This window comes from Desulfoluna sp. HI9BLuna (assembly GCF_056829775.1).
Window position 1 is genome coordinate 4802091 of record NZ_CP186555.1, and the last position, 57671, is coordinate 4859761.

A 57671-nucleotide genomic window follows, 5' to 3' on the forward strand; every position below is an offset into this window, starting at 1 on the left:
GCGGCTTTTATTCTGAACGTTTTTTATTAAATGTCCGGGATAGAGAGCAGAAACGCAAGCGCCTGTGTCGTCGATAAATCAGGATACCGGCGTGCCGGGACGGGCAGAGACTGAAGACGATGTGCTGGCCCATACGATCCCGCAGATGGAGGTTAGTTCTGCCACTTTGTTTTCCGGTATGATGACAAAACTGAACGATTCTGTAGGCTGTGTCCTTCTGGTTCGCGTTTCATAGACTTCATTTGGAGGTAACGATGAGTGGGGGCCATTCTCCCTCAGTTTTCGAAAAGGAGGTGGGCTTCCACGCAAAGTGGCGCAGGGAACAGATGCACTGGGGAACAGCTCAGTACTGTTGGAAAAGATCAAGCTCGCACAGGAGCTGGACTGTCAGAGTCTTCAATTGAGGTGGGACGTGACTATCTCTGGCCTTACAAAAAAAGGCCCCGAAATTCGGGGCCTTTTTTTGTGGCTACATGGATGATTTATTTTATCGTGAAGGGGTGGGTAGGGGTGTGCCCGTTATCCTTCGCACTGTTTTTCAAGCTCATCGAACTTGTCGGGATCTGAAAAGGAGAGGTCCACAATGGCCTTGGGGATGGCGCTCTGCTCGCACATGGTGCGGATCTCTTTTTCCACGTCACTGAAGTACTGGATCTCACGGATGGCATAGATGTGTTCAGCCATCTGGTCCATGGGAATGTCTTCGAGGGCCGGGCCTTCTGCCTCGGCTTTTTTCTTGGCCGCGGCTTCTTCTGCCAGTCGCTGCTGCTCTTTCAGCTCTTCTTCCATGGCTTTTTTGGCTTTGTCGATGTCTGCCTGAGCGATCTGAGCGACCTCAATGATGAGTTCTTCCGGGATATCATTGCTGAAAAGGAATTTTACCTTTTCATGGTCGGGCTTGCCTTCGACGGTTTCAAGCAGAGACAGTACATTGTTTCTTGCCGCAATTTCTGCGGCGATATCCGCATGTACCTGATCCAGTTTTTCCTGGGGGATACCCATGCGCTCCAAGATCACCGGGCTTTCCACGGCCTCTTCAATCAAGAGTCGAATGCCCAGGTCGCCGTCCAGGCCCTTGGCTTTCTGGACAAGCAGATCCAGCTTGGCCTCTTCAAACATTTGGAGCAGGGCGTCTCGCCTGTCCGTTTTCTGGATCCTTTCCCAGGTTTTTCCCAGGTTATCCGTGACCCTGTAGGATGCATGGCAGGGGTTGGCAAGGTCTTCAAGGGTCAGTTCGGAAAGTGCCTTGGTCAGGTCCTTGAGCATGGGCCTTCCAACCTTCAGCATGTCCTCCAACGCCCATCGCAGTGCCATCATTTTAATTCCGGATTTTGAAACCGCATACCCTTTACCGTCCAACTCCCCAACTATCTTCTGGACAGTTTTTTCCTTGTTCTCTTCGGTGATGTTCTGTCCCTCAAGGGCAAGCAGATTCTCTTCAATGGCCAACCAAAGGGGCGTCATTACAATCGTCTCTTCATTTGTTGTCATGTTTCTTTTCCTTTTTATCTGGGATGAATCCCCATGGTCCTGAAGTCATTAAAAGACACAACATGCTGCCGAATAAAACGCCGGAGGCGTGTCATGCGGGCTCTTGTTTGTGCCAAGCTAACATTATAGGTCCTTTCAAACAAGAGGATTGTATGATGTCATCATTGAAATGAATGATGACATTCAAAGGAACGTCCCTGCACGTTTGACAAAATGCTTCCTCCGTCTGAGGTTAAGGCGGATGATGAGCGGGTGCCGCGCTGTCGTGAACTCACAAGCTCACATGAACAATTTTCATGGCCTTTCTGAAAAACGGCAGCAGGGAGAGGCATCGGAACATTGGGGAGTGCCTGTTCCTGTGGCGGTCAAAGTAGTACCACTCTTTCACAAAACGCAGGCCCAGGCCCCAGGTCTCCAGCTCTTTTCCGGAGACAATGCCCCATTTGAAGGTTGCGTCGTAGTTTTTCACGTCCGGGTGCGTGTTTGATCTTCTGGCGATAAAGGGGGACATGGCCTCGAAAAGCATGGCGGCATTCGGCACATTTTTTTGGATGGCTTCAAAGAGGGGTTTGATTTCGTCTTCCGTGAAATACATGAGGAGGCCTTCGGCAATGAACAGGGTGGGCCGGTATTTGGGAATATCGTCCAGCCAGGAGATGTCCAGGACGGATGTGCCGATAAAGCGAAACCGGTCTGTCTCCTGGAAGAAACTGCGCCGGATGTCGATGACATCTTTCATATCCAGGTCAAACCAGGTTACGCGGCCGTTATCCAGGCGTAGGAAGCGGGTATCCAGCCCACACCCTAAGTTGACAACCACCGCCTCGGGGTTGGTATCGAGAAATCGGCGTGTCTGCTCGTCAAGGATTTCGGTGCGGATGGCCACCCCGGTCTGGGACATGTCCGACACCTCTTTTTCTCCCGAAAAGTCATGGCCGATTTGCTTCAGGATGTCACACGATAGGGGATCGTGAATGATTCCGTCCGGTCGCTGGGTTTCAAGATACCTTGCCCTTAAGGGGATCAGTAAGGTCTCCGAGACATTTTTCAGCTGCGGTTTTGAGAAAGGGGCGTTCATTGTGTCTCCCTGAACTGGCGTGGGGGTGTTTTGTGATGTGTGTTTTAATGAAATGCAATTTTTCTTGGAGTGGCATAATACTTTCAATAAGTCGTAAGTAGGGCTGATGTCAAGGGGGAATAGATAGAGCTGGAGGGTGAGTTTGTGCTTTTCGGAGCGATGCCCCTGCCATATGCCTGATGACAGGGCATAACGTTGTGGGGGATGAACATTTTGTTCGATTTACGCCATGAAGCAGAGGGCTTTAGATGGTAGTTTTTAACGTCTATACAAAAAGAGTGGAGAAAGATCTGTACGAGGGTGCTGCTTGGCAATCGAACATCGGTGTTCATTGGCCCCCTCCCTTATTGACCCGAGATGTGAGTGTTAAGGCGAGGGGGCGGGGTAAGACAAATGCCGCTCTAAATATCAAAAGCAGTAGGCTTTTTATTATCCTGGTACGATAGCTTCCATAGGGCAAATGAATACACATTCACCACAACCAGTACATGATTCTGAATCAATCTCGTAAATTGAATCACCTGGGAATATTGAACCAGTTGGGCAAACTGTTGTACATGCGTCGCAGCTAATGCAACGGTCTGTAATTACATATGAACGATGAGAATATTCTTTGACGCAATGACAGCCACTTGGGCCTGTAGTGCAGCAAGCATAGTATCCAGGGCCACATGACACTGAACATGCTAAGCCTGAACCAACAATGGAAACAGATAGGGAGCATGACTTAGCACCTTCTCCGCCGTCGTTGCATATCTTTTTACCATAAGATTTGTTGAAGTGTTTTGTATTAAGGTTGCTATTTGAGATGCTAAATAACAACTCGTGACCCTTTAGCTGATACTTATTAAAGCCGTTTACTATCTTGCCGTAGTCTCGTAATTTTGAAGTGTCATCAAGGAATAGGCCGATTACTATTTGTTCGTATTGTGAGATGATACTTCCTCCTCTGTCTGTGAAGGATAGGTAGGCATCTTCTATTGTTAAGTTTAGTTCTTGTGGTAGCCTTTTGTCTGAACGTAGTACTATCATTATGTCTTGTCTCTCGGAATCAGAAATGTTGATGTTTTCTGAATCAAGAAAGATATAAATGTCGTTCTCAATAGTTTCTATATCTATTTTGCCAAAATAATTTTTAATTTTGTCTATGGCTGCTGTGTCTTTCGTTTTATGCTTGCTTTTTGCTATTTCAGAAAAAGCTTTTGAAGGCAGTATGCTGCTTGCCAACAGTAGTGACGATTGCTTAAGCATGCTTCTTCTACTAATTAGAGTGCCTTTATTACCTTTTTTCATGAATAATTCTCCATTTTTCTATAAGTTCTTGGATTGACATATTAATATTGTGATATTTTCATGTGCTGAAATTTCCATTTTTATTGCTTAGAAGTATTCGTGTGTAGGGATGCTTAGGGGAGGCGAACATGGATCCTGCCGGACCGCATTCCACGAGTTTTCCCGCTTTCATCACCGCGATGTCGTGGCTGATGGCACGGATCACGTCCAGGTCGTGACTGATGAAGAGGTAAGAGAGGCCCAGTTTGGCCTGGAGCTCTTTTAATAAGGAGACGATCTGGAACTGGATGTTGCGGTCCAGGGACGAGGTGGGCTCGTCCAGAATCACCAGCTTGGGGGAGAGGGCAAGGGCCCTGGCAATGGCGATGCGCTGCTTCTGCCCTCCTGAGAATTGATGGGGGTACTTCTCCTTGTCTTGGGGGGCAAGGCCCACGTCGGTGAGGCATCGGTCTACCACTTTTTCGGTGTAGGGCCCCGGGTGGTTGAAGGCGCGCAGGCCTTCGCCCACAATATCGCCCACGGTCATCTTGGGGTTGAAGCTGCTGTGGGGATCCTGGAACACCACCTGGATGCTCCGGCGGAGCTGCCTTAAGGGTTCCCCGGTTAGTTCGGATAGGGGCTCTCCGTCAAAGCGCATGGCGCCGGTGGAGGGGATGAGACGCAGGAGGGCCCGGGCCAGGGTGCTTTTGCCGGATCCGCTTTCACCGACGATCCCTAAGGTGGTGCCCTCGGTGAGGGTAAGGGAGACACCGTCCACCGCTTTTAAAGGGGGCTCTTTTTTGAACCGGGACTGGCGGGCATAGGTGACGCCGATGCCTTCGAGTTCAAGGATTTTTTTCTTCTCCCGGGGCGCTTTGACGGGGCCCCCGTGGCTTTTGTTCAGGAGCATCCGGGTGTAGGCGGTTTTGGGGGCGTCAAAGAGTTCGCTTGTGGGGGCGCTCTCCACAATGCGCCCCTCTTTGGCCACCATCACCCGATCGGCATTGGACCGCACCACGGCCAGGTCGTGGGTAATAAGGAGGATGGCGGTGCCGTAACGGTCCCGAACCCCGGTGATGAGGGTGAGGATCTGTTCCTGAAGTGTTGCATCCAGGGCCGTGGTGGGTTCGTCGGCCACGATGAGCTTCGGGTTTCCCATGAGGGCCATGGCGATCATGATGCGTTGCTTTTCTCCGCCGGAGAAGGTGTGGGGCAGATGGCCGATGCGCTTCTCCGGGTGCCTGATCCCGGCATCGCCGAGAAGCTGCACCGCTTTTTTCATGGCTGTTTTTGTGTCCGTGCCTTCCACGATGCGGGCCCGCTCCGTCATCTGTCGGCCCACGGGGTGCAAGGGGTTCAGGGAGGTGCCCGGCTCCTGGAAGATGTAAGCGATCTCCCGGCCCCGGTAGCTGCGAAGCACCCGGTCTGATAGGCCGGTGAGCTCGGTGCCGTCAAAGGATACGGAGCCCCGGACCTGTGCCCCCAGGTGCTTCTGGAGCTGGACAACGGCATGGGAACACACCGATTTGCCGGAGCCGCTTTCCCCCACAAGGGCCACCACCTCGCCCTGGCCCACATCAAAGCTCATGTCGTGAACCGCGGGGCTCAAGCCCTGGCTGGTTCGAAAATCCACGGCCAGGTTCTGGATGGAGAGAAGTGTCATGGTGCCTCCTTTTGGATGTGCTTGGGGTCCATGGCGTTTCGGACGCCTTCTCCGATGAGGACCAGCAGGGTGAGCATGGACGCTACGATGGCAAAGGCCGAAAGGCCCAGCCAGGGGGCGTGGAGGTTTGATTTTCCTGCGGCGAGCAGCTCGCCCAGGGAGGGAGAGCCCGGCGGCATGCCGAACCCGAGGAAGTCCAGGGAGGTGAGGATGCCGATGGAGCCCGAGAGGATAAAGGGAAGAAAGGTCATGGCCGCCACCATGGCGTTGGGCAGGATGTGGCGGGTGATGATCTCCCGGTCCTTCACGCCCAGGGCCCGGGCCGCCTGCACATAGTCGAGCTGCCTCCCCTTGAGGAACTCGGCGCGGACCACGCCCACGAGGCGCATCCACCCGAAGAGGACCATCAGGGCCAGGAGCCACCAGAAGCCCGGGGTCATGAAGCTGTTCATGATGATGAGAAGGTAAAGCATGGGAATGCCCGACCAGATCTCCATGAGCCGCTGGCCCCACAGGTCCACCCGGCCCCCGTAATACCCCTGGATGGCCCCTGCGGCGATGCCCAGGGCCGAAGTGACAAAGGTGAAGGCAAACCCGAAGAGAACCGAGAGGCGAAACCCGTAGAGGATGCGTGCAAAAACGTCCCGGCCCAGATCATCGGTGCCCAGGGGGTTGGAAAGGGAAGGGGCCGTGGGTGGTGGCACGGGCAGGTCGTACCGAATGGTGTCGTAGCTGAAACGCACCGGCGGCCAGAGGATCCAGCCGTCCTCTTCGATGGCATGGATCAGGTAAGGGTCGGAATAACAGGCCTCGGACGGGAGAAACCCTCCGAAATCCCGGTCGCTGTAGGAGACCACCAGGGGGAAACAGTGCCTTCCTTTGTAATGAACGTAAAGGGGCGTGTCGTTGGCGATGAGCTCTGCTGCCAGGCTCATGGCAAAAAGAACGCCGAAGACCAGCAAGGAGATAAAGGCGCGCCGGTCTCTCCTGAAGACAGACAGGCGCTTGCGCGTAAGGGGCGATAATTTCATGATGCAGCGTGTATCCATGTGCATGGTTTGGGTGCATGGTTTGGGTGCACGGTTTGGGTCAACGGGTGGGCAAAAAGCTGCCTCCGGCGGCAAGGTGAGCCACCTTGAAAGCTGGTTACCTCAGCGATTTACCCTTCGTTCCTCAGGGAAAATCACTGAGGTGTTCGTGGATTGTCTCTTTGTTTCTAACGAGTAACTATTCAGCTTATGTTTGCCTCCGGCGGCCCTGCCGGAGGCAGGCTTTGAACATGGCAAGCTTTGATCAGTTCCCCGACGACCCGAAGGAGATCCTGGGGTCCACCAGGGTGTAGGTGAGGTCACTGACGATGCTCAAGGCCAGGCCCATGAGGGTGAAAATATAGAGGGTGGCGAACATCACGGGGTAGTCGCGCCCCATGGCCGCCTCAAAGCCCATGAGTCCCATGCCGTCCAGGGAGAAGATCACCTCGGTCATGAGGGAGCCTGTAAAGAACATGGAGATAAAGGCTGCGGGAAACCCTGAAATGACGATGAGCATGGCGTTTCGGAAGATGTGTCCGTAGAGGATGCGTTTTTCCGTGATGCCCTTGGCCCGTGCGGTGGTGACGTACTGGGCGCTGATCTCGTCCAAAAAGGCGTTTTTGGTGAGCATGGTCAGGGATGCAAAACCGCCGATGACCATGGTGGTGATGGGCAGCACCATGTGCCAGAGGTAGTCCAGGATCTTTCCCCAGGTGCTGAGCTGGCCAATGTTGTCCGAGACCAGGCCGCGCAGGGGAAACAGGGTCAGGTAGTTGCCCCCGGCCAGAAAGATGATGAGCACGATGGCAAAGAGGAACATGGGCACGGCATCCCCCACGATGACGGCAAGGGAACTCCAGAGATCGAACCGGCTGCCGTGGCGCACGGCCTTGGCGATTCCCAGGGGGATGGATATGAGGTAGATGAGCACCGTGCTCCAGACCCCTAAGGAGATGGAGACGGGCAGCTTCTCCTTGATGAGGTCCACCACGCGCTTGTCCCTGAAGAAACTCTCGCCGAAGTCAAAGCACGAAAAATCCCTCAACATAAGGAGGTAACGGGTGAAGACAGGTTTGTCGAAGTTGTAGAGGCGCTCAATCTCCCGGATCACCTCGGGCGGAATGCCGTCGGCCCCTTTATAGGGCGACGACGACTCCCCCAGGGCTTCGTCCGTGTCCGAAGGGCCGCTCGTCTCCTGGGTGCCCGTGGCCCGGTCCACGGCCGAGACCTCGGTGCCGCTGAGCCGGGCGATCATGGTCTCCACCGGCCCCCCCGGGGCCGCCTGGACCAGAAAAAAATTGATGGTGATGATGCCCAAAAGGGTGGGGAAGATCAGAAACACCCGTTTGGCGATGTACTCTTTCATAAGGACTCCGAAAAAAACATGCCTCCGGCGGCGAGGTGAGCCACCTCGAAAGCTGATTGCCATTGCGCTTTTCCCTTCGTTCCTCAGGGCAAAGCGCAATGGCCTTCGGCTCGGGCTGCGCCCGACATGAACGCTGATGGTTTATGCGGACTGGATCGCAAGCTTCGACGTTACAGGATACGTTGTCACCACTTGCCCAGTGTTGATTTAACCGCACGGCCCCCGGAGGCATTTTTAACTTGGCTGCAGGGGGCTTTTATTAGCTACGTGTTTTAGAGATCAGGCAGTCGGGCATGGCTGCGTCTTTTGCCGGGTCAATCCACCAGGCATTGATGCTCAGGCCGTGGGTGGGCAGTTTGTTGGGCCTGCCGAATCGGTCCCAGTAGGCGATGCGAAAGCGGTCGCTGTAGCCGTCGGGGATGATGTAGTACCCGTTGAGCAGGAGCCGGTCCAGGGCCCGGGTGCGTGCCACCAGGGATACGCGATCCGGGGCGGCGATGACTTTTTCCACCAGGGTATCCACGGCCGGGTCGGCGATGCCGCAGAGGTTGCGGCTCCCTTTGACACCTGCGGTTTCGCTGTGCCACATGCCCCGCTGTTCGTTGCCCGGGGAGAGGGACTGGCGGAACCGGGAAAAGATCATCATGTATTCTCTGTTTCGAACCTTTTGGGTGTAGTGGGTGGAGTCCACCAGGTGCAGGGTGAGCTCGATGCCAAGGCGCTCAAGGTTTTGCCTGAAGGGAAGGAATCTTTTCTGGGTGGCCTTGGAGCCCATGAGGATCTCCAGCTTCAATGGTTTGCCGTGTGGGTCCCGCATGGCCCCGTCCTTGAAGGCATACCCTGATTCGGCCAGGATAGCTGCTGCCTGGCGCAGCCGGTTGCGGTCCATGCCCGAGCCGTCTCCTTTGTAGAGGGAAAAGGGGGTGGTGAAGACCTCCGGGGGCACCAGGCCCCTGATGGATTCCAGGGGGTTCAGCTCTTGCCCGGTGGGCAGGCCGCTGCAGGCAAACTCCGAGTTGGAGAAGTAGCTGGTGTGGCGCTTGAGCTGGCCAAAGTAGATTTTGTTGTTGATCCAGTCAAAGTCAAAGGCCCGGGTGAGGGCCCGCCGGACGTTTCGGTCGTTCAAGGGGGGCACCTGGGTGTTCATGATGACCCCGCGCATGCCGGTGGGCATGCTGTGGGGGATCTCCTCTTTTTTGATCCAACCCGTCTCCACGTTTTTGCCGGTGTACCCGCGGTACCAGTTTTTTCCGGCGCTCTCCCCTTGAAGGTCGTAGTGGCCTGCCTTAAAGGCTTCGAAGGCCACGGTGCGGTCCTTAAAGTACTCAAACACCATGCGGTCGAAGTTGTAGCGCCCTTTGTTGACGGGCAGGTCTTTGCCCCAGTAGCCCGGAACGCGTTCGTAGCTGATGCGCTTGCCCGGTTCCACGGCCGAGATGCGATAGGGGCCGCTTCCCAACGGGGGGGCCAGGGTGCTTTTGGACAGGTCCCTGTGCTGCCAGTAGTGGGCGGGCAGTACCTTGAGCTGGCCTGCGATATAGGGGAGCTCTCGGTTGCGGTCCTCTTTTTTGAAGAAGAATTTGACGGCGTAAGGGCCCAGGGCCTCCACGCGGTCGATGCCTTTGAAGTAGTTTTTGTAAAAGGGGCTTTGCTCGGTGACAGCCGCAAAGCTGAAGCAGACATCCTCGGACGTCACCGGGTGCCCGTCGTGGAATGTCGCCTCATGTCTCAGGTGGAAGATGGCCCACGCGTTGTCGTCAGCCACGGTGAGTGTTTCGGCCAGCAGGCCGTAGGAGGTGGATGGTTCGTCCCTGGATGACTCCATGAGGGTGTCGTACAGGAAGGTGATGCCAGCGGCGCATCGTCCTTTGACGGCCACGTCGTTGATGTTGTCGAAGGTGCCCACCATGCCCCGACGGTAGGTGCCTCCCTTGGGGGCATCGGGGTTGGTGTAGTCAAAGTGGGTGAAGTGTTCCCCGTATTTCGGGGTGCCGATGAGGGCAATGGCGTGGCTTGTCTGCTCCCCGGCCGTGGCCGGCAGGGTGCTGGCCAGGAAGAGGAGAGCTGCCGCGCTAACATGTATCAGGCGGCGCTTCATAAAGCCTCCTCGGTGTCGGGGGCGTAGACGGTGATGAACCCTTTGATGCCGGTTAAGGTCTCTTTGGCCAGGGCGTTGAGGTCGTCAACGGTTGTGTTTTGAAGCATCTGTTTTCGGCTGAGCACCTCGCTCAAGTCCCAGTTGTGGTCCAGGGAGGTGGCGACGGTGTTGAGCCAGTAGCGGTCTTTTTTCTCCACCTGGACCAGGGTAGTGAGGCTCTGCTTGACGGCCAGCATCATTTCCTGCTGCGTGACCCCTTTTGTTCCCATGTCCCGGATCATGCTTTCGGTGAGGGGGATGAGTTCATCCACGCGGTGGGGATCGCAGGTAAAGGAGACGGATGCCTTGAAGAGGGGGGCGGGCTCGGCCTGGAGGCGAAGCCGCGCGGAGATGGAATAGACCCCTCCTTTTTCTTCCCGCACCGAGAGTCTGAGCCTTCGTGAGAGGATGCGCCGGAGGACGGAGAGCTGAACGCTTCGTTTGTGGGAAAAGGGCGCTTCGGATTCGTAAAAGGCGGAGACCGAGGCCCGGTCCGTAAGGTCTCCCTTGCCGGTGATGCGGATGCTTTCGGGACTGCCTACGGCTTTGAGCCGGAGGCCCCGGTCCACTTTGGTTTTTCGGTTTGCTGCGGCGGGCAGGTCGCCCAGGTAGCGCGCTGCCAGGGCGGCGATCTCCTCGGGGTTCACATCTCCCACTACGGTGAAGGTAAAGGCAGAAGGGGAGACGAAGAAACCTGTGTAATCGGCAAGGAGGGCTTTGGGGGTGAGCCCCTCCAGGTCCTCAATGGCAAGGGGCTGGTCCCGGAATTTGTCGTTGTGACGGGCCTTGGCAGCGTCTGCCGTAAAGCAGAATTTTTTGTCGTGGGTCCTGGCGTTGATGGCCTGGGTCGTCCGAGCTTTATGGATGGCCAGCGCCTTGGCTGAAACATTTGGGGCGGTGAAGTAGAGGCGAAGCATCTGAAAGAGGGTCTCGGCTTCTTTGGTGGCGCCTCCCCCTGTGAGAGAGGTGGTGTTGGCCTCGATGGAGGGGGAGATGTTGATGTTCCGGCCTGCGAGGAACCGGTTCAGCTCGGTTTGGGGGATGCCCGCAAACCCGCTTTGATTCACCAGGCCGGCGGCCATGCCCACGCGCTTGTAGTCGGCATCCGCCACGCCGGAGAGCCCCCCTGTGGCCGTGCCTCTGATCAGAAATTCACCGGGTGCGTTGGTCGTTGGCTTAATAACGAAACGGATCCCGTTGGAGAGGGTGACGGCCTGGCCGCCGATGACGGGCATTTTTTCGCTGACCACGACGTCTCCGCCTTTGGGGGGCGCAGCGACAAGGGCGGTGATGGCCGGTGCCAGGGTGTAGGGCGACAGGGCGTCCCCTTGGACCGTGGTGATCAGGTTCATGATCTCCTGTTTGGTAAGCGTTTCGGTCTTTCGTTTCTCAGGAAAGGTGAAGATAACCGAGCGGCTGTCGGAGGCAAGGAGCTTGTTGAAGGCCCGGTTGAGGTCGGCTGTGGTGATGGTGTCGGCCGCCTTCAGGTAGAGGGCCAGGTCCTGATCTGGGTCGGTGAGGGCCCCGCCGTGGATGTCGAATTCACAGATGGCTGTGGCATGGTCCGACGACTCCACGCGGCGATCGGGCCGGGCTGCCTCGGTGAGGGCTTTTTGAAAGGCAGTTTTCTGCTCTGCCAGCTCCTCGTCCAGGAAGCCAAAGCGTCGGACACGTTCCATTTCGGCGTAGAGACCGGAAAGGCCCTTGGAGACGCTTCCTTTGACGGGGCGAGCCATAAACCGTGCCGTGTGCAGCTCGCTCTGAATATCTGTTACGCGGGCGTAGGCGCGCAGCAGGGGCAGCTCTTGATCGGTGATTTTTTTCCGAACACGCCGGTTAAATGCGGCAAAGGCCAGCTGCTCGGTGAGGTCCCGCTTGAACCCTTCGACAGTGGTGGTGGGCTTGCGCAGGAAGAAGTGGTCAATAGCCACGGTTCCTGCGGTGAGTTCGGGGTCGGTGATGGTGGTGACGCGCAGGCCAGGGGTAAGGGGGACCTCCTTTGATGCGGCGGCACGGGCCTTGCGGGGTGCAATGCCGCCCATGGCCTTTTCAATGCGCTTCTGCATGTCGACTGCGTCGATATTGCCCACAACCACTACGGCCATGCGGTCCGGGGTGTAGTTGGCGTCGTAGTATCCTTTGAGCAAGGCGCGGTTGGCACCTTTAACCACAGGCATCAGGCCGATGGGATCACGCAAGGGGTAGCGGGACCCGGACAGGAGCACGGCCCGGCTTTTGTCGCCCACGCGCTTTCTTACCCCGTCTCTCATGCGCCACTCTTCGACAATCACACCCTTTTCTTTTTCGATTTCGCCCTCATCAAAGAGCAGGCCGTCTGCCCAGTCACCCAGGACCAGGAAGGCTTTGTCCAGGAGCTCGGGGCGGTCCAGTGGGATGCTGAGCTGGTAATTGGTGACGTCGGTGGCGGTGTAGGCGTTGGTGTGGGCTCCGAAGGTGAGGCCTGCCTCTTCCAGGAAAGCGATAAGCTCGTTGTGTTCAAAGTGACGGATCCCGTTGAAGGCCATGTGCTCCACGAAGTGGGCGAGGCCTCGCTCTTCTTCGGTTTCGTTAAGGGAGCCGGAGCGGACGTTGAGCCGCAGTTCCACTCGGTCCTTGGGGTAGGGGTTTTGCCGAATGTAATACCGGAGGCCGTTGGCAACCGTGCCGGTGATTACCTTCTCGCTCATGGGCAGGGGCACGGTTTCTTGATGGGCGGGTTTGAAGGGCCCGCAGCCTCCGCCCAAAACCAACAGGGCGATGAGAAAGAATAGAAAAGGGGCTTTGCGTCTCCCGCCGGGGGGCAGGGGGGCGCAGGGGCGTTCCGTTTTGGGGGTGCACTTCATGGGCCGTTTACTCCGTAAAAAGTGAATCGTAAGGGCTCGGAAAAAAACAGATCCCTGCCTGTTGTACCGATGTTTCCCGGTGTTGTTTGCAGGATCTTGTTTTGACTTCCGTTTTTTTTTAGGTAGTCCAAAATAAAGATTCTGACTACTGGGGTTTGCGCGGATTGTCAATAGATTTTAGTTTTATTGAATTTAGCTTGTTGGAATAATTTATAAATAAATATAGGTATATAGATTTTATTGGGTGTACCTAAAAAATGATTTATTTCCAAAAAATACTTGACATACATCCTGTTGGTTGTAGTAGTTCTTGTGCTTCTCTGAAAAGTTAGTCTTGCCGAACTTTGTCTCTCGGAAGCCCATGGCTTTACCGGGTGGATCGGGGCGTACGAACGTCTGTTATGAACCATGGCGTTTCCAGATAGTGAACCGTTTGCAACACAAAGGATGTATCGATGAAGTATGTGATGTGGATCAGGCTGCTCCTGGCAGCCGTGACGGCCTTGAGCCTGGCTGCCTGCGGCGGGTCAGGGGGGGGAGGCTCAGCCCCCGCACAAGGGATTACCCTTTCCGGCGTGGTGGAAGACGGCCCCGTTTCAAAAGCCACGGTCTATGCGTTGCACAGGGACGGAAGCGATGGACTTTACGGGCCCTGCGTCACCGATGAGCAGGGCCGCTTTACCGTGACCGTAGGCGCCGGTGTGGACCTTAAGTCGCTCATGCTTTTTGCCCGTGGCGGCAAGGATGGCACCACCGGGCCCGATGGCCTGAATTTCAGGGGGATGGTCATGATGGCTCCCCTTGAGATGTATGAAGGCAAGACACGGTCCGTTGTGGTGAGTCCGGTGACCACCCTGGTGGGCCTTGATGTGGCAAACGGGGCGTCCCTGAGCACCGCCCGCACTGCCGTTGCCAACATGCTCAAGGTCTCGGAAGACAAGCTGACCGCCCGGCCTTCGGTGGAAGGGGGCAATTTCCACGCCAAAACCATGATGCTCTCTTTGCTGGCAACGACAAGAAGGACCAAGGGGTGTAAGGGGAGCGCCTTTGAAGGGCTTACCTTTTCAGCGGACGGGCTCCCCGATACTTCAGAGCATCCCGAACTTGATGAGGCCGTCACTGCCATTAAGGAGGCCGTGGAAAAGGGCGAGGCCCCCGGTGAGGTGTTTGTAAGGCGGCGCCTTTTGGCTTGCCTGACAGAGGTTCTGGACGCCAACAGCCCCTCTTCATCCAAGGATGATCCTGTATTCAAAACCCGCGCGACCCGTCTCATCGGCGATATCCTGGCCGCGGCAGGCGGTCGCCCCATCCACCTTGAGAGCATGGCGCCGGAGCGTGTTGTCCGCTGGGTGCTCAGGACCTCCGGTATCGAGACCTACGATACCTTTCTGGGGGACACCTTTCCCGTCCTTATCGGGTGGGTCAGGGACAACACGGAGATCGCATCCATCATCACCCCGGTGGCGGCAAAGTACGATATCAAAGAGCGGTTGTTTGCCAGTGAAGTGCTGGGCGACGACAATGCCAAGCGCCTGGAGTACTACTTTAATTCCGATGCCTCTCATCTGTACAAGGCTGAAAAGCTCATTGAGACGGTGCGGGATGATACGGTCAATGATGCCATTTTACTGCGTAGTGCGACCGGGTTGGCACAGGCTGGGTATATTAATGAAGCGGTGATCGTTCTCGATACAAAGGTGTTCAGTACGTCTGATCGAATCAGTGGATTGGTTGAAGTCGGTAAAAAGGCGGAAGAGTACAGCAAACGCTCTGGCGCCGTGCCCCTTGAAGATGTGGTGAAGATTGCTGATAAGGCTGCGGTTTTGGCGAAAAAGAAAATCGAGGCAGTCGGAAAGGCTTTTTTTGATGCAAAGGATGCGGACAACCTTCAGGATATCGTATTTCTTTACAGTTCTATTGGCGAAACCAAAAAAGCCGAAGATCTTAATACTTATGCAAGGGAGTGCCTTGATGCCATGGCGACGAGTAATCCTGGGGCATTGACTCGGACGATCATTGCCTTGAGGAAAATGGCGTCGGAGTCCGTTGCCGCAGGAAATGAAGCCGCCGCCGCTGGTATTCCCGGAGTCATGTTTGAGTTGTCAAAAAGGATACCCGCCCGGGATGCCGATGATCCAGATGCTCCGAGAGTCAAGGATGACCCCAACATTGTAGACCATTATCAGAATCGTGTGTACTGCATGGTCCAAGCCGTGGATATCTACGGCAAGCTCTACGATGCGTTTGGAGGGGATACATACCATGAACAAGCCATGACAGCTTATTCCTCCATTCGAACCTTGAGGGATACCTATCCCTTTACCGAAGAGCGTTCCCGTGGCGTCATGGCAAGGCAATTGGTGCCTGTCCTTTTCCTGATGGGGGAAAACAAAGAGGCTCAACGCATTACGGACGGATTTAGTGATTTTGAAAAGAAATATATTTATGGGGCCCTTGCCACAAGTCAGGCAGTGAAGGATCGAGATATGGATGCCGCATACGCCACGGTAAATCTTATTGCGAACAAGTCCGTATCACTCCAGGTTGAGTCGCGCGTCAGTGCGTTGACCTATGATCAAGCCAATAGAAGTATGGGACGGATTGCCTCTCGTCTAATCGATTCGGGTCCAAGCCGTTACGTCGATGCCGTGGCGGCCCTTGAACGGGCAGAGGGGATTCTAAACGGCTTCACCACGGAAGACAGCGAAACAACATATAACGTGGTCGTGGAGCGGGGGTACTTGAAGCTGGCCTATCTTTACGGCCTGATGAACAAGTCCGAGCCGCGCAAGGCGCAAATTCAAAAAGCAGAAGACAGGGCCAAGGCCATGGCCGGTGGGGTGCACAAGCTGAAGTCTCTGTGGAAAACGGCCGCAGAATGGCAAGCCGCCGGCGACACCGCCAAGGTTTCCGCCTGCATGGATGCTGCCCGGCTGTATGTTGACGGGGCTTCCCGCTTATCGGCGGTGGACCGATTGGATATCGTAAAGCTCTACAAAGAATTGCTATCTGGGTATATGGCGCTGGACCTTCGGGACGCAATGGTGGAGACGGCAACACGGCTTGCGACCGAGAGTGTTCCTCTGTTCGATGAATCCTTGACCAAAGAGCAGTGGGAAGCACGGGGTGAGACGGCGCATGATGATGCGCTACGGGACCGGGGGACCTATCTTTACTATGCCGCCGAAGGTTTTATTCGGGCCGGACGAAATGCCGAGGCTGTGGCTGTATTGGACAAGGCCATTGCAAGCAAAGAGGCCTTTTACGATGACGATGAAGCCGTTGCTTTGTGCATCGGGAAATCGGGGCGTACCGTGAAAGGACTTGTGAAAATGTACACCTTGGCCGATGCCGAGGACAAGGCCCTCGCCATGACCCATGCATTGAAATTCACGGCGGAAATAAACAGGGGGCTGAAGTTGATGGCAAGTACCCTGGCCTTTCGAGATCGTTTTTCTGTGGAAAAGAAACCTGATTACTGGGTCGCCCAGGTCGATACCGACGGCGACGGCCAGCCCAACTTTTTCAGTCCGTTGGCGAGCCCTGACGATATTGCCAAATCGGGTCTGACCCTGGACCCGGACAGCGACGGGGACGGCATACCGGATACGACGGACACCCGCCCTCTGTTTGCCGACTGAACAACCGTTTCGAACATGTGGTTGAATTCGGCCGCGCTGCCTTTTGTGAGGCGGGCGGCTGACCGGATATACCTCAAGGGGCCCTTCCCATGGAAGGCCCCTTTCAGATGGGATCGTGATTTATGATGCGAGAATATGCAAGGCGATGCGGTGGCCTTGGGCAAGGGCGTCGTCAGGGCAGCGGGCGCCCTGCGTGGCTGGCTATTGTGATGGCTCTGGTGGTGACAGGGGCAACGGTAACCGGGTGGGCCGGGGAGGCCTCCCCGGAGGCTTCCGGTGAGGCGTCGGTCTCTAAGCCGCTGGAACGAACGACTCAAAAAAAGACGTCTGAGGTGGCGGTTGAAGGTGAAACCCTCACCGTGACGGGCACCATGGAGAGCAAGGCCTCCGGGGTGTCCATACTCGACTATCAGATGCTTCGGCATCTTTCCGGGGGCAACGGGGATTTAAACGAGCTTCTGCTGGTGCTTCCGGATATCCAGCCGGATGACTCCTGGCGCTCTGCCAAGACAGCCGGGGAGATTCTGCCTGTGAACATCTCCATTTCAGGCGGAAAGGCCTACCAGAACAATTTTTCCGTGGACGGGATCTCCAACAACAGTCTTTTGGACCCCGGCTCCGAGCGCCACCAGGTGGTCAACGACGTGCCCGGCCATCCCCAGGAGATTTTCCTGGATTCGGACCTGGTGGAAGAGGTGGCGGTTTACGACAGCAACGTGCCTGCCCGGTTCGGCGACTTCTCCGGTGGGGTAGTGGATGCCAGGACCGTCAAGGCAGGAATCAAGCCCAAGGGCAAGGTCTATTACCGGACCACCCGGAGCCAGTGGACCCATTTTTTCCAGTGGGAGGAAGAAGAGGACGATGAAGGGTCCGTTGCTCCTCCCTCATCCGACGACGACGCCGATGAGGACCCCCGGTTTGAAAAGCATATCTATGGCGGGAGTCTGAGTATGCCCCTGGGCGACACCCTGGGGGCGTTGGGATCCGTCAACGAGGTGCGATCCACCATATCCAAGCGGCATTTCAAGGGGTGGAAGGATGAAAAACGACACCTGAGAAATATCATGACCAAGCTCTCCTGGGATCCTGATTATCTGAATTCCTTTGAACTGAGCCTGTTTCATTCCCCGTATGAGGAGGAGCGTTTCCTCTCGGATATCAAAAACAGCGACTACACGGTCAAGGGGGGCGGGGACCGCATCCAGGGTCGGTGGAACCGGGGGCTGGGTTTCGGGGCCCTGGAGGTGACCGGTGGGTTCCGAAAGAGCGTCAACGAGCGGGAGGCCCCGAAGGATCTTCGTCAGTGGGCCGCCACAGCCTCCAAGCCCTGGGGTGCGGATGCAGACTCGGCCTACTCCAAGGAAGGCGGTCACGGGGACATCACCAAGACTCAGGAGAGTTTTACCACCCGTGCGGATCTGTCCGAGGTCTCCTTTGAGGGGTGGGGTGGGCGCCATACCCTGAGCACGGGCATTTCCTACGATTTGACCAAGGGAACCTTCGACCGCAAGGAGTCCACCATGATCTACACGGACCCGGTAACGTCCGATACGGTGATTTCCCCTGGCAACAGCTACGACTGCGAGGACAACGAGCAGTACTTCAGCATGCGCAAGGTCTACGATGCCGATGACTCTTCGGCGGTGGTCAACGCCTTGAGCCTCTATGGCCAGGATGAGATGGTGTGCGGCAGAGTCACCCTGCGGCCGGGGCTCCGCGTTGCAGCCAACGATTTCATGGACAACCTGGACGTGGCCCCGAGGATGTCGGCGTCCTGGGACAGCTTCGGGGACGGGCGCACGGTGTTCACCTCGGGTTTTAACCGGTACCACAGTGCGACCTTCATTACGTACAAACTGCGGGAGGCCAAGAAGCCTTACCGCACCGAAGTGAGAAAACCCTATCAGGACATGGTTTTTTTCGGAAGCGATCCTTCGGGGACCCTGGGCGGTTTCTGGTGGCCGGTGTCGGATGCCGGAAACAACGTGGAGACCTTTTCCACCCTTAAAACCCCCTATGCCGATGAATTTCAGATCGGTGTCGACCAGAGGTTCGGGGGCGGGACCCTGGGGTACAAGTATGTGCGCCGAAAAGGACGGGATCAGTTTGCCCGGACCTACGGGGCCATCCAGCCCGACGGGTTGCGCTATTACACCTTGACCAACGACGGTTATTACGATCACAAGAGCCATCGCGTGGCCTGGGGGCGCTCCTTCGGTGCTCATCGCCTCAACCTCAACGTGACATATCAGGATACCGACTCCTCCAATGGGTCCTATGACGGGGAGATAGGCGACGATCGCGTCTGGTACGGCGACGAAGTGATCTATCGGGCCGAACTTCCTAAGAGTACCTTCAACAAGCCCTGGATGGCCAATGTCACGGCCGTTGCCTCTCTGCCCGCGCGCATGACCCTGACCACCATCGCCCGGTATCGGGGTTCCTACACCAAGGTGGAGAGTACGGGCAAGACCAAAGAGGTCCCCGACGACCAGGGTCAGACAAACCCCCTGACCGGGGAGAAGGTCTCCGAAGAGCTCCCGGTCTACGCCGAGCGGGATCGCTCCTCCAGTGTGGTGGTGGATTGCAAGCTCCGCTGGAAGCTTCCCTTGTGGGGGCAGAGTGTGTTTACAACCACCCTGGAGGTGAACAACCTCTTTAACAAAAAAGTCCTGGCCGATGGCAAGAACTACGAACTGGGCCGCCAGTTCTGGCTTGGCGGCGAGGTGAGTTTCTAATGAAAAGGAGCAATGAGATCATGTCGGACACGGTGATCCAGGTGGACAACCTGTGCCACAGCTACGGGGGCAAGGATGTGCTCAGGGGCCTCAGTTTTGAGGTGAAAAAGGGCCGTATTTTTGGGCTCCTCGGGAAAAACGGAGCGGGAAAGAGCACCACCATCAACATCATGATGGGGTTTCTCTCCCCCAAAGGCGGGGTGTGCCGGATTTTCGGGGAGCCCTCCCACAGTCTGCGACCGGAGACCAGGGCCCGCATCGGCCTGCTGCACGAAACCTTTCTCCAGTACGAGTTTTTGACCATTGGACAGGCCGAAACATTTTACGCCTCTTTTTATCCGATGTGGAACCACGGGGTGTTCAGAGACCTCATGGACCGTCTGGGGCTCCCGGACAATCGCAAGATCCACCGGATGTCCTGCGGCCAGCGGTCCCAGGTGACCCTGGCCCTGATCCTGGCCCAGATGCCCGAGCTGATGATCCTGGACGATTATTCACTGGGGCTGGACGCCGGCTACCGTCGCCTGTTTCTCGACTACCTCCTGGACTATGCGGAACGTTACGGCACAACCATTCTCATTACCTCCCACATTGTCCAGGACCTGGAGCGGTTTGTGGACGATATCGTGATTCTGGATCAGGGCCGCACCCTTGTGAGCTCCAGCCTCCAGGGCTTCACCGAAGGGTTCCGCTGCTACGGCCTTCCCCGCAACGGGGGAAAAGAACCGGTACAGGACGGGATCATCGCCCGGACGGAGTGCCTCGGCGATCGGCAGTATCTCTACAGCTTTGAATCCCAAGACGTCGTGCGTGAGCACCTGGGTGCCTCAGGCATGGATGCCGCAGGGCTTGCGCCGGTCTCCATGACCCTGGAAGACGCCTTTATCGGGTTGACCGGGAAATATTGATGGCAGGTAACGTTTAAACGTATGGGACCGGCGGCTCTGTTGGCGGTTAAGTTATCTTAACGTCAAATACATAGTCCTTAACGGATCGTTTTGAATGACGCTTGGGTTTTGGTCATCGTTTGGGCCGCGACCTTCGAAAAAATCGATAAAGAATGACCGAAACGGAGCGCCGCACTCCGGTGCGGCTTTTTAGTCCGTCGTTACCCGTGCCGCACAGGAGTGCGGCGCTCAAGGGGGTAAGGGGGCTCAGGCGGTTATGTAAATATGCCGATGGTCGAAACGATGATGAAGGCCGACGTTTGATTTAAAGGCGGATGTGATTTGACCCGAGGAACGAGGGGGAAGCGCATTCACAACCTGGGGCCCAGAAGATCAGCCCCTGGCTGCCGGAGGCAGGCTTATCCATGCGCCTTAAGCATAGAAGGCATCAACAAAACAAGGATATGAAAACACATGTACAAGGCGATTGTATATAAGGAGTGGATCAAGCTTCGCTGGTTCCTCCTTGTGTTGCTGGGGATCACCCTGGCGGTTTATGGGAAGATTTTTATCATGCTCAGGTCGGCCGTGCTTGCCAAGGGCGCGTATCATCTCTGGTACATGGCGGCGATCAAGCAATCCGTTTTTTACGGGGACATCATGTGGCTGGCACCCTTTGTGGGGTTGGTGACGGCCCTGGTGCAGTTCGTACCGGAGACGGGCAAGAGGCGCCTGCGCATCCTTTTTCACCTGCCCCTGCCCCACACCCTGTCCCTGGTGTGCATGCTGGGGGTGGGATGCCTTTGTGTGGCAGGCCTGTGCGGGATCAGCGCCGTGAGCCTGGCCCTGATCATGGGGCGCTATTTCCCCGCGGAGATCGTGTCGGGTGCCCTGTTAACGGCGGCACCCTGGTGCCTTGCGGCGGTGCCTGCCTATTTCGGGGCTGTACTGGCCCTGGTGGAGACGGCCTGGTGGCGCAAGGCTGTTTACGGTGTCATCGCCTTTGGCACGGTGTTGCTGCTGGTGAAAAAAAGCTTTGGGGTTTTTGACGTCTCTTTGGACTGGTATGCCCTGGCGTGTGCCCTTTATCTGCCCACGGTTCTGTTGCCCGCCCATCGATTTAAAAGGGGGATTGTCTGATGCTCAAGGTTTCGCGATGTGCCATTGTTCTCCTGATAACCCTGGTGTGTGCCATCTACGTTCCGGAGCAGGCAAGGAGGCTGCTTGTGGAGAGGTCGTTTTCCCCATTTATCCTCTACAGCTCATCTTTGAAGACATTCATGGTCAATGACAGGGATAAAGAGACGGGGCAGCGCCGGATGACGGATCTCTCCGGTAAGGAGTACACCAGACGAGAGTTTGAGACGGCCCTGCCCATGTTTTTTTATAAAGATCTGGCCGCCTGGGGCTGCCTGCCCGAATCCCTGGGCGGTGAAGAGGTGACCTATAAAAAGGTGGCCATGAACCGTCAGGTGTTGAGCCTTCGGCCGCGCACCCTCAACAGCCCGGTGGTGCACCTGTATCCCCTGTACGAGTCCGCTTCGGGGTTTACCCAGCTGGAGGAGCCTGACTCCATGTTTCGGGTGACAGACGCTTTTGAGTTTTTGGACGCCGAAACCAACGCCGTGGATGCGGACCGGTCCGATCGGTTCACAAAGGCGTTGACCCGCAAGGGGTTTGTCTTTCCGGCCCAGGGTATCTTCGGTAACCCCACAGCCCGGAAGCCCTTTGACGAGGGCTATTTCATCACCGATGCCGGGGGGACTCTTTTTCACCTGAAGATGGTGCGGGGAAACCCCTGGGTGAAGAATACGGGGCTGGCCCCGGCCAGCGGCATCCGTTACATCGGCATGGACGAAAACCCCCGGCGGGAGTTTTATGGTCTGATGATCGAAGGGGACGGCACCGCAAGCCTTCTCTCCTGGGGCAACTACAGGCCCATTGCCCTGCCCATGGCGGGCTACGACCCGGACACCATGAGTCTTGCCGTCTATTGTGATCTTCTCAAGCGGACCTTTGTGGTGACGGACAAAAAGAGTGTCCGGGTGTGGGTGACGGATCGCGCTTACCGCCCCATCGCCTCCCATACCCACGGGCTGGAAGCCAAAGGAGGGCAGAAGATGCTCAAGCAGCTCTTCCCCCTGCGGGTTGTCCGCGCCAAAGGAGAGACCGCCTATGCGCTGCTGGATGTTTCCTTTAACCCTGAGGGCTGGATGGTCTCTTTGATCTGCCTTGCAGGGCTTCTGGGCTGGCGCATGAGGCAGCGTCGGGCGGGGCGTCATCCCGAAGACTATCTGGTTGTGCTCCTCACGGGGGGCTGCGGGCTGTTGGCTGTGGCTTTGACGGGGTGTCTGCCGGAGGCAGATTGAGCGTTACGTCGGTACCACTGACAAACAAAAAAAGCCGCAGCTTGCGCTGCGGCTTTTTTGGTTTGCCCGGCAAAGCCGGCACCCCGTCTGCTTGAAAGAGAGCAGAGATACCCCGTCCGAGGGGAAATCAATCCTAATCGCAAGGGCGTTTCTGGTAACGGAAGGGTCTGAAGGAAGCGATAGGGAGTGAACGGTACATAGCGCAAGCGAACCTGATACGGCTCGTGCAGTGGGTAAGCCTGCCAAATAAGGCAATGCCCGATACTCGGACAGACTGCAAGAGTGATTGAGGATGGGATCGTTCACAGGGACCGGAAATTAACCGGGGAAGCCCTGCAGAGTTCTAAAAAAAAAAAAAAAGATATCACCCGACAAGAGGAGACTCAAGGAGGGGGAGATGCTTTGCAGGGTGGCAGATGAGCCCGTAGTAGTGATGAAATCTCAGCCTGAGAAGCCCGGTAACGGAGTGGAGGAGAAAACAGAGATGATCAGCAGCATGGACTGTTGAGGCTGCCGGAAAGCCAAAAGCGCCGACAGTTGCGAAGGGGTGAAGTTTAATCGAAAGCTTTGGAAGCAGAACGTGAAGATGAGCGGAGAACAAGCCGCCTGACGAGGCGGGCAAGTGGTAATGAAGTCCCCCTGGGAACAGGGCTCTTTAAGCAAACTGCTCTCATCGGAGTAAGCGACGCAGATGGCTGTACATTGCCGAATACGGATAGAAAGCAGGCAGGCGTTGCCGAAGACTCGAAACGCATCACCGGAACGATCTGACAGAAGAAGCGAAGCAAGAGGAAGAGATGGGAAAACGAGTCTGGTACAGCCTTTACGATCGGCTTCTTCATCAAGAGGCACTTACAGGGGCATTCAAAAAGGTGAAATCGGCGAATGGAGCTCCCGGGATAGACGGGCAGTCCTGCAAAGATTTTGCCTTGGAACTGGACACAAATATCCAATCTCTTCTGATGGAACTAAAGGGGAAGGGCTACCTGCCGTCTCCTGTGAAGCGAGTCGAAATCGACAAACCGGATGGCGGCATCAGGAAAATCGGTATCCCTACGGTTCGTGACCGAGTGGTCCAACAGGCGTTAAAGACCATACTGGAACCCATCTTCGACCCGGGCTTCCATCCATCGAGCTATGGGTACCGTCCCAGTCGAGGTGCGCAGGATGCCATCGCCAAAGCAACGATGTTCATGCGCGATTACAACCTGAAATGGGTTGTGGATATGGATTTGAGTAAGTGTTTTGACACGTTAGACCACGACCTGATTGTTCAGGCAGTTCGAGAGAAAGTAGCAGATCGCAGTATCCTGAATTTGATTCGAATGTTCCTGACAGGTGGAGTGTTAACCTCCGGCGAACTGGAACCGACAACCGTCGGTAGTCCGCAGGGTGGCGTCATCAGTCCACTGTTAGCCAATATTTATCTGGATAAGTTTGATCAGTATATGAGGCGACGGGGGCATCGAATCACACGTTATGCAGATGATATTGTCATCTTCAAAGCGAGCAAGGCAGGGGCAGAAAGAGCACGGGAAGTGGCAACGGGCTATCTCGAGGTGAAGCTAAAGCTGACGGTTAACCAGAAGAAGACTCATATAACGAGTCTGTGGAAGGGAGTACCGTATCTCGGGGTGGTTATCGGTTCGAGGTACACCCAGGTGAAACCCGAACGGAAGAAGGCCTTTAAAGAAAAAGTCCGGAAGTGCACCCGACGCAACACCCCAGTGAATCTTGCGAAAGTCATTTATGATCTGAATCCTATTCTTAGGGGCTTTGCCAACTACTTTAAAGTGGCAAACTGCAAGGGATGGTTCAGGGAGATGATGGGGTGGATACGAAGACGTCTGCGAGCAATCCAGATGAAGTTATGGAAGAAACCTCGAAAGCTTCACCGCAGACTCAGGCAACTGGGCTACACCGGTGAGTTCGAGAACATCCGGATGAGTTCGTGGCGAAATGCGGCATGCCAACTGAGCCACTGGGCTATATCGAATAAGTGGCTTGAAAAACTCGGACTGTTCCAGATGGACAAGATAGAGACGGGAGTGCTTCCCCAGCCAATGCTGGGATAAGGTTGGACAGGAGCCGTGTACGAGGCCCGTACGCACGGTTCTGTGAGAGGGATGAAGCAGAGCTGATCACTCTGCTTCACCCTACTCGATTGTCTTTGTATCAGGGTCACAAGGGGTAGACCCGTCGTTGCTTTACTGTTCCGGCAGGGCCAGGCGCACCAACTCCAGAACCTCGGCCTCGGGAAGGCGTTCGTTGGTCTTGGCCACGAAACCGGTTTTGTGGGTGAAGCGGATATCGGGGCGTCCCTGGAGCTTGGCAAAGTTCACCTCCGGGGCGTTGTCAAAACGCATGAGCTTCCAGCCGTCCCCACGGCTGTCCCGGGTGATGCAGACCGCAGCCGGGTCTGCCTGGCGGAAGTTGAACTCCTGGGCGCCTTCGGAGTCGTCGGTGTCGCCGATGAGGATGCCGTAACCGTTGATGGTCACGCGTTTGGCGTTGGACCACAGCTCCAGCTGGTCCGTGAGCTTTTGGGCGCTGTCCAGGGCCTTGCGGCCGAATCGGCGCATGATGGGGATCAGGGAGTCGGGGTCGGCGGCGAACATGTCGAGCATCCACCCTTCCATGGGGCTGTAGGTGGTGCGCAGCTCGGTGGTGCCGATCTCAGCGCCCACCTTGGCCGGGCCGAATCGGTCGATGCGGTCTTTAAAACGCCACCAGGGAAGGGACGACAGGGAGGCGGCGCAGCCCAGGGCCTCAGCCACCAGTACAAAGCTTGCGGAGAGCTCGATGTTCTGGTGGTGGTCGTAGTTGCGTTTTTCCGGGTCGTACTCTTCGCCGATGTCCACCACCCAGATGGCGGGGTCTGCCACCTCTTCGGCCGTGGGCTCTCGTCTTTCTATGGTAAAATCGGTGTCCGGGTGGACGGCCAGGATAAGGCAGAGGGCGAAAAATTCGTCAAAATGTGAGGAACCCGGGTGGGTGATGATCAGCTCGGTCAAAGCGGTCTCCCTGTGTTTCGTGTATGGGTATTTTGGCGGCGTGTGGTCGGGTCGGGAATCGTTCGGGCGAAGGGGTCTGGCACGGCGCATACCGGTGTCGGTCCGTTCCGTCGGACTCAAACGGTTCGTTTCCAAGCCTCCAAAGATTGTCATGGATTTCAGGCCTTGCGGGCCGGGCGCATTGCTGGTTGGAATGCTCGTAAAAGAGTCGACGTTATCTTATATGGCGATGGATGGCAATAAAAGAATGGATGGCGCGTGACGTAAAGGGTACTGGAATTGCATGGATACCGGGGTGCCGGGGTGATGGCTGGTTTGACAAACCCTTTGCCTATGGGATATTAAAACAAATTTACTTGCGCCTGTCCGAGGGCATGCATGGCCTTGATGGCGGCATGCGGGATGTTTTTTATGGCAGAACCTGAAAAGGGTAACGATTGATGATAAAGAAATTGACGGTGAACGCGCTGGCCTTCTGGGTCATTGCCGGTCTCTCCGCCGCATACGCCGATGGGTCCGGCTCCTGCGAAAGCGGTGATTGTGAAAACGGACAAGGGGTGTACCACTACGCCGACGGCGGGAGTTACGAGGGAGCCTTCAAGTCGGGGGTTGCCTCGGGAAGCGGAGTGCGCGTCTACCAAGACGGGACCCGTTACGTCGGGCAGGTAAAAGGCGGCATTCCCGAAGGCGTGGGCGAGATGATTTTTCCCGACGGCACCCGGTACATGGGGGGCTTCGGCGAGGGGCTGCAGAAGGGGCACGGCACCGTGGTCTACGGAGACGGACGACGGTTTACCGGTTCCTTTGACGATGGGCGGCCCAGCGGTCACGGGACCCTCTTTTTCAAGGACGGCAAACGCCTTACCGGAACCTTTAAAGACGGAGTTCCCCAGGGGCCGGGGGTTCTTTTTTTCGTGGAAGGGGCTGTGTACACCGGTGAATTTCGCAAGGGACGCATGGAGGGCACCGGGACCCTGGTCTATGCCGACGGCCATGTCTACGTGGGATCCTTTACCAACGATACCATGAACGGGGAGGGCACCCTCACCGCACCGGACGGCAGTACCCTCAAAGGGGAGTTCGTGGACGGGCACCTGGAAGGGGAAGGGGAGATCGCCTTTCCCGGAGGCACCTTGTACACCGGCAGCATCGTCAATGAGAAGATGCAGGGCAAGGGGATTCTTGTGGAGCCTGACGGCACCCGGTATGAGGGCATGTTCGAGGAGAACCGGTTCCACGGAAAGGGCACGGTCACCTACCCGGACGGTGCCACCTTCACCGGTCCCTTCATCGAAGACAAGATCGCGGGCAAGGGCCAGTGGACCTTTGCCGACGGAGCCCGGTTTTTCGGGTACATGAAAGACGCCCGGATCATGGAGGGCAAGGGTGTGTACACCTCGCCGGACGGCACCCGCTACGAAGGACGGTTCCACGAGAATCTCTTCGAAGGGGAGGGGATCCTCACCACAGCCGAGGGCGTGCGTTTTGAAGGCTCGTTCCATGAGGGCCTGATGCGAGGTCCCTTCAACGTGTTTTACCCGGACGGCGCCCGGTACTCAGGGGAGGTCAAGAGCCTGAAGCCCCATGGGACCGGTACCATGACCTATGAAGACGGGAGCAGCTTTTCCGGTCTTTTCAAGGAGGGGGCTTTTGACGGGCGCGGAACGCGCAAGCTCACCGACGGCACCGAACTTCGGGGAACCTGGGTCAAAGGCAAGCCCGACGGCAAGATGGTGACACGGGCGTCGGACGGGACCACCCGGGTTGTGACTTACGCAAACGGACAGCCTGTGACGGCTGAAAATCAGGGCTCCGGGGCGTCCGGCGACGCCCCTCGGAAGAGCGACACCAACACACCGGAGGGAAGCTGATGAAGATGGCATCGACGGATGAGCAGATCCTGCGCGCAGCCAAGGAGATCGTCGTAAAATTTATCGAGGTGGGGCGCGTCTCCCCCACGGGGTTTGACGAGGCGTTCAAGCAGATCTACAGCTCGGTTGCCTCCGCAGTGAAAAAGGAGGTGCCTTCAGCAGAGGGCGAATAACCCCGCGTGAAAGGCAGGAACATCTATGACGCCCTGCAGGACGGGTCCTGCAGGGCGTTTTTTATTTGTTTTCCGAGGCGGCTTCCCGGGCAAAGTCTCCGAGCTCTTTTCCCCCTAAGCTTTCCAGGGTTTTAAAGAGATTGGGGTAGGCGGCCAGGGAGGCGTTGATGATCTCGTCCACGGGGATGTCGTCGTAGGGGCCCCGGTCCAGGACATACTCCATGTGTTTGCGGCCTTCGGCGTCAAAGGGGTGGAAGAGGCAGTCGGTCTCCCCGTCGAACTCCAGGGGGTGGACGCCGAACTTTTCGCACAGGGAGGCGTTGAAGGTGGGGGTCACCTTGATCCATCGCCCGCTGAGGAACACCTCCGAGTAGCCGTGGTAGACAAAAAGGTCGGTGCCCATAAGCTCCCTCAGGCGCCGGGTGCTCAGGTGGTTTTTGACATCGGCGAACCCCAGGCGTGCCGGTACCCCTGCGGCCCGCACGGCAGCGGTATACACCAGGGCCTTGGCCACGCAGTAGCCCCTGCCCTTTTTCAGGACGGAGCTGGCCCGCATCCCGTCGGGGCTGAGGTCGTAATAGTACGGGTCGTAGAGGACGTCGTCGCGTACGGCGTTGAAGAGGGCCATGGCCTTCTCCTTGTCGGAGGAGAGTCCTGCAATGCGGGGTGCGACGTAGGCGGCGATGGCCTCTGAGTCGCAGTCGATGTGATGGGTGGGGGCCAGATAGCGGGTGCGTTCTTCGTCGGAGAGTCTCATGTCGGTCACCATTTTTCTGTGTGATGTGTGTGGATTCGATCCCTGACTGTGTTGCGCCGTGGCCGTGGCGGGGCTCCCTGGACGGCCTGTTCCACCAGTATTTCATAGTGGGCGGTGCCGGTGGAATCGTCTTTTTTGTCTTTTTTTAAAAAAGCGATGCGAGGAGTGTGGGTATCGTCTTGAAAAAACAAGCAATTTGCTTGTGGTGTGTGGGGTTTATGTTCCTCTGTGGGGAAGGCTGGAATATCTGGATGTCATCTTCTGTGTTTCTTTTGAAGGAACGATGAGGCCGCATAGGGTCCCCTCCGGGGGCTCTCGGTGTTTTCATGCGTTTTACCGGGGCCCGGCCAAGTCGTTAAAGTTTTATGCGGGATGGGCGATAGAAGGAAGAGCGGGGCATATGCCCCCACAACAGATCAGGATGCCTTGGGAAAGGGTAAGGGTATGAGAAACGGATTCAAGCAAGGGGCAAAGCGGGTGGTGCTGGTTTTGCTGGCCCTTGCTTTTTTGGCCTGCGACAAGGAACCCCCGGAGCGAGAGATGGTTGTGGGGCCGTGGAAGGACACCATTGCCAGTTACCATAACATCATCTCTTTTCGGGCCAACGGGACTTTCGGTATCCTGCGGCTGGTGGAGGGGCAGCACTCCAAAATTGACGAGAAAGCGGACAGGGCAAAGGTGGAGGGCAAGTGGAAACTGCTGCCTCCGGAGATGGAAGGGGACCCCCTGCTTCTGATCATGACCCCTGAAATGGTTGTGGGCGATACGCCCTGGGAGGTGGACACCCCGGTAACCTATCTGATCGAACGGTTGACCCGCAATACCATTCTCCTGCGTCCCTCAGGCGGTGAGCGCATCTCCTGGGATCGGCTGCGCAGCACCAAGGCGCCGGAGGAGGAGGACGGGGTGCCCCTGACACAGATTCCCACCGGTCCCCTGGTGGTGGGGCTCACCAAGGAGCGCATCAATGAAGAGAGCCGGTACCTGTGCGTGCAGCTGAACTTGAGCGTCAACGACGTGGAGGTGTTGCCCTATGTGGAGCCCGATGGCGAGTCGGCTGACGGAGCATACCGCCTGCATCCCAGCATTCTTGAGGCCCTGGTGCTTCACATGAGTCGGCTCACCTATAAAGAGGTGCGCAGTTTGAAACGGTTTGAAACCGTGTTGGCGGATTTTAAACGGCTCCTCAAGCCGTATCTCGGTTCCCACCTGCAGGAGATCAAGGTGATCCGGGTTCAAATTACCTCGACCCGCGAGGGCGTAAGCGAGTTTGTGGGCAAGTATGCCCCGAAAAAGGTGGCACCTCCCGAGGCCGGCACCTGATCCCGGTGCATCCTCATTCTTTCTTTTCGGAAGGCGGCTTCATCCCCGCCATGGCATTGCCCATATCCTGCATGATCAAAAAGAGGGCGTCGTCCAGGCGCTCGGAGATCATGTCCCGGGGTGCGGGACGAGCTTCTTCCGGCTTTTCACCGGTCCATTCGGACAACACATCCAGCACTTCATGTTCCCAGAACAAGACGATTTTCCAGTGGAGCTGCTCCTCGTAGAGGCTCACCTGGTCCACTGTGCGCTGAAGCAGGGTGTTTATGACCCCAGGATAGGCGGTGCACATCTGATCCACGATGGTATGGCCTGTGTGGGTGTCCACGCAGGTGACCTGGAGGTTCGGGCCCCCGGGCACGGCGCTTCTCATGGGCGTACAGGTAATCTGGAGGCGTTCGGTTCGCCAGGCCAGGGCGTCGGCAACGGATTGTTCCGCATAGGCCGCGTAGGTTCTGGCGGTGCCGTTGCACAGGGACCAGAGGTAGGCCGCCCCGGGGATGCTGGTGGCGTACGCCATGGCGTGCAGCTGGCCCAGGATGGCCAGGTGAAGTACGGCCATGGGGGCAAACAGGGGCAGGCGTTCAATCCGTTTTTCGGCTGTGGCGTCGGGAAGAAAAAAGAGGGGACGGTTTGCTTCAAGGATGTCCAGGGCCTTGAGGAGCCGCGTTGCGTAGGGCTCGGTCTCATCCTTGCCTGAGCCCAGCAGAAGGGATCCCATGGCCTGCAGGGCAGGGGTGAGTTCGTCGAGTTGACGTGAGGCGAGTTCCTCGTTGAGGATGCCTTTCATGGGGCGCTTCATTGCGTGCCAGAAGGGCAGGGCTTTGTCCGCGAAGAGGGTATCCGTGAGGCGGGGCAGGGCAGACGGTGCCAGCCCGGAGCCATCCGAAACGGAACGGGCCAGGGTTTTTAGAGATGTTTCGACGGACATGGAACCTCCTTGGGTAAGGGGGTGCACGAAAGAGGGGGAAGGGGGGAAGCCGCAGGGGGCTTCGGGGCGCATGGCAGGGGGTGGGGTTTTTTCAGGCTTATGGATTATGTTACTGTATTGGTCACCCGATGTCCACTGCCCCGCATAGCGGAAACAGATGGGGGCGCATCGGTGGGCGCCGCCCCTCTTGGCGGGCAACACATGGGAGGTGGAGATGATGAGCTCGGCTCTGTTTCATCTGTTTTTGTCATTTATGTCGGTGGTCTTGTGGCTGCTGATCCTGGGGATTTTTCTTCGGAAGGCGGCGGCGCCCAAACTGAAGGGGCGTTTTTTTCTGTTTCTGAACGTCATTTTGATCATCGACGCCGCGCGCTCCGTGTTTGAGAGCTTTTACTTCGGGATGGTGCACACGTCCCGGGCCGGCCTGCTGCCACCGGGTGTGGAGGCATATCTCATGGCCCCGGCGCAGATCACGATTCCCAAGCTCGTGAACCTTTCGGCCGCAGCATCCATTCTTTTGCTGCTGGCCTTTCGCTGGTACCGCGATGAAGAGCGGGAGGCCCGGAAACAGGCCCTTCAGATTGACCGCCTGAAGAGCATTGAGGAGAAGTACCGGAACCTTTTTGACAACATGACCGGCGCCTACGCCATGGGGGAGATGATATACGATGGGGTCGGTGCCCCCGTGGATTTTCTCTATGTGACGGTGAACCCTGCTTTTGAAGCGATGTTTTCCATGACAAAAGACGCGGTGGAGGGAAGGCGGCTTTCCGAGGTGTTTCCCGGGGTGGACCAGGACGAGTCCGGGTGGCTGGCCCATTTTGCCGAGGTGGTGAAAACGGGAGAAGGGAAAACCCTCAAGGAGTATTCGGATGCCCTGGACATGTGGTTTTACATCAACGTATTCCATGCCGGTGGCGAGCAGTTCGTCACGGTGTTTACCGACATCACGCCGTTGATGGAGGCCGAGCGCCTCACCGGGGCCCTGGCCCTTGCCGGGGCCGCCAGCCATGAGTTGAGCCAGCCCCTTCAGGCGGCCCTGGGGTATGCGGAGCTCATGGAGCTCAAGGCAAGGGGCCTTGAGGGCGGCGAGGCCCTCTGTGAAACCGCGGACCGGTTTTCGGATCAGGTGGAGCGCATTAAAGAGATCGCCGCCCAACTTCGGGGTGTCTCCAGGTACCGGACCAAGGGGCACGCCGGAGGCACCCCCATCCTCGACCTGGCAGGAAGCGTGGAGTCCGGGAAGGACGATGGGTGAGGGCATCTGGCGGATGAGGCCGTCTCTCGATATGATGGCTTAAGGCTTTTCTGACCTGAATAGTTCTTATAAGGCCCCCTCGGCGCAGGGGCGGCAGAGGAGCGTCTCTCCCCTTTGGACCATCTTGGTCTGCATGGTGAGCTCGCCGCATACGGCACAGGCCACGGACGGGGCCAGCTCCGCAAAGGCCGGCTCGGGGATGGCTGCGTCGGTGATCTCAAAGACCTCGCCCACGGGCTTTTGGAGGAGGTCCACGGTTTTCATGAGTTTCTGCTGTTTTTTTTCATCTGCCGTGGCCGTCCCTTCCGCAAGCTTTAGCTCCAGTTCCTCAAACACCTCCGGATCCCTTCCCGTATAGGCATACGTGCTTTTGCGCGAGAACCGGAACCCTTTGCCTGCCTGGCGTGAAAACACGGTGTACACATTTTTCCCGATGTTGGTGATGGTGAGGTTGCCCTTACCGGCCGTGGTCCCCAGCAGCACCTGCAGGGCGTCCACGGAGCAGGCGTCGTTTTCGCTGATGGCCACCAGTTCTTCGTCTTCGCTGCGGTCCTCGCCCAAAAGGCGAAGGGACTCCACGGCCACCAGGTAGCCGTAGACAAGGCCCGGGCAGAGATGTCCGTGAAAGTCGATGCAGGGCTTCAGGGTGTCGGGCAGGGGCAGGTGGGCGTAATGGGTATGGTTCATGGGGGCCTCGCATGATGGGTTGGGTGCGCCGCGCGGCGCATGAAGGTCATGGTTGAAAAAGGGCTTAAGCACCGGGTGGGATCCCAGAGGGAGATGCCCGCTGTGCATTTGACACTATACTCAAAGGCTGCCGGGTATGTCAAAAGCGGTGCTGAGCCACACCGAAAACAGGTGGCCCTTAAGGGCGTTGCATGGGGCCTGCCCGGAAAAGGGTTGACAGGTTGGGTGGGGTGACTTTATAAATGCTTCAGGAGGTGCAGTATTGATAAAGTCAGAGCCTAAACACCAATTCGGGGGCAAGTTGCGGGCGGTCAGGGAGCGTCGGGGTGTTACCCTGAAGCAGGTGGCCGGCCGGGCCGGCGTGAGCGAGAGCCTGGTATCCCAGATTGAGCGCAACAAGGTCTCCCCGTCCATCGACACCCTTCTTTCCATCGCCGACGTGCTGGGGGTGGATTACGAATACCTCTTCAGCGACTACCGCAAGAAGGGCAAGGTCGATATCATCCGTGCTGCAGAGCGCAGCGTCACCCGAGACGGCCAGGTGACCATGAGCCGCCTCTCCGTGCGGGAGGAGATCCCCGGCGAGCACACGGTGGAGGCCTTTATGCTGGAGGTCGCGCCCGGTGGACAGACCGGGGACCTGGAGTACGGCCACGCCGGTCGGGAGTTCGGAATCATCCTCGAAGGAGAGGCCGAGCTTCTCTACGGGGACGACACCTACACCGTGGCCAAGGGGGACACCGTCTCCTTTGCATCACGGATCCCACATATATTAAAGAATCGCGGCAACGCGACGCTGAAGGCTGTCTGGATCGTTTCACCGCCCAGGCAGGCCTCGCACAAATAAGAGATCGCATATGAACCAGACATCTTCCGGAGGAGATATGGGAAAGACAATCGCGGAGAAAATTTTTGAATCGCATCTTGTGGACAACCCGTCCGGCGACATCCAGGTGATTCGTCTGGACGCGGTTTTCTGCCATGAAATCACCACGCCCGTGGCCATCACGGATCTTGAGGCCCGCGGCATGGATCGCGTTTTTGATCCGTCCAAGATCAAGGCGGTCATCGACCATGTGACCCCGGCCAAGGACTCCAAGACGGCCATGCAGGGCAAGATCCTGCGCGAGTGGGCCCTGCGCCACGGGATCATTGATTTCTTCGACATCGGTGACAACGGCGTCTGCCATGCCCTCTTTCCGGAGAAGGGGTTTGTGCGACCCGGGTACACCATCATCATGGGGGACTCCCATACCTGCACCCACGGTGCCTTCGGTGCCTTTGCCGCCGGTGTGGGCACCACGGACCTGGAGGTGGGTATCTTAAAAGGCGTCTGCGCCTTTCACGCGCCCCAGACCATGAAGGTCACCATCACAGGCGACCTGAAGCCCGGTGTCTACGCCAAGGACGTGATCCTGGACGTCATCGGAAAGCTCGGGGTCAACGGCGCCACCAACCGCGTCATTGAGTTCACCGGGTCGGTGGTCTCCGCCATGAGCATGGAGGCCCGCATGACCTTGTGCAACATGGCCATTGAGGCCGGTGGCACCTGCGGGATCTGCGCCCCGGACATGACCACGGTCTCTTACCTCTGGCCCTTCATCAAGGACGAATTCCCCTCAAAGGAAGCGGCCCTGGAGGCATACAGCGCCTTTACCGCCGATGCCGACGCCGAGTACGCCGAGGAGATGGTGGTTGACGTGAGCAAGCTGGTGCCCATGGCCACCTTCGGGTACAAGCCCGACCAGGTGAAGCCCATCGCCGAGATGGCATCGGAAAAAGTAGACCAGGTCTACATCGGTTCCTGCACCAACGGGCGTATCGAAGACCTGCGCGTGGCCGCCGATGTGCTCAAAGGCAAGCACATCCACAAGAGCGTGCGCGGCGTGGTCTCTCCTGCGACCCCGGCCGTGTACAAGCAGGCCTTGAAAGAGGGCATCATCGAGATCTTCATGGACGCGGGCTTTTGCGTGACCAACCCCACCTGCGGGGCGTGCCTGGGCATGAGCAACGGGGTCCTGGCCGAAGGGGAGGTGTGTGCCTCCACCACCAACCGCAACTTCAACGGCCGCATGGGCAAGGGCGGCATGGTGCACCTCATGAGCCCTGCATCGGCTGCGGCCACGGCCCTTACCGGCGTTATCACCAATTCACACATCTTTACGGGCGGGGAGTAAGCCATGAAATCATTCAACGGAAAAGTCCTGTTTCTGGATCGGTCCGATATCAACACCGATGAAATCATACCGGCTCGGTACCTCACCGAGATCACCAAGGAAGCCCTGAAACCCTACCTCCTGGAGGATCTGGAGCTGGAAGGCTTTGACCCGGAAAGGGACGTTACGCCCACCGGCGCGGTGGTGACCCGCGCCAACTTCGGGTGCGGCTCTTCCCGCGAGCACGCGCCCTGGGCCTTTGAGGTGAACGACATCAACATCGTCATCGGGGAGAGCTTTGCCCGGATCTTCAAGCAGAACATGTTCAACTGTGGCATGATGGCCGTGGAGCTGCCCGCAGAGGTCCTGGACGATCTCATGGCCCGGTTTGCCGGCAAGGAGACCGACCTGGTCACCGACCTGGAAAAGGGTGTGTTCCGGTTCTCCGCAGACGGCGAGAGCCTTGAGGTTCCCTTTGAGATCTCCGAGTTCGACCGCGCCCTGGTGGGAGCGGGCGGTTGGGTCGGCTACGCGGACACAAATTACTGATCCGTGACGCTCGGTTCCTCTTTTGAGGCATCGGGTACCTTTTTTAAACGATAAGGGGAGGGCTGCCCGAAGGGCGGCCGTCCCCTTTTGTTTGGGGAAAAAAGGTGCTATGGTCTCAATTTGCCGGAATCCGCAGGGGAAAGAGCCCCTCAGGCGCCATGTCCGTGGCGGCTGACTGCGGAAAACATGTGCTGAATGCCCGTCCCCCCATGCGCTGGTCGGGAAGTGTTCCGGCCTTTTTCATGCGCATCATCATGACAACAGATCACGAGATACACTCCATGAAACGATTTGAAGAGCTCTTTGCGGAGCTGAAGAAGAAAGTGGCGGCCGGCGATCCCGATTCCGGGACCGTCAAGGAGCTCCATGCGGGAAAGCACGCCATCGGAAAAAAGGTCATCGAAGAGGCCGGTGAGGTCTGGATGGCCGCCGAGTACGAAGGCAAGGAGAAGACTGCCGAAGAGATTTCCCAGCTCCTCTACCATCTCCAGGTGATGATGATTGCCTGTGACCTGGAACTGGAGGATGTCTACAAATACCTGTGATGGCCTTTCCGCCCGCCGGAGCGCATCACGTCAGTTGAGTTAAGGAAAACCGTCAGATGTTGAAAATAGCACTTCCCAACAAAGGATCCCTGTCTGAAGAGTCCCGGGCCCTCATTTCCGAAGCCGGGTACAATTGCCGCCGTTACAGCCGTGAACTCAAGGTCACGGATGTGGAGCACCAGGTGGAGTTCATCTTCCTGCGCCCCCGAGACATTGCGGTCTACGTGCAGAGCGGGATCATTGACCTGGGCGTCACCGGCCGGGACCTGGCCATGGACAGCGAGTCCGAAGTCGATGAGCTGCTTCCCCTGGGCTTTGGCCGTTCCAAGTTCTGCTACGCCGTTCCCGAAGAGAGCCTGCTGACCCCGGAAGGGTTCAACGGCAAGCGCATCGCCACGTCTTATCCCGGCATCGTGGGCCAGGACCTCAAGCGTCGCAATATCGATGCGGCCATCATCAAACTCGACGGCGCCATTGAAATTTCCATCAACCTCGGAGTGGCCGACGCCATTGCCGATGTGGTGCAGACAGGGCGTACCATGGCCGAGGCCGGGCTCCGCATCAGTGGTGAGGCCATCATGTCCTCCGAGGCTGTGCTGGTGACCCGCAAGGGCCGTGAGGAGACCCTCACCTCCCAGGAGATGATGTTCATCGAGCGTCTCAAGGGGATTGTGGTGGCCCGTCAGTACGTCATGGTGGAGTATGACGTGGCCGGTGAGGCCCTGGAGAGCGCCTGTGCCGTGACCCCCGGCATCGAAGCCCCCACCGTGGCTCCCCTCAGGCGGGAAGGGTGGTTTGCCGTTAAGGCCATGGCCCCCAAAAAGGACCTCAACACCATCATGGATCACCTGGTGGAGGTGGGCGCCAAGGGCGTCATCGCGACGGATATCAGGACCTGCAGGCTTTAGGGCCTGCACTTAAACACTTCGTGGATGCCGCTCATGGGTGGTGGGGGCCGAACACGATTCTCATGTACAAGCAGACAGGACGTGCGCAATGGTCTTTATCTCGACAATGCTGGCCCTGCTCGTGGCGTCTCATTTCGGACGGCAGGGGTTGATTTACGGGTTTATCCTCGGGATCTCCATGGAAGTGGTGAACCTGGTGGTCTCCGCCCGGGTGGTGCGCAAGGCCGAAGAGAACACGCGGACCCGCTACATGGGCCTCCTGGAAAAAAAGAAAGACCGGGAGAAACTCCTGGAGGGGAAGTGTGAATCCCTGACCCGTGAGATCGACACCCTGGACCGCCAGGTCAAAGAGCTTGAAGAGAAGACCAACGGCTACATGCACCAGGTGACGGAAAACGAAAAGGTCATCGACAAGCTTCGCCGGGAAAACGAAAAGCAGGCCAGGCTCATCGACGCCGCCGGGAACCGGTTGCCATGACGCCGCTCAGGGTGCTTACCATTGCAGGCTCCGACAGCTGTGCCGGGGCGGGCCTCCAGGCCGACCTCAAAACGTTGTCGGCCCTGGGCTGCTATGCCATGACCGCCGTCACCGCGGTGACGGCCCAGAATACCCAGGGGGTGAGCCGGGTGATGCCGGTTCCCCCGGACATGGTCCGGGCCCAGGTGGAGGCGGTCCTCTCCGATGTGGGGGTGGACGCCGTTAAAATCGGGATGCTGGGCACTCCGGGGAACGCCGAGGTGGTCGGGGAGATCCTTGAGACGATCAAGGGTGTGCCGGTGGTTCTGGATCCCGTTATGGCTGCCCAGAGCGGCCACGGGCTCAATGCCCGGGAGACCCCCCGGGCCCTGGTGACCCATGTCATGCCCCGTGTGACGGTGATGACCCCCAACATTCCCGAGGCCGAGCGGCTCACCGGCCTTGAAGGCGGCTCTTCAGGCGGTATGGAAGGGGCGGCCCGAAGGCTGGTGGACATGGGGTGTGCCAATGTGCTTCTTAAAGGGGGGCACTTTGGCGGGGACGTGTGCCCGGACCTTCTTTTGGAAGGGGCAACCGGGGCGGTGACCCGATTTGAAGGACCCCGCATTGAAACCCGAAACGATCACGGCACCGGCTGCACCCTGGCCTCGGCCCTGGCCGGGTACCTTGCCCGGGGCCTCTCCCTTCCCGAAGCTGCGAGACAGGCCAAAGCCTATATTACCGGTGCGTTGAAGGGCGCCGTATCCCGGCAGCTCGGGTCAGGGCACGGGCCGTTGTACCACTTCTTTTCCGGGGCCCGGTGAGGTGTCCTTTCTGGGGAGCTGTTCGGTTCCCCGTTGCTTCGATGTTCCCATCACGATCCCTTTCGGATCGAAAAAACTTGCCAACATTTGATGACATCGGATAGTATATCCAGCTTCGCACTCGGTACGAAAGGGTGACGTGTGCCCGAAATTTGCTGGGGGCTCGTCTGAGTATCGGAATTTTCAGGGCTTTTGTGAAAGCCAAACAAGGGTAGTGTTGCATTATGGCGGTAAAAAAAGGTGAAGTGGTCGACATAGCGGTCACCGATATGGCTTTCGGTGGGCGTGGTCTTGCCAGGGTGGACGGCATGGCTCTTTTTATCGACGGCGCCGTGGCCGGAGACAGGGTTCGGGCGCGGGTCTTCAAAAAGAAGAAGAGTTTTGCCGAAGCGCGGACGCTGGAGCTTCTGGAGCCGTCGGAAAACCGGGTGGAACCCCGGTGTGAATACGCTTCCTGGTGCGGCGGCTGCAAATGGCAGTTCCTGGACTACGAGACGCAGCTTGCCTACAAGCGCGACCACGTGGTGGAGTCTTTGGGGCATATCGGCAATATCCACGACGTGACGGTGCACCCCACCCTGCCGTCCAAGCACCTGTTCGGGTACCGCAACAAGATGGAGTTCTCCTGCTCGGACAGCCGCTGGCTGCTGCCGCACGAGCTCAACGACCCCGACATTGAAAAGGGGCTGGGCATCGGACTCCATGTCCCCGGTACCTTCAGCAAGGTCATCGACATCAAGCAGTGCCATATCCAGCCGGAGACGGGAAATCGTCTGCTGGAGAAGGTGCGGCAGTACATCAAGGCTTCGGACCTGCCTGTCTACGGCCTGAGAAGCCACGAGGGGTTCTGGCGGTTTGTCATGCTGAGGCACTCCTACCACGAAGACCGCTGGATGGTGAACATCGTCACGGCCGAAGACCGCCCCGATGTGGTGCAGCCCCTGGCCGACGAGCTTGTGGCGGCATTTCCCGAGGTGGCCTCCGTGGTCAACAACATCACCAGCCGAAAGGCCGGGGTGGCCGTCGGGGAGACCGAAAAGTGTCTGGCAGGCCAGCCTTTCATCACCGACCGGTTGGGCGAGTACACGTTCAATATTTCGGCCAACTCCTTTTTCCAGACCAACACCCCCGGGGCAGAGGCCCTGTATGCCACGGTGGAAAAATTTGCAGGCCTTACGGGCACCGAGCGGGTCATCGACCTCTACAGCGGCACAGGGACCATTCCCATCTGGCTCTCCAGGGGTGCCGCCGAGATCACAGGCCTTGAGATCGTGCCCAGCGCCATTGAGGACGCCAACGAGAACTGCCGCCGAAACGGGGTGGAGAACTGTCGGTTTGTGCTGGGTGATATCCGTGAAGCCCTTCCCGGGGTGGATGTGGAGCCGGATGTGATGATCATCGACCCGCCCCGTGCCGGTATGCACAAAGAGGTGGTCCAGCGCGTCGCTGAGTTGAGCCCGGAGCGTATCGTCTATGTCTCCTGCAATCCGGCCACCTTGGCCCGGGACCTTGAGATGCTCAAGGCACAGTACGAGATCTGCGAGGTACAGCCCGTGGATATGTTTCCCCACACCTTTCATATCGAAGCGGTGGCCCGCCTGGAAAAACGACGGAGCTAACCGGGAAAACGGGAGCGTGCCCACCTTCACGTTTCAGGGCCCTTTTTGACGGGCAGGCGTTCACGGCGCCTGCCCCGATCGCAGGGGTTACCCGTTTTTCCCAGCAATAAGATCAGGACATTGAGAGTTGGGCGTCATCTGGTCGCCCGTAACGACCCGGCTGAGGTGTATGCCTCAATTTTTGCCGTGAAGCCGCCGTTTGAAGCTGTGCCCGATTCCGGAAAAGGATGGATGGGCTATTTGTTTTCGGGGCAGTTGGGTCGGTGATTCGCGACGCCGGAAATCGCGTCGCAAAAGGCTTTCCGCCGATAGCGAGGCGATGGGTCGGAGGAATTGACAAATTCCTTAAAATTTATTATATTATGGCGTTTACGAGAAAAAATAAAATGAATTGCGGGGTGACGGGAGGTAGTCATTAAGCGACTATGTTTGATTTCCGTTAACACACAGAAAAAGGAGGATAAACTTCCGAACTTCCGCAGGAATAGAGTAGGCATAAGGAGGTCTATTGAGCAAACTTACTATCAAACCCAAAAGCTATAAAGCGTTTACGACCCGCAATATTGATACAATTCCACAGTTTGAAGCGCTTCCCTCCGAGATTCACGACGCCGTTCAGGTCGTTTCGCGCGTGATGCCCTTTCGGGCAAACAACTATGTGATTGACGAGCTCATCGATTGGAGCAACCCGGAAGCGGATCCTATCTTTAAGCTGGTCTTTCCCCAGAAGGGGATGATGGCCGTTGACGATTACGACGCCCTTGCCGCGAAATGCGCAGCCGGTGAGCCCGAAGCGGCCCTGCGGGCAGCGGCCAGGAGCATTCAGCTGAAGATGAACCCCCATCCCGCGGGTCAGATGGAACTCAACGTGCCCAAGTGTGATCTCGGCCAGTCCATCAACGGCATCCAGCACAAATACAAGGAGACCGTCCTCTTTTTCCCCACCCAGGGGCAGGTGTGCCATGCGTATTGCACCTACTGCTTTCGATGGGCCCAGTTTGTGGGGGTGGATGATCTCAAGTTCGCCTGCGGCGATCCCCAGGCACTGGTGGACTATCTCAACGCCCACCCCGAGGTTACCAACGTCCTGTTCACCGGCGGCGATCCCCTCATCATGACCAGCAAGATCCTGCGTCGCTATGTGGAGCCCCTTCTTACGCAACGTCCCGGCAACGTTCGGTCCATTCGGTTCGGTACCAAGGTCCTTGCCTACTGGCCTTACCGATTCCTGACGGACAAGGACGCCGATGACGTCATGGCGCTCTTTGATGACATCATTGCCGCCGGCTTCCACCTTGCCATCATGAGCCATTTCAGCCATTCCAGAGAGCTGGAGACCGATGCTGTTCAGGCCGCGATTTCACGCATCCTTTCCACCGGTGCCAACATCCGCTGCCAGGCCCCGCTGATTCGTCATATCAACGACGACCCCGAAGTGTGGCGTGCCATGTGGGAAAAGCAGGTTTCTCTGGGGGCGATTCCCTACTACATGTTCGTGGAGAGGGACACAGGGCCCAAGGAGTACTTCAGCGTGCCCCTGGCCGAGGCGTACCAGATCTTCACAGAAGCCTACAGCAAGGTGTCGGGCCTGGCCCGTACCGTGAGGGGCCCCTCCATGAGCGCGACCCCCGGGAAGGTGCTTGTGGATGGCATCGCCGAGGTAGGGGGGCAGAAGCTCCTTGCCTTGAAGTTCATCCAGGCGCGGGACCCCGAGTGGGTCAACAAGCTCTTCTTTGCCGAGTACGATGAAAAGGCCGTGTGGCTCGACGGGCTCAAGCCTGCCTTCGGTGAGCAGCGGTTCTTCTTCGAAAAAGCAGGGTTGGGTTCACTGCGCATCGCTTAAGGGCGATGCCCTGAATAAAACAAAAAGCCGATCCCCATCGCCTGAAGGCGATGGGGATCGGCTTTTTTTTGTGCAAAAATCGGGGGCCCGTATTTCCGGTAATTAAATATTGGGCATGAATTTTTGGACCTGGGCGTTGATGCAGTGATAGATTTCGTCGTCGGAGCCGTAGATGTCGATGACATCCTTGTGGTCGATGAGGGTCTCCAAGACAAAGGCCGTGACCACCAGGCTGATGACATTGGGGTTCTGCACGAGCTCACGGAATGGAGCGATCTGGTAGTCGATCTCGAAATCATCGAGCTTGACCAGCTTTTCGAGCTTCTTTTCGATCTGTTCCTGCAGGGAGTTCTTGCTTGTGGTTTCCACAAGGCTGTTTTCCACAAGCTTCTGGGAAATGGCATTGCTCATGGGTTCAAGGTTGTCGCGGGCAGTTTCGATGGAAATGCGCCGCTCTTTCTCCTTGGACGACTCTATGCGCGAAAGGAGCATGGACTCCTTGTTGTTTGTTCGGAATACTTTTCCCATTCACCCTCCTGTCTATGGTTGATGGATCCGATGGGGTAGCGATGGCGCAGGCGAAGGCACGCTGACCGGGGGCGCGGAGCCATCATGAATTTACTGTGTTGCAGATGCTCTCGGGCGCATGGCCCCTTGCAAGGGCCGGGCAAAACTGGGATGCGCGGTACGCGCAGCCACCCGTTTCGGCATCCGGGCGGGCTTGGTCCACGGGGCCGGAAACGTAGCGGCTCCTGGTGGATTCGGCACAAGGATCATAGCTTTCATCCCTGAAGAAATCAAGGGAATTGTCAGGCCGTTCGGCGGGGTTGCCGAAGGGACCCAAGGCCCGAAAACAGAGGCTTTCCAGACGTCAGGACTCCATGTCGTGGATCTGCATCTGCGGGCTCTTGCCGCCGTTCCACCGGTTCCAGCGCAGGGAGTAGAGGCAGCGCGCAATGCGTTTTTCCGGTGGCCCCCCGGGGTGGTTGAAGCGGATGGCCATGCATTTGGCCAGGTGGGGGTTGCCCTCGGCGGCCAGGACGTACCTTCGGTGGCATCGCCCCACCTCCATGGAGGAGAGGACCCGGATATCCTCGGCGATGAACAGGGGCTCCCTGTTGCCTTCGCCGAAGGGTGCCAGAGATTCCAGCTCGTCGATGAGGGCTGGGCTGATTTCGGAGAGGGGCAGCCGGGCGTCGGCGGGAATGGCGGTGACGTAGTCCTCCGGGGTGGTGGCTGCCCCCAGGTGGGATTCGAGCTCTCGGTGAAAGTCCCGGATGCGATCCGCTTTGAGCTGGAGACCCGCAGCCTGCCGGTGCCCCCCGAAACGCTCCAGGGTGTCGGCGGTGGCGGAAAGGGCCTGATAGAGGTCCACCCCGGGGATGCTGCGGCCGGAGCCTTTGCCGATGCCCCGCTCGTCCACGGAGATGACAAAGGCTGGTTTGCCGTACTCCCGGACCACGCGGGAGGCCACGATACCAAGGACCCCGGGGTGCCAGCCGTTGTTGGCCAGGACCAGGGCCTTTCGGTCCAGCAGGGCCGGGCTCTCTTCAATATACGCGACGATTTCGTCGAAGATGCGGGCCTCGGTCTCCTGACGATGGCTGTTGAGGCGGCAGAGCTCTTTGGCGATGGGCGCGGCCTGGGCCTTGCTGGGGGCCAGCATCAGATCCAGGCCGGTCTGGGCATGGTCCATGCGGCCTGCGGCGTTGATTCGCGGGGCCAGGCGAAAGGCGATGTCTTCGGAGTCCACGGTCTCTTTGTTGGCTTTGGCGGCGGTGAGGAGGGAGGCGATGCCGGGCCGTGCGCTCCGGTTGATCATCTCCAGGCCGGCTCGGGTGAGGATGCGGTTCTCTGCGGTGAGGGGGACGATGTCGGCCACGGTGCCCAGGGCCACGATATCGCAGAGGGCCTTGAGGTTGGGCTCTTCCCCATTTTTCCAGTGGCCTGCAGCGCGAAGGGCGGTGCGAAGGGCCGCGGCAAGGTAAAAGGCAACCCCCACCCCGGCCAGATTTTCCATGCCGGATTCACAGGCGGGTTGCTTGGGGTTGATGACGGCCAGGGCGTCGGGGAGGGCCTCGCCGGTGGTGTGGTGGTCGGTGATGATGACGTCGATGCCGAGGCCCTTGGCCGTATTTACCGCCTCAAAGGAGGTGGAGCCGCAGTCCACGGTGACGATGACCCGGGCACCGGCAGGGACCGCGTGGTCGGTGACCTGTGACGGGTGGAATCCGTATCCGTCGTCCACCCTGTGGGGAAGATGCCAGGCCACGCGGGCTCCGGCGCTTCTCAGGAAGAGGACCAGAAGGGCCGTGGAGGTGATGCCGTCGGCATCGTAGTCGCCGCAGATGAAGATCACCTCTCCGTCGGTGACGGCACGGACCAGGCGCGTCACGGCCGTGTTCATACCGTGCAGCCGCTGGGGCGGGCGGAGCCCCGAAAGGGACGGGGCAAGAAAGGCCCGGGCGGCTTCGGGTGTGTCGTGGCCCCTTGCCAGGAGGAGGCTTGCCGTCACGGGGGAGACCCCGAGGGCTTCTCCCAGGTTTTTGGCCCGGGAGGCGTCAATATCGGTGGTGGTCCAGTCTGTGTGCATACATTCGTGTCTCTGGTGAATCGGACATGTCCGGATGGGGTGAAACGGCGGCTCGGCACAGGCCGGGCGAGCGTTACGCCAATCGCATCGAGGTGGCTGCATGGGCGGTCTCCCCGAAAGGAGGGCGGGCTTTTTCCGTCGGTTGGGGAGACCATACACCATCCGCCGGGAGGGTTCAAAGGGTTTCGAAAAGGGGCGGCGCGTACAAAGGGGTGGTACCGGGGAAACCGATGTGGTAAAGGATAACGTTTTCCAATGGTTTGGTTTTTCGGCCCGCGGGCCGAAGGCCGACAAGAGCCCGTCATGAAAGGTAAGGAGCGCAAGTGGGGTGCATTGAAAGATATTTCAGGCTCAGGCGAGGGGATATCGTCTTTGTGAAGTACACCTTTGAGGCCCTGGACAACCTGGTGGTGGTCACCACTGTCAACAGGGATCGGGATATCATCGTGCTCCGCATTGCGCCGGGGTGCGAGGATGAGGTGGAGAAGGTCCTTGAGAGTTTTGAGGGCACGGTTTGCCTGGAAGAGATTGAGGCCCCGGATAACCAAGAGCGCCTTTGAGCCTGCAATGCGAAGTGATCAGGGCCCCCGCATGGGGTGTCCCTCGAGAGGTAAAGAAACCAGAATGAATGTAAAGTCCGTATACATATACACCATCGGATGCCAGATGAACGTCTACGACTCGGAGATGTTCAAGAAAGTGCTGAGACCCCTGGGGTACATCCCCACCGACGAGGTGGAGGATGCCGATCTGGTCATCGTCAACACCTGCACCGTCCGGAAGAAAGCCGAAGAAAAGGCCTTCAGCTTTCTGGGTCGGATGCGTGCATTGAAAAAGAAGAACCCGGAGCTCATCGTGGCCATCGGGGGGTGTGTGGCCCAGCAGGAAGGGGCCGCCATTCTCCGGCGCATGCCTTACGTGGACCTTGTCTTCGGCACGCGGGCCTACGCCCGCCTTGCGGCCATGGTGAAGGCCTTTGAATACGACCGGATTCCCGTTGTGGATGTGGAGATGACCATGGGCGTGGCCGACGAGATCCCGACCCCGGCCATGGACGCCGAGGTGGAGGTCTCCAGGTTCGTCACCATCATGCGGGGGTGCGACAACTTCTGCTCTTACTGCATCGTGCCTTACGTGCGCGGGCGGGAAGAGAGCCGGGACCCCGATGCCATCGTGCAGGAAGTCATGGAGCTTGTGGCCCGGGGCGCACGGGAGATCACCCTGCTGGGTCAGAACGTGAACTCTTACGGCAAGAAAGAGGACCTCTGCGACTTTCCCGAGCTGCTCCGCCGCGTAAGCGACGTGGAGGGCCTGGAGCGCATCCGGTTTGCCACCTCCCACCCCAAGGACCTTTCCCCTGGACTGGTGGAGGCCTACCGGGACCTGCCCAAGCTCTGCAACCACATTCACCTTCCCGTGCAGTCCGGCTCCAACGCCGTGCTCAAGAAGATGAACCGCAAATACACCCGGGAAGATTACATGCAGCGCATCGAGCGCTTGAAAGAGGTGCGGCCGGACATCGCCCTGACCTCGGACATGATCGTTGGCTTCCCCGGAGAGACCGAGGAGGATTTCGCCGAGACCCTGGACCTGGTAAGGGCCGTGGGCTTTTCCGGAATCTTTGCCTTCAAGTATTCGGACCGGCCCAATGCCCCGGCCGTGGGCTACGAGGGCAAGGTCTCCGAAGAGGACAAGAGCCGTCGCCTGGCAGCCCTTCTGGACCTTGAAAAAGAGCTCTCGGAAAAGCGCAACCTCTCTTATGCGGGCACCACCGTGGACGTTCTCGTGGAGGGGCGCAAAGAGGGGAAGGGGGGCCTGCAGTGGACAGGACGCTCCTCCTGCAACCGGGTGGTGAACTTTACCGCAGCCCAGGAGGGTTCCGATGCAAACCTTGTGGGAAAGGTGGTTCCGGTTTATATTGAAGAAGGATTGCCGCACTCATTAAGGGGGGTGCTGGTCTAAGCGTTTTACGTGCGGTTAACGGTTCATGGCATCTGACCCGGCCATGAGTGATGTTGTCGGGTCCAACCCCCGCCGCCCGGTTTCGGGCGGCACCGAAGCGAAGCGATGTTTGTTGCTTCGCCCAAGGGAGGTGAACCATGACACACGAAATGACCATTGCCTCCATCTCCATGGACAAGATCACCAGGACCCCTGTCCTGGTGCTCAAGTCCGAGAAAGATGGACGGCTTCTACCCATCTGGATCGGCCTTCTCGAGGCCTCATCCATTGTCTTCGGTCTCCAGGAGACCCCCACCCAGCGCCCGCTTACCCACGACCTCTTCTGCCAGTTCCTCAGTCACACCGATACATCCGTGGAACGGGTGGTGGTGTCCGATCTTGTGGAGAATACCTACCACGCACGCATCATCTTTACAGCCGGTGGGCAGCATTTTGAGCTGGACTCACGCCCCAGCGACGCCATTGCCATGGCCGTGCGGTTCCGCGCCCCCATTTTCGTGGAAGACCATGTGCTGGAAGAGGCGCGCAAGGAGTCGGAGTCTGTAGAGGTGGCCGACGAGACCAGTGAGGGGAAACGCTGGGCCGAATACCTGGAGGGGTTGTCCCCGGAGGACTTCGGTAAATACAAGGTGTAGGGCTGCCCGGTGGCGGTTCCGGGGCATTTTTTCCATGAAATGCCCCACCTGACGTGGTATGGGTAATGTTCCTGTTCCCCCGCTTTTGTCACAAGGCGGGCAACCTGAGTACCCGTGAGAAGGAGCCCTGCGACCATGATCGATCTTCACTCCCATACCTTTTTCAGCGACGGCGTTCTCGTGCCTTCGGAGCTTGCCCGCCGGGCCGAAGCCAAGGGGCTTACCGCCCTGGGGATCACCGACCACGGTGACCTGTCCAATATCGACCACATCGTTCCCCGCATCGTTGCCGTGGCCGACAGGCTCAATGAGGTGATGGCTATTGAAGTGGTCCCCGGTATCGAACTGACCCATGTGCCCCCGGCCCATATCGCCGAAGCAGCGGCCCTGGCCCGTAAGCTGGGGGCCCGCATCGTGGTTGTCCACGGGGAGACCGTGGTGGAGCCCGTGGCCCCGGGGACCAACCGCGCCGCCATCGAAGCCAAGGTGGATGTCCTGGCCCACCCGGGCCTCATCACCGACGAGGAGGCGGCCCTGGCCGCAGCCAACGGGGTGCTTTTGGAGATCACGGCCCGCGGCGGCCACAGCCTCACCAACGGCCATGTGGCCCAAAAGGCTCTTAAGGCCGGTGCCTCCATGGTCATCGACACGGACAGTCACTCCCCGGGGGATCTCATTGACGAGGCCTTTGCCCGCATCGTCATCGCAGGGGCGGGGCTCCCCGAGTCGGCCTTCGAGCAGATGCAGACCAACGCCCGTGCCTTTCTGACACGGGGCTAAAGGTTTCATGCCTGGGCCCGCCACCGTGCGGGCCGACCCGGGCCGAGGGGTATTGCTGAGATGCCCGGTTGCCGTGGGGGATGCGTATATTTCTTTTGCTTTTCGCACGTATTTGTGTGATACTTGTAAACATGTCGAAAACATTGATTTTTTAAGTGGTATTCAGTTTATAACATAAACGGTTGTTCTACGTTGTTACTAGCAACGGGGTGAGCATGGTATCACTTCTCGTGATTGATGATGATGAGGCCCTCCTGAACCTGTATCGGTTGATGCTCAAGCGTCAAGGGTACCGGGTCCACACGGCGGCCAGCGGAGAGACCGGCATCCGCATGTTTGAAAACGGCGACTACGCCCTGGTGATCACAGACCTGATCATGGGGGGGATGAGCGGAAACGGGGTGGCCGAGTACATCCGCCGGTCGGACAAGGGGGTGATCCCCATCATCGGTGTGTCGGGGACTCCCTGGCAGGTCGATGCCCGGCATTTTGACGCCGTGATGGAGAAGCCCGTCTCCATGAAGGATCTGGTCACAAGTGTCCGGCTCCTGGTGGGGCCCGCCTTTGAAGAGGGAGGGGCAAGCCCCGGTCGCGCCCTCCGGGGGTGACGATTTCGTTTGCACCTGACGGGTTTTGTTCTCCGGGCTGTTTGATGGGGGGGGCAGGGCCTTGCTGTGTGTCTGGATGGCAAAAAAAGAACGGGGCCTGGTCCGCGGTGTGCATCCGCGGGGCAAGCCCCGTTCCTTGAGGGTGGATCGATGATTCAGCCCCGCAACCTTAACGGTGCGGGGCTTTTTTTATGTTCGGGATCAGGCGGCGCCGGAGGCGGCGTCTCCCCGGCCCGTTGCCTTGTCGGCAAAACGCAGGTCCACGAACTTGTTGAGATCGATGAGCTTGCCGATCCCCATGTCGTGGTACATGTAGTTCTGGATTTTATCGAGGTCTTCGATGGAGGGGTAGAGGTCGTCCATGGTAATGCCGTTTTTCTGGCCGAGGACCTGAAGGAGGACGGGCAGGGAGAGGCCCAGTTTGCCTTCGGGGTCCAGGAAGGCGAGGGCGATCTCTGCGGCGCCTTTTTTGTTTTCCGAGACGTAGCGTCCGGCTTTGACCAGAAGGTCTGTGAGTTCCTGGACGGCATCGGGGGCCGTATCGATGAGCTCCTGCCTGAGGGCCACCACGCAGCAGGGGTGGTCGGGCCACATGCCGCCGGAGACAAACTCCATGGAACCTAAGCCGGAGGAGGCAGCCCGGGTACAGATGGGTTCGGCCACGATGAAGCCCCCGACAGACTCGTCCTCTTTCATGATGGGGGGCATTTTTACCGGCGGAACCACCTCAAAACGAACGTTGATGGCCTTCTGGCCGGGAACTCCGGGCTTCAGGCCCAGGCCGGTGAGGTACTTGTGGGCCAGCATGTTGTGAATGGACATCTTGTGGGGGATGTTCACCACCTTGTATTTATAGAAGTCCGCCTTGTCGCTGTAGGGGCCCTCTTCGTATCGTGAGCTTCGGACAAACCCGCTGCCGTTTTTGTGGGCAAAGAGTACCAGCTTGATGGGCACGTTGTAGGCATACAGGTCCATGGCGATGGGGGCCAGTACCATGGCGCCGGAGACTTCGCCGGTTTCGAGCTTTTCCTGAACGGGGTTCCATCCGGGGAGGCGGTCGGTCTCAAGGATGAATCGCTCGGGGTTGACCTCGCCCGTGTCGATCCAGTGCTTGAGGATACCTAAGGCCAGGTGGTCGGTGATCTGGATGTGGCCCAGGCGGATCACCACCTTCCCGTCTCGGATCTCGGGGGTGTGCTTTTCTGCGGATGAGGCCTCTTCTGCGGGGGCAAAGGCCTTTTCAATGGCGTTTTTGAGTTCCACTTCATCAAAGGGCTTGGGCACGTGGCCGTTGCTCCCGGCCTCGCGGGCGACCTCCTGCTGGGTCTTGTCCCCCTGGGCCGTTGCCATGATAAAGGGAATCGCTTTCAGCGCCTCACGCTTGCGGACCTCTGTGAGCAACTCAAGCCCGTCCATGGTGGGCATGTTCCAGTCGCTGATGATGAGATCAAAGGGCCCTTCGTTTTCGAGTTTTTCCAGGGCATCCACTCCGTTTACAGCCAGAGAGATTTTGGTGAAACCCGCTTTTTCGAGATACTGCCGGAACATCACACGCATGGTTCCGGAGTCATCCACTGCCAATATGTTCATATCCATATCGATAGACATTTATGTCTCCTTTTCCAACCAAACCAGGTCAACTTTTCTATACCATCGTCACTTTTTATGGAATATTTAAGCCTTTTTTGGGGCGGCAGCCCAAAAAAAGCCCCGGGAAAAATTTCTCTCAAAGAAGGGAGGCGATCATGGGAGAGAGTTGTTCACTGTCCAGGTAACGTCCTGTGGTCAGGAAGTCCGCCCGGCAGGGGGGGATGAGCCTCGGGGTATCCGGGATGTCCGGGTGGGGCCGGGTGTTGATAAGGGCCCCTGCCAGCCGTTCCAGAAGCTGAGCCCTGGAGGCGCCTTCGGTGTTTCTTACCACAAGGACCGCGCCGGTGTATTCGGGCCAGAGGTCCCGGCACTGCATGAGCTCGCTGGTGCTGCCTTCCTCAAGCATGGCCGACAGGGAGGGCTCCTCCAGGACGGCGGCACCGATGGCGCCGCTGGGGTTGATGCGCAGGGCGTCCGGGATCATCTCCGGGGCCATCTGTTCCGCCTGGATCCCATCGGGTCCGGCATCGGGGCCCAGGGCAAGGCCGCACTCCCGAAAGAGGCGATGGGCCAGGAGGTACTCCATGGAGCCGATGCAGGAGAAGAGCATGCGGGTACCGGCAAGGTCCCGGATGTCCTGAAGGGGCGTTGCGCCGGGCGTCACAAGGGCGCTTCCCGTGTTCTGAACCGCAGCCAGGACGCAGATTCCCTCCTGCCAGCGTGCCAGTACATGGGCAAAGGGGAGGGGAAGCAGGCCGCCGTCGAGCCATCCTTTGAGGATACCCCTGGCGATGCGCCGGGTACTGCCGGATTTGATGGGGCGAAGATGCTTGGAGAGAAAGGGATCCGAGAGGATCATCTGATGCAGGGTCCCATGGGAGGAGAGGTTGAGGTATCCAATGTGAAGCACTGCTCTTTCTCCCGGTTGCCTGAAAATTGCAATTGCGTTGTGTGACGGGCCTTTCACTGGAAAGGGGTTAACAGAGTTGACCTCATTTTTCAAGTGTGGTTTTCTGGTGGAGCCCTCAAGGAAGATGGCCGGGCTCCGATACATGGAAGGAAGACTCCTCACGTGTGAGGGGCCGGTCGCTCGGGCTGTGGTGCAGCCGCCACGGGTAAGAAAACGGCTTCCATGGGGGAGGTCGGTGAGCCAAGGAGGGAAGATGGGCGCGGCAGCAGATCCTGCTGAAATAAAAATAGGCGAAGAGGCCATGATTGAAAGGGTCCGGGAAGGGCTGGACGGAGATGCCCTCCAGGGGCTCCTGGCCCATGGCCTGTCCCTTCGGTCCTTTGACGTGGAGGATGTGGCCATTGCCGCCCATAACGGGCAGCTTGTGTTCCAGGTGGACCTTTCTGTCTGGGTGGAAAGCTCCGTCACCGTGGAACTGGGCCTGCCACATCTCTGCCAGGACAAAGAGGAGCTCGCCCTTCGCTGCCGCCGTTTCTGGCGGGAACTCAAGGAGAGCTGCCTTGACGACTGACCTCTCCGGGCCGAAACCGGTTGTCTCCTCCCTGCATCCTGTGATAGGACATCCCGCGTAATCCTTAAAGCTTCAGGCGTAAAACATCAGCCCCGGCAGCAGGCTTGAAAACGATCACCCTGTCATCGCAAAGAGGTTCCATGGCCCGACCCATGGTTGCCATGAACGGATCGAGTATTCCCAAACAACAACACCACAACAGGACAACGCACCATGGATCAAGTGAAGGCATTGACCGTTCTTGACGGCAGGTACAAAAGACTCACCGAATCGCTCCGGGACATCTTCTCGGAGTACGGACTGATTCGTCATCGCGTGCTGGTGGAGGCCAGGTGGCTGGAATTTATCATCGATGACCTGAAATTCGCTTCCCCCGATGGGGAGTGGAAGACAGCGGTTCGCGAGATCACCGACTCCTTTAATGAGGAGGGGGCCCTGCGCGTCAAGGAGATCGAGCGCACCACCAACCATGACGTGAAGGCCGTTGAGTATTACATCAAAGAGAAGCTCGACGAAAAGGGCCTGGCCGATATCCGTGAGTGGACCCATTTTGCCTGCACCTCCGACGACATCAACAACACCGCCTACGCCCTGATGATCGAAAAGGGGCGCGAAGAGGTTCTTTCCGTGATGAAAGACCTCCTTTCCGATGTGGAGACCATGGCCAAAACATGGCGCGACAAGCCCATGATGTCCCGCACCCACGGACAGCCCGCCACCCCCACCACCGTGGGCAAAGAGCTGGTGAACTTTGCCTGGCGCATCCGCCGGGAGATGGACAACCTCGCCTCCGTGGACATCGGAGCCAAGATGAACGGCGCCACGGGTGGTTACAACGCCCACACCGCAGCCTTCCCCGAGGTGGACTGGATCGCTGCAGGGGAGCGCTTCGTCAGGGATTATCTCCACATCAGCCCCTTGTACTACACCACCCAGATCAACCCCAACAGCTACATCGCAGAGGCCCTTCACTCCATGGTGCGGGCCGCCTCCATCATCATCGACTTGGACCGCGACATGTGGGGCTACGTTTCTTTGGGCTACTTCAAGCAGAAGACCGTGGCCGGTGAAGTGGGCTCCTCCACCATGCCCCACAAGGTCAACCCCATCGACTTTGAGAACAGCGAAGGCAACCTGGGGGTCGCCATCTCCATGATGGACCACCTGGCGGTCAAGCTCCTCAATTCCAGATTCCAGAGGGATCTCACCGACAGCACGGTTCTCCGCAACATGGGGGCCCTTTTCGGGTACGTGATCATCGGCATGAAGAACACCATCAAGGGCCTGGGCAAGATGGAGCTTAACGAAGCAGCCCTTCTGGCCGATCTCGACGCCAACCAGGAGCTCCTGGCCGAGCCCATCCAGACCGTCATGCGGGTCTACGGCGAAGAGAACCCTTACGAAAAACTCAAGGCCCTCACCCGGGGCGTACGCATCACCGAGGCCGAGCTGGCAGCCTTCATTGATTCCCTGGAAAAGGTTCCGGCAGAGGCCAAGGACCGCCTGAAGGCCCTGACCCCCGCCCGTTACGTGGGGCTGGCCGCCGAGCAGGTGGACCACTACTTTGCCGGATAGGCCGCCGCCTTCGGTGCACAGATGATTTGGTAAAACATGAAAACCCCCGTATCCCTTTGGATGCGGGGGTTTTTTTATTGTTTTTTCAGGTGAGGTGTCAGGTCAAAGCGTTTGAGCAGGGCGTAGAGGTGGGAACGCGACAGGCCCGAGATGTCGAGCATGCGGCGAACATCTCCTTCGGCGTAGCGGACCAGCTCGTTGAGGTAGCGTTGCTCCAGGCGTGTTTTTGCTTCTTTCATGGAGGGTTCCTCCTCGGCGAAGAAGTGGCTGAGCCCGGCGTCGGGGGCTTTTTCGTCCGGGGCATTGGATTCCCTGGCCACGGCAAGTCGGGCCAGCTCGATGCGGATCTCCTGGGGCAGGTCCATGATGCGGATGGTGGGGCACTCGCCGGCGGCAAAAAAGGCGTGTTCGATGACGTTGAAGAGCTCCCGGATGTTGCCCGGCCAGGGGCAGCGCATGAGCGGGTCGAAGAAACCGGGCTCGAACTGTTTTTCTCCGACAGCGTAGCGCGCGGCGAGGCCGGCCGCGTGGTGAGCCGCCAGGGGCATGAGGTCCTCTTTACGCCTGCGCAAAGGGGGCAGGTCCAGGGTAAAGGCACGCAGCCGAAAGAGAAGGTCCCGCCGGAATCGTCCCTCCTCCACCATGCGGGAGAGGTCCCGGTTGGTGGCGGCGATGAGGCGGAAATCGCTCTCCTCCTCGGTTGCGCTCCCCACGGGCCGAAACCGTTTCTCCTGGAGCACCCGAAGAAAGCTCTTTTGCAGGGCCAGGGGCATCTCCCCGATCTCATCAAGGAAAAGGGTGCCTTTGTGGGCGGCCTTGACCAGGCCGGTGCGGTCCTGGTCCGCGCTGGTAAAGGCGCCCTTGCTGTGGCCGAAGAGGGTGCTCTCCACCAGGGTCTCGGTAAGGGCCGCGCAGTCCACGGTGACAAACCGGTTGCCCTTTCTCGGGCTGTTGTCGTGGATGGTGCGGGCAAAGAGTTCCTTGCCCGTACCGGTCTCCCCGGTGATGAGTACCCCGGAGTGGCATCCGGCGGCACGGGCCACCATGTCGAAACATCGGCGGATGGGAGCGCTCTGCCCGATGACGGCGCCCAGGCTGAGCTGGGGCCTTTGATAGTCGCGGATGGTCTTGCGGTGGGTCAGGGCCCGGGTGATGGCCAGGCGGGTGGCCTTCACGGACGAGGGCTTTACCAGGTAGTCCAGGGCCCCTTTTTTAATGGCCTGCCCGGCGGAGTCCGGGTCCCCTTTGCCGGTGACCATGATAAGCTCGGGGCGTGATGCGCTCTGCCGGAATCCTTCGATGTGGTCGATGCCCAGGCCGTCGGGAAGAAACAGGTCCAGAAGAACGATATCCACGGACTCTGTGCCCAGGCAGGCATGGGCGTCGGCCAGACTCCCTGCCTCAATGGCTCGGTGCCCCATGCGGGTGATGAGGCTTTGCATGCTTTCGAAAAAGAGGTGGTCGTCGTCCACCACGAGAATCAGGGCTTGCTCTTGAACGTCCATATGTCTCCTGCCGGCGGTCATGTCCCGTAAATCCGCAAAAAAGTTGCCGACGGTGACGGCGCGTGAGGGGGCCCTTTGCGCTGAGGGCGCAAAACGGCCGTGCATGACACCGGAAAGCCTTGGCAGTCAAGGAGTGGGCGGTCTTTTTTACTGGATTGGTCTGATAAAAAATACACAGTGTTGCCTCAGATGGCAATGGGAAAAAAGGGAGGGGATGAGGAACGGGGAAGCATTTGCCGCCATGTGGCCCGAGGGTTTTGTGTTGACAGACCAAAGGCCGAGGACGTAGGCAACAAAAGACAAATGAGACATGATACAATGCTTTTATGATATCTTACGAGGCATGGAGATGAAAAAGAGTATGGATGACGTCGAGCAATTGAAACAGGCCTTTTCCGGTCGCCCCGGGGTGTTGGGGTGGGACCGGTTCATTCATTCGTCGGTTCTGGCCCCGGTGGTGAAGGTGGACGGGGAGCTTCACCTTCTCTTCCAGACGCGCACCAAGGGAATCCGCCAGGGCGGAGAGATCTCTTTTCCCGGGGGGGGATTCGATCCGGGCAAGGACGCGGACCTCAAGGCCACGGCCCTTCGGGAGTGCACCGAGGAGATGGGCATTCCCCCGGAAAAGGTGACGGTCATCGGAGAGCTGGACACCCTCATCACCTCGGTGGGGGTGACGGTCTCCTGCTTCGTGGGGGTGCTGGAGGACGGGGTCCTTGAGACCATGAACGTCAATGAAGACGAGGTGGCGGACTGGTTTACCCTGCCTCTCTCTTTTTTCAGGGGGACAGAGCCCCTGGTTCACCACGTGCGCCTCATGGTGGAACCCCACTACGACCACCCCAAAAAAGGGCGGGTGACCCTGCTTCCCTCCGAGGCCCTGGGTTTGCCCAAGCGCTACCATAAACCCTGGGGCGGCCTGACACGGGAGGTCTACCTCTGGGATACCCCCCACGGGACCCTGTGGGGCATCACCGCGGAGCTGGTCCTTGAGCTTCTCCGTGCCATGGCACAGGACGCGGCGACTTGACAGAGCGTAAGGGGAGTTGTAGGTTACTTTTGGTCCCATAAGGCCTCTTTTGAGCCCACGCGGAGCCATCATGAATACGTCCCGCCGGGAGATTATTACCCGCACGCAAAGATGCACTTGTAACAACGTCGGTCCCTTGTACGCCGGTACGGGTGGGGTGCGATCCTGCCCGGTTTGCTGCGTTGGGGACCATGGACTTGCCTTGCTGTAGATGTTCCTGAGGCTCGTGCAAACGTTGGATTTATTTTAATACATCGGCCGGCCCGTCACCGGGTGTGCCCGAGGTTTCTCAGCCCCTTCCAGGCGAAGGATGGGGCCATTTCTGGAGGAGAAGATGACCGCTATAGTTGATGTGAAGGCACGAGAGATTCTGGATTCACGTGGCAACCCCACCGTGGAAGTGGATGTAACCCTGGCTTGCGGCGCCACGGGGCGTGCGGCCGTTCCGTCCGGTGCGTCCACCGGCACCCGTGAAGCCCTGGAACTGAGGGACGGGGACAAGGGCCGGTACCTCGGCAAAGGGGTTACCCAGGCCGTTGCCAACATCATGGAGAAGATCGCCCCCGAGGTGATGGGCATGGACGCCGCCGACCAGGCCGGACTTGACCACCACATGATCGAGATCGACGGCACCGATAACAAGTCGGCCCTGGGCGCCAACGCCATGCTCGGCGTCTCCATGGCTGCAGCCCGCGCTGCGGCTAACGCCTTCAGCCTGCCCCTGTACAAGTACCTGGGCGGGGTCAATGCCCGCAACATGCCCGTTCCCATGATGAACATCATCAACGGCGGTTCCCACGCCACCAACAACCTCGACATCCAGGAGTTCATGATCATCCCCGTGAGCGCCCCCACCGTTGCCGAGGCCGTTCGCATGGGCGCCGAGACCTTCCACAACCTGAAAAAACTCCTCAAGGACAAGGGTCTTACCACCGGTGTGGGCGACGAAGGGGGCTTTGCCCCGGACCTTGGTTCCAACGAAGAGGCCATTCAGCTCATCATGAAGGCCATTGAGATGGCAGGCTACGTGCCCGGTGACGACATCGCCCTGGCCCTGGACGCCGCCGCCAGCGAGTTCTTCGAAGACGGCAAGTACCAGCTCCAGAGCGAAGGCCGAAGCCTCACCGCCGATGAGATGATCGATTACTACGCCTCCCTCATCGAGAACTACCCCGTGGTCTCCATCGAGGACGGCCTGGCCGAGGGCGACTGGGAAGGCTGGATCCGCATGACCGAGCTCCTTGGAGACCGCGTTCAGCTTGTGGGCGACGACGTCTTCGTCACCAACCCCGCCATCCTGGAGAAGGGCATCATTGATTCCGCCGCCAACTCCATCCTCATCAAGCTGAACCAGATCGGCACCGTCTCCGAGACCCTGGACGCCATTGAAATGGCTGCCCAGGCCGGGTTCACCACGGTGATCTCCCACCGTTCCGGTGAGACCGCCGATACCTTCATCGCCGACCTTGCCGTGGCCGTCAACGCCGGGCAGATCAAGACCGGCTCCATCTCCCGAAGCGACCGCGTCGCCAAGTACAACCAGCTGATCCGCATCGAGGAGGAGCTGGGGGCTGCAGCCCGCTACAACGGACGTATCTTCGGGTAGGAAACCGCCTGATCTTAAGCGACATACCGAGCCCTGCGGACCTGTGATAAGGGCGCAGGGCTTTTTTTACAAAGGTGCCGTGATGACCCAAGTAACACGCAGGCGAGTCCTCTCTCTCTTCCTTCTTCTTTTCCTGGCCTTTGCCGGTTCGGCCGAGGCCTACCTTCTCTCTTCTTCACAGATCACCCGCCAGATGGTGAAAAAGCTGGGCAGGCCGGTGACGGCGACCCTGCAGCAGAAAGAACTCTTTTTCAGGCGAGCCCAGAGCGAAACCCCCGATGAGGAAAACCTGGTCTTTCATGAGGTGGTGACCCTCTCCAAGCCCGACCGCTTTCACTCCGTGGTGACCGCAGGGGAGAAGAGGGTGGAGCAGTACTCCACCTTTGACACCTGGTTCCGCGTGGTGGACGGCGGGCTGGATCCCAAAGGGGTGGAGCGGGCCGCGGATCGCTACCGGGACCCCTTGCAGTTTCGCCGTGATTCCCTCATGGCAGCGCGCCTCACCGAGGCCGGTGTGGACCTTTCCGTCACCTCCCTGAACCGCCACGCCGGGCGCATCGCCTGGGTGATGGGGGCCAAGTCCACAGACACCTCTGTCCGGCCCCAGTTCTGGGTGGACAAGGAGAGTTTTCTGCCCATGCGCTGGATCCTTTTTGACAAAAAGAGCGCCCAGCAGGTGGAGATCTGGTACCACGGATGGTTCAAGCAGGGAAAATCCATGTACCCTGCGCGTATTGAGTTCTATGCCGACGGCAGGTTATTTCGGGAAATTCACATCGAAAAGGTGACGGCGGCAAAACCCCTGGACGCCAAGCTCTTTGACCCGGCACGCTACGCAGAGAAAAAAGACGCTCCGTCCCAGGAGGCGCCCGCCG

47 protein-coding genes (1 of these 47 only partly in view) are annotated in these 57671 nt (G+C 58.4%); 30 read left to right on the forward strand and 17 right to left on the reverse strand.

Annotated features, from left to right (window positions below; translation table 11 throughout):
• Positions 1-519: 519 nt before the first annotated feature.
• From ACOYW0_RS19590 to ACOYW0_RS19625, 8 genes are all read right to left on the reverse strand, one after another.
• Positions 520-1491, reverse strand: coding sequence for a hypothetical protein (locus ACOYW0_RS19590; RefSeq protein WP_482415466.1), 972 nt, complete (start codon positions 1489-1491; stop codon positions 520-522).
• Positions 1492-1762: 271 nt separating this feature from the next.
• The gene (locus ACOYW0_RS19595; RefSeq protein WP_482415467.1) at positions 1763-2569 is read right to left on the reverse strand and encodes a class I SAM-dependent methyltransferase; all 807 of its coding nucleotides are present in this window, start codon (positions 2567-2569) and stop codon (positions 1763-1765) included.
• Positions 2570-2998: 429 nt separating this feature from the next.
• Complete coding sequence (locus ACOYW0_RS19600) at positions 2999-3862, reverse strand: DUF362 domain-containing protein (protein WP_482415468.1); 864 nt, start codon at positions 3860-3862, stop codon at positions 2999-3001.
• Between the two features lie 58 nt (positions 3863-3920).
• A complete protein-coding gene (locus ACOYW0_RS19605; protein WP_482415469.1) occupies positions 3921-5504 on the reverse strand; it encodes an ABC transporter ATP-binding protein in 1584 nt (527 codons plus the stop codon).
• Positions 5501-6535 (reverse strand): ABC transporter permease, encoded by a 1035-nt coding sequence (locus tag ACOYW0_RS19610; RefSeq protein ID WP_482415470.1) that lies wholly within the window; start codon positions 6533-6535, stop codon positions 5501-5503. The genes ACOYW0_RS19605 and ACOYW0_RS19610 overlap by 4 nt, the downstream gene beginning before the upstream one ends.
• Before the next feature lie 262 nt (positions 6536-6797).
• Complete coding sequence (locus tag ACOYW0_RS19615; protein WP_482415471.1) at positions 6798-7901, reverse strand: microcin C ABC transporter permease YejB; 1104 nt, start codon at positions 7899-7901, stop codon at positions 6798-6800.
• Between the two features lie 259 nt (positions 7902-8160).
• Entirely contained in the window at positions 8161-9999 is a 1839-nt protein-coding gene (locus ACOYW0_RS19620; protein ID WP_482415472.1) for an extracellular solute-binding protein, read from the reverse strand.
• A complete protein-coding gene (locus ACOYW0_RS19625; protein ID WP_482415473.1) occupies positions 9996-12881 on the reverse strand; it encodes a M16 family metallopeptidase in 2886 nt (961 codons plus the stop codon). Before ACOYW0_RS19625 ends, ACOYW0_RS19620 begins: the two co-directional genes overlap by 4 nt.
• A gap of 575 nt (positions 12882-13456) precedes the next feature.
• Here ACOYW0_RS19625 and ACOYW0_RS19630 point away from each other — a divergent pair.
• From ACOYW0_RS19630 to ltrA, 6 genes are all read left to right on the forward strand, one after another.
• Complete coding sequence (locus ACOYW0_RS19630) at positions 13457-16522, forward strand: hypothetical protein (protein ID WP_482415474.1); 3066 nt, start codon at positions 13457-13459, stop codon at positions 16520-16522.
• 122 nt (positions 16523-16644) lie between these two features.
• Positions 16645-19260: a TonB-dependent receptor gene (locus tag ACOYW0_RS19635; protein ID WP_482415475.1), complete on the forward strand. Its 2616-nt coding sequence runs from the start codon at positions 16645-16647 to the stop codon at positions 19258-19260.
• A complete protein-coding gene (locus ACOYW0_RS19640) occupies positions 19260-20168 on the forward strand; it encodes an ABC transporter ATP-binding protein (protein ID WP_482415476.1) in 909 nt (302 codons plus the stop codon). The genes ACOYW0_RS19635 and ACOYW0_RS19640 overlap by 1 nt, the downstream gene beginning before the upstream one ends.
• Positions 20169-20621: 453 nt before the next feature.
• A complete protein-coding gene (locus tag ACOYW0_RS19645; RefSeq protein WP_482415477.1) occupies positions 20622-21287 on the forward strand; it encodes a hypothetical protein in 666 nt (221 codons plus the stop codon).
• Positions 21287-22516, forward strand: a complete 1230-nt coding sequence (locus ACOYW0_RS19650) for a DUF4857 domain-containing protein (RefSeq protein ID WP_482415478.1) — start codon at positions 21287-21289, stop codon at positions 22514-22516. Before ACOYW0_RS19645 ends, ACOYW0_RS19650 begins: the two co-directional genes overlap by 1 nt.
• Before the next feature lie 797 nt (positions 22517-23313).
• Positions 23314-24591 (forward strand): group II intron reverse transcriptase/maturase, encoded by a 1278-nt coding sequence (gene ltrA / locus ACOYW0_RS19655; RefSeq protein WP_482415479.1) that lies wholly within the window; start codon positions 23314-23316, stop codon positions 24589-24591.
• Between the two features lie 132 nt (positions 24592-24723).
• Here ltrA and ACOYW0_RS19660 read toward each other — a convergent pair whose 3' ends face one another.
• The gene (locus ACOYW0_RS19660; protein WP_482415480.1) at positions 24724-25530 is read right to left on the reverse strand and encodes an MYG1 family protein; all 807 of its coding nucleotides are present in this window, start codon (positions 25528-25530) and stop codon (positions 24724-24726) included.
• A 233-nt stretch (positions 25531-25763) separates the two neighbouring features.
• Here ACOYW0_RS19660 and ACOYW0_RS19665 point away from each other — a divergent pair, with 233 nt between their 5' ends.
• From ACOYW0_RS19665 to ACOYW0_RS19675, 3 genes are read left to right on the forward strand one after another with little or no spacing between them, the layout of a single operon-like run.
• Positions 25764-25955, forward strand: a complete 192-nt coding sequence (locus ACOYW0_RS19665; RefSeq protein WP_482415481.1) for a hypothetical protein — start codon at positions 25764-25766, stop codon at positions 25953-25955.
• Between the two features lie 15 nt (positions 25956-25970).
• On the forward strand, positions 25971-27401 hold the full coding sequence (locus ACOYW0_RS19670; protein WP_482415482.1) for an MORN repeat-containing protein: 1431 nt from the start codon (positions 25971-25973) through the stop codon (positions 27399-27401).
• On the forward strand, positions 27401-27574 hold the full coding sequence (locus ACOYW0_RS19675; protein ID WP_482415483.1) for a hypothetical protein: 174 nt from the start codon (positions 27401-27403) through the stop codon (positions 27572-27574). Before ACOYW0_RS19670 ends, ACOYW0_RS19675 begins: the two co-directional genes overlap by 1 nt.
• Positions 27575-27635: 61 nt before the next feature.
• On the opposite strand, the gene ACOYW0_RS19680 is transcribed toward ACOYW0_RS19675, so the two are convergent.
• On the reverse strand, positions 27636-28331 hold the full coding sequence (locus ACOYW0_RS19680; protein WP_482415484.1) for a transglutaminase-like domain-containing protein: 696 nt from the start codon (positions 28329-28331) through the stop codon (positions 27636-27638).
• A gap of 444 nt (positions 28332-28775) precedes the next feature.
• Here ACOYW0_RS19680 and ACOYW0_RS19685 point away from each other — a divergent pair, with 444 nt between their 5' ends.
• A complete protein-coding gene (locus tag ACOYW0_RS19685; RefSeq protein ID WP_482415485.1) occupies positions 28776-29654 on the forward strand; it encodes a flagellar basal body-associated FliL family protein in 879 nt (292 codons plus the stop codon).
• Between the two features lie 13 nt (positions 29655-29667).
• Here the strand turns inward: ACOYW0_RS19685 and ACOYW0_RS19690 are convergent, their stop codons facing one another.
• Positions 29668-30585 carry a hypothetical protein gene (locus ACOYW0_RS19690; RefSeq protein ID WP_482415486.1) on the reverse strand — a complete coding sequence of 306 codons (918 nt, stop codon included), beginning with the start codon at positions 30583-30585 and terminating at the stop codon, positions 29668-29670.
• A gap of 214 nt (positions 30586-30799) precedes the next feature.
• Between ACOYW0_RS19690 and ACOYW0_RS19695 the strand changes: the two genes are divergently transcribed.
• Complete coding sequence (locus tag ACOYW0_RS19695; RefSeq protein WP_482415487.1) at positions 30800-31843, forward strand: PAS domain-containing protein; 1044 nt, start codon at positions 30800-30802, stop codon at positions 31841-31843.
• Between the two features lie 66 nt (positions 31844-31909).
• Here the strand turns inward: ACOYW0_RS19695 and ACOYW0_RS19700 are convergent, their stop codons facing one another.
• Complete coding sequence (locus ACOYW0_RS19700; protein WP_482415488.1) at positions 31910-32530, reverse strand: FmdE family protein; 621 nt, start codon at positions 32528-32530, stop codon at positions 31910-31912.
• A 262-nt stretch (positions 32531-32792) separates the two neighbouring features.
• Here ACOYW0_RS19700 and ACOYW0_RS19705 point away from each other — a divergent pair, with 262 nt between their 5' ends.
• From ACOYW0_RS19705 to ACOYW0_RS19745, 9 genes are all read left to right on the forward strand, one after another.
• Complete coding sequence (locus ACOYW0_RS19705) at positions 32793-33377, forward strand: helix-turn-helix domain-containing protein (protein ID WP_482415489.1); 585 nt, start codon at positions 32793-32795, stop codon at positions 33375-33377.
• Positions 33378-33414: 37 nt separating this feature from the next.
• The gene (locus ACOYW0_RS19710; protein ID WP_482415490.1) at positions 33415-34707 is read left to right on the forward strand and encodes a 3-isopropylmalate dehydratase large subunit; all 1293 of its coding nucleotides are present in this window, start codon (positions 33415-33417) and stop codon (positions 34705-34707) included.
• A 3-nt stretch (positions 34708-34710) separates the two neighbouring features.
• The gene (locus ACOYW0_RS19715) at positions 34711-35235 is read left to right on the forward strand and encodes a 3-isopropylmalate dehydratase small subunit (RefSeq protein WP_482415491.1); all 525 of its coding nucleotides are present in this window, start codon (positions 34711-34713) and stop codon (positions 35233-35235) included.
• A gap of 104 nt (positions 35236-35339) precedes the next feature.
• The gene (locus ACOYW0_RS19720; RefSeq protein ID WP_482415492.1) at positions 35340-35780 is read left to right on the forward strand and encodes a phosphoribosyl-ATP diphosphatase; all 441 of its coding nucleotides are present in this window, start codon (positions 35340-35342) and stop codon (positions 35778-35780) included.
• A gap of 56 nt (positions 35781-35836) precedes the next feature.
• Positions 35837-36688 (forward strand): ATP phosphoribosyltransferase, encoded by an 852-nt coding sequence (hisG, locus tag ACOYW0_RS19725; RefSeq protein ID WP_482415493.1) that lies wholly within the window; start codon positions 35837-35839, stop codon positions 36686-36688.
• A gap of 88 nt (positions 36689-36776) precedes the next feature.
• Positions 36777-37166 (forward strand): hypothetical protein, encoded by a 390-nt coding sequence (locus tag ACOYW0_RS19730; protein WP_180143703.1) that lies wholly within the window; start codon positions 36777-36779, stop codon positions 37164-37166.
• Positions 37163-37969 (forward strand): bifunctional hydroxymethylpyrimidine kinase/phosphomethylpyrimidine kinase, encoded by an 807-nt coding sequence (thiD, locus tag ACOYW0_RS19735; RefSeq protein WP_482415494.1) that lies wholly within the window; start codon positions 37163-37165, stop codon positions 37967-37969. The genes ACOYW0_RS19730 and thiD overlap by 4 nt, the downstream gene beginning before the upstream one ends.
• 224 nt (positions 37970-38193) lie before the next feature.
• On the forward strand, positions 38194-39588 hold the full coding sequence (gene rlmD / locus ACOYW0_RS19740) for a 23S rRNA (uracil(1939)-C(5))-methyltransferase RlmD (protein ID WP_482415495.1): 1395 nt from the start codon (positions 38194-38196) through the stop codon (positions 39586-39588).
• A gap of 508 nt (positions 39589-40096) precedes the next feature.
• Positions 40097-41431: a KamA family radical SAM protein gene (locus ACOYW0_RS19745; RefSeq protein ID WP_482415496.1), complete on the forward strand. Its 1335-nt coding sequence runs from the start codon at positions 40097-40099 to the stop codon at positions 41429-41431.
• A gap of 102 nt (positions 41432-41533) precedes the next feature.
• Here ACOYW0_RS19745 and ACOYW0_RS19750 read toward each other — a convergent pair whose 3' ends face one another.
• Positions 41534-41959, reverse strand: coding sequence for a hypothetical protein (locus ACOYW0_RS19750; RefSeq protein WP_482415497.1), 426 nt, complete (start codon positions 41957-41959; stop codon positions 41534-41536).
• A gap of 343 nt (positions 41960-42302) precedes the next feature.
• On the reverse strand, positions 42303-44024 hold the full coding sequence (gene recJ, locus ACOYW0_RS19755; protein WP_482415498.1) for a single-stranded-DNA-specific exonuclease RecJ: 1722 nt from the start codon (positions 44022-44024) through the stop codon (positions 42303-42305).
• Positions 44025-44347: 323 nt separating this feature from the next.
• On the opposite strand from recJ, the gene ACOYW0_RS19760 reads away from it, so the two are divergent.
• The 5 genes from ACOYW0_RS19760 to ACOYW0_RS19780 all read left to right on the forward strand — a co-directional run bounded on the left by ACOYW0_RS19760 (position 44348) and on the right by ACOYW0_RS19780 (position 48009).
• Positions 44348-44584, forward strand: coding sequence for a DUF4911 domain-containing protein (locus ACOYW0_RS19760; protein ID WP_482415499.1), 237 nt, complete (start codon positions 44348-44350; stop codon positions 44582-44584).
• Positions 44585-44648: 64 nt separating this feature from the next.
• A complete protein-coding gene (miaB, locus tag ACOYW0_RS19765) occupies positions 44649-45986 on the forward strand; it encodes a tRNA (N6-isopentenyl adenosine(37)-C2)-methylthiotransferase MiaB (protein ID WP_482415500.1) in 1338 nt (445 codons plus the stop codon).
• A gap of 137 nt (positions 45987-46123) precedes the next feature.
• A complete protein-coding gene (locus tag ACOYW0_RS19770) occupies positions 46124-46621 on the forward strand; it encodes a bifunctional nuclease family protein (RefSeq protein ID WP_180143688.1) in 498 nt (165 codons plus the stop codon).
• A 135-nt stretch (positions 46622-46756) separates the two neighbouring features.
• Positions 46757-47401, forward strand: coding sequence for a histidinol phosphate phosphatase domain-containing protein (locus ACOYW0_RS19775; RefSeq protein WP_482415501.1), 645 nt, complete (start codon positions 46757-46759; stop codon positions 47399-47401).
• A gap of 215 nt (positions 47402-47616) precedes the next feature.
• The gene (locus ACOYW0_RS19780; protein ID WP_482415502.1) at positions 47617-48009 is read left to right on the forward strand and encodes a response regulator; all 393 of its coding nucleotides are present in this window, start codon (positions 47617-47619) and stop codon (positions 48007-48009) included.
• A gap of 201 nt (positions 48010-48210) precedes the next feature.
• On the opposite strand, the gene ACOYW0_RS19785 is transcribed toward ACOYW0_RS19780, so the two are convergent.
• Both ACOYW0_RS19785 and ACOYW0_RS19790 read right to left on the reverse strand, forming a co-directional pair.
• The gene (locus ACOYW0_RS19785) at positions 48211-49617 is read right to left on the reverse strand and encodes an ABC transporter substrate-binding protein (RefSeq protein ID WP_482415503.1); all 1407 of its coding nucleotides are present in this window, start codon (positions 49615-49617) and stop codon (positions 48211-48213) included.
• A gap of 118 nt (positions 49618-49735) precedes the next feature.
• On the reverse strand, positions 49736-50509 hold the full coding sequence (locus ACOYW0_RS19790) for an ABC transporter substrate-binding protein (RefSeq protein WP_482415504.1): 774 nt from the start codon (positions 50507-50509) through the stop codon (positions 49736-49738).
• Positions 50510-50762: 253 nt separating this feature from the next.
• On the opposite strand from ACOYW0_RS19790, the gene ACOYW0_RS19795 reads away from it, so the two are divergent.
• Together ACOYW0_RS19795 and purB are read left to right on the forward strand one after the other, a co-directional pair.
• Complete coding sequence (locus ACOYW0_RS19795; RefSeq protein WP_482415505.1) at positions 50763-51080, forward strand: hypothetical protein; 318 nt, start codon at positions 50763-50765, stop codon at positions 51078-51080.
• A 213-nt stretch (positions 51081-51293) separates the two neighbouring features.
• Positions 51294-52655 carry an adenylosuccinate lyase gene (purB, locus tag ACOYW0_RS19800; RefSeq protein WP_482415506.1) on the forward strand — a complete coding sequence of 454 codons (1362 nt, stop codon included), beginning with the start codon at positions 51294-51296 and terminating at the stop codon, positions 52653-52655.
• Positions 52656-52729: 74 nt separating this feature from the next.
• On the opposite strand, the gene ACOYW0_RS19805 is transcribed toward purB, so the two are convergent.
• Positions 52730-54160, reverse strand: coding sequence for a sigma-54-dependent transcriptional regulator (locus ACOYW0_RS19805; RefSeq protein WP_482415507.1), 1431 nt, complete (start codon positions 54158-54160; stop codon positions 52730-52732).
• Positions 54161-54521: 361 nt separating this feature from the next.
• Here ACOYW0_RS19805 and ACOYW0_RS19810 point away from each other — a divergent pair, with 361 nt between their 5' ends.
• From ACOYW0_RS19810 to ACOYW0_RS19820, 3 genes are all read left to right on the forward strand, one after another.
• Positions 54522-55190 carry an NUDIX hydrolase gene (locus ACOYW0_RS19810; protein ID WP_482415508.1) on the forward strand — a complete coding sequence of 223 codons (669 nt, stop codon included), beginning with the start codon at positions 54522-54524 and terminating at the stop codon, positions 55188-55190.
• Positions 55191-55524: 334 nt separating this feature from the next.
• On the forward strand, positions 55525-56796 hold the full coding sequence (eno, locus tag ACOYW0_RS19815) for a phosphopyruvate hydratase (protein ID WP_482415509.1): 1272 nt from the start codon (positions 55525-55527) through the stop codon (positions 56794-56796).
• 82 nt (positions 56797-56878) lie between these two features.
• Positions 56879-57671, forward strand: the 5' portion of a protein-coding gene (locus ACOYW0_RS19820; RefSeq protein ID WP_482415510.1) for a hypothetical protein. It continues 77 nt past the right edge of the window; the window shows 793 of its 870 coding nt (coding positions 1-793); its start codon is at positions 56879-56881; its stop codon lies off the right edge, out of view.

What these genes read in the sequence shown, in the direction of transcription:
- ACOYW0_RS19590 (WP_482415466.1), bottom strand. Translation starts at nt 1,491, where the DNA reads ATGACAACAAATGAAGAGACGATTGTAATGACGCCCCTTTGGTTGGCC.
- ACOYW0_RS19595 (WP_482415467.1), bottom strand. Translation starts at nt 2,569, where the DNA reads ATGAACGCCCCTTTCTCAAAACCGCAGCTGAAAAATGTCTCGGAGACC.
- ACOYW0_RS19600 (WP_482415468.1), bottom strand. Translation starts at nt 3,862, where the DNA reads ATGAAAAAAGGTAATAAAGGCACTCTAATTAGTAGAAGAAGCATGCTT.
- ACOYW0_RS19605 (WP_482415469.1), bottom strand. Translation starts at nt 5,504, where the DNA reads ATGACACTTCTCTCCATCCAGAACCTGGCCGTGGATTTTCGAACCAGC.
- ACOYW0_RS19610 (WP_482415470.1), bottom strand. Translation starts at nt 6,535, where the DNA reads ATGAAATTATCGCCCCTTACGCGCAAGCGCCTGTCTGTCTTCAGGAGA.
- ACOYW0_RS19615 (WP_482415471.1), bottom strand. Translation starts at nt 7,901, where the DNA reads ATGAAAGAGTACATCGCCAAACGGGTGTTTCTGATCTTCCCCACCCTT.
- ACOYW0_RS19620 (WP_482415472.1), bottom strand. Translation starts at nt 9,999, where the DNA reads ATGAAGCGCCGCCTGATACATGTTAGCGCGGCAGCTCTCCTCTTCCTG.
- ACOYW0_RS19625 (WP_482415473.1), bottom strand. Translation starts at nt 12,881, where the DNA reads ATGAAGTGCACCCCCAAAACGGAACGCCCCTGCGCCCCCCTGCCCCCC.
- ACOYW0_RS19635 (WP_482415475.1), top strand. Translation starts at nt 16,645, where the DNA reads ATGATGCGAGAATATGCAAGGCGATGCGGTGGCCTTGGGCAAGGGCGT.
- ACOYW0_RS19640 (WP_482415476.1), top strand. Translation starts at nt 19,260, where the DNA reads ATGAAAAGGAGCAATGAGATCATGTCGGACACGGTGATCCAGGTGGAC.
- ACOYW0_RS19645 (WP_482415477.1), top strand. Translation starts at nt 20,622, where the DNA reads ATGTACAAGGCGATTGTATATAAGGAGTGGATCAAGCTTCGCTGGTTC.
- ACOYW0_RS19650 (WP_482415478.1), top strand. Translation starts at nt 21,287, where the DNA reads ATGCTCAAGGTTTCGCGATGTGCCATTGTTCTCCTGATAACCCTGGTG.
- ltrA (WP_482415479.1), top strand. Translation starts at nt 23,314, where the DNA reads ATGGGAAAACGAGTCTGGTACAGCCTTTACGATCGGCTTCTTCATCAA.
- ACOYW0_RS19665 (WP_482415481.1), top strand. Translation starts at nt 25,764, where the DNA reads ATGGCAATAAAAGAATGGATGGCGCGTGACGTAAAGGGTACTGGAATT.
- ACOYW0_RS19670 (WP_482415482.1), top strand. Translation starts at nt 25,971, where the DNA reads ATGATAAAGAAATTGACGGTGAACGCGCTGGCCTTCTGGGTCATTGCC.
- ACOYW0_RS19675 (WP_482415483.1), top strand. Translation starts at nt 27,401, where the DNA reads ATGAAGATGGCATCGACGGATGAGCAGATCCTGCGCGCAGCCAAGGAG.
- ACOYW0_RS19680 (WP_482415484.1), bottom strand. Translation starts at nt 28,331, where the DNA reads ATGAGACTCTCCGACGAAGAACGCACCCGCTATCTGGCCCCCACCCAT.
- ACOYW0_RS19685 (WP_482415485.1), top strand. Translation starts at nt 28,776, where the DNA reads ATGAGAAACGGATTCAAGCAAGGGGCAAAGCGGGTGGTGCTGGTTTTG.
- ACOYW0_RS19690 (WP_482415486.1), bottom strand. Translation starts at nt 30,585, where the DNA reads ATGTCCGTCGAAACATCTCTAAAAACCCTGGCCCGTTCCGTTTCGGAT.
- ACOYW0_RS19695 (WP_482415487.1), top strand. Translation starts at nt 30,800, where the DNA reads ATGATGAGCTCGGCTCTGTTTCATCTGTTTTTGTCATTTATGTCGGTG.
- ACOYW0_RS19700 (WP_482415488.1), bottom strand. Translation starts at nt 32,530, where the DNA reads ATGAACCATACCCATTACGCCCACCTGCCCCTGCCCGACACCCTGAAG.
- ACOYW0_RS19710 (WP_482415490.1), top strand. Translation starts at nt 33,415, where the DNA reads ATGGGAAAGACAATCGCGGAGAAAATTTTTGAATCGCATCTTGTGGAC.
- ACOYW0_RS19715 (WP_482415491.1), top strand. Translation starts at nt 34,711, where the DNA reads ATGAAATCATTCAACGGAAAAGTCCTGTTTCTGGATCGGTCCGATATC.
- hisG (WP_482415493.1), top strand. Translation starts at nt 35,837, where the DNA reads ATGTTGAAAATAGCACTTCCCAACAAAGGATCCCTGTCTGAAGAGTCC.
- ACOYW0_RS19730 (WP_180143703.1), top strand. Translation starts at nt 36,777, where the DNA reads ATGGTCTTTATCTCGACAATGCTGGCCCTGCTCGTGGCGTCTCATTTC.
- thiD (WP_482415494.1), top strand. Translation starts at nt 37,163, where the DNA reads ATGACGCCGCTCAGGGTGCTTACCATTGCAGGCTCCGACAGCTGTGCC.
- rlmD (WP_482415495.1), top strand. Translation starts at nt 38,194, where the DNA reads ATGGCGGTAAAAAAAGGTGAAGTGGTCGACATAGCGGTCACCGATATG.
- ACOYW0_RS19750 (WP_482415497.1), bottom strand. Translation starts at nt 41,959, where the DNA reads ATGGGAAAAGTATTCCGAACAAACAACAAGGAGTCCATGCTCCTTTCG.
- recJ (WP_482415498.1), bottom strand. Translation starts at nt 44,024, where the DNA reads ATGCACACAGACTGGACCACCACCGATATTGACGCCTCCCGGGCCAAA.
- miaB (WP_482415500.1), top strand. Translation starts at nt 44,649, where the DNA reads ATGAATGTAAAGTCCGTATACATATACACCATCGGATGCCAGATGAAC.
- ACOYW0_RS19770 (WP_180143688.1), top strand. Translation starts at nt 46,124, where the DNA reads ATGACACACGAAATGACCATTGCCTCCATCTCCATGGACAAGATCACC.
- ACOYW0_RS19775 (WP_482415501.1), top strand. Translation starts at nt 46,757, where the DNA reads ATGATCGATCTTCACTCCCATACCTTTTTCAGCGACGGCGTTCTCGTG.
- ACOYW0_RS19780 (WP_482415502.1), top strand. Translation starts at nt 47,617, where the DNA reads ATGGTATCACTTCTCGTGATTGATGATGATGAGGCCCTCCTGAACCTG.
- ACOYW0_RS19785 (WP_482415503.1), bottom strand. Translation starts at nt 49,617, where the DNA reads ATGTCTATCGATATGGATATGAACATATTGGCAGTGGATGACTCCGGA.
- ACOYW0_RS19795 (WP_482415505.1), top strand. Translation starts at nt 50,763, where the DNA reads ATGGGCGCGGCAGCAGATCCTGCTGAAATAAAAATAGGCGAAGAGGCC.
- purB (WP_482415506.1), top strand. Translation starts at nt 51,294, where the DNA reads ATGGATCAAGTGAAGGCATTGACCGTTCTTGACGGCAGGTACAAAAGA.
- ACOYW0_RS19805 (WP_482415507.1), bottom strand. Translation starts at nt 54,160, where the DNA reads ATGGACGTTCAAGAGCAAGCCCTGATTCTCGTGGTGGACGACGACCAC.
- ACOYW0_RS19810 (WP_482415508.1), top strand. Translation starts at nt 54,522, where the DNA reads ATGGATGACGTCGAGCAATTGAAACAGGCCTTTTCCGGTCGCCCCGGG.
- eno (WP_482415509.1), top strand. Translation starts at nt 55,525, where the DNA reads ATGACCGCTATAGTTGATGTGAAGGCACGAGAGATTCTGGATTCACGT.